The 50,164-nt window shown below is 69.5% G+C and carries 45 protein-coding genes (1 of these 45 running past the window's edge); 20 read left to right on the forward strand and 25 right to left on the reverse strand.

Annotated elements, in window-relative coordinates; all coding sequences use genetic code 11:
• Positions 1 to 1,548: the 5' portion of a S8 family serine peptidase gene (locus AVR91_RS30140; protein WP_063276066.1), read on the reverse strand. The gene continues 1,323 nt to the left of window position 1, outside the view; only the first 1,548 of its 2,871 coding nucleotides appear in the window; the start codon lies at positions 1,546 to 1,548; the stop codon falls past the left edge of the window.
• 213 nt (positions 1,549 to 1,761) lie between these two features.
• Complete coding sequence (locus tag AVR91_RS30145) at positions 1,762 to 3,324, reverse strand: deoxyguanosinetriphosphate triphosphohydrolase family protein (RefSeq protein WP_063276039.1); 1,563 nt, start codon at positions 3,322 to 3,324, stop codon at positions 1,762 to 1,764.
• Between the two features lie 43 nt (positions 3,325 to 3,367).
• On the opposite strand from AVR91_RS30145, the gene AVR91_RS30150 reads away from it, so the two are divergent.
• Together AVR91_RS30150 and AVR91_RS30155 are read left to right on the forward strand one after the other, a co-directional pair.
• Positions 3,368 to 4,495: a lycopene cyclase family protein gene (locus tag AVR91_RS30150; protein ID WP_063276040.1), complete on the forward strand. Its 1,128-nt coding sequence runs from the start codon at positions 3,368 to 3,370 to the stop codon at positions 4,493 to 4,495.
• Positions 4,496 to 4,567: 72 nt separating this feature from the next.
• Positions 4,568 to 6,250, forward strand: coding sequence for a GGDEF domain-containing protein (locus AVR91_RS30155; protein WP_063276041.1), 1,683 nt, complete (start codon positions 4,568 to 4,570; stop codon positions 6,248 to 6,250).
• A 3-nt stretch (positions 6,251 to 6,253) separates the two neighbouring features.
• Here the strand turns inward: AVR91_RS30155 and AVR91_RS30160 are convergent, their stop codons facing one another.
• The 3 genes from AVR91_RS30160 to AVR91_RS30170 are packed head-to-tail and all read right to left on the reverse strand — an operon-like array spanning position 6,254 to position 9,377.
• The gene (locus AVR91_RS30160; RefSeq protein ID WP_063276042.1) at positions 6,254 to 7,414 is read right to left on the reverse strand and encodes a sulfotransferase family protein; all 1,161 of its coding nucleotides are present in this window, start codon (positions 7,412 to 7,414) and stop codon (positions 6,254 to 6,256) included.
• Positions 7,415 to 7,428: 14 nt separating this feature from the next.
• The gene (locus tag AVR91_RS30165) at positions 7,429 to 8,211 is read right to left on the reverse strand and encodes an SDR family oxidoreductase (protein ID WP_063276043.1); all 783 of its coding nucleotides are present in this window, start codon (positions 8,209 to 8,211) and stop codon (positions 7,429 to 7,431) included.
• Entirely contained in the window at positions 8,208 to 9,377 is a 1,170-nt protein-coding gene (locus tag AVR91_RS30170; protein WP_063276044.1) for a DUF1214 domain-containing protein, read from the reverse strand. The genes AVR91_RS30165 and AVR91_RS30170 overlap by 4 nt, the downstream gene beginning before the upstream one ends.
• Before the next feature lie 87 nt (positions 9,378 to 9,464).
• Here AVR91_RS30170 and AVR91_RS30175 point away from each other — a divergent pair, with 87 nt between their 5' ends.
• Positions 9,465 to 10,352, forward strand: coding sequence for a helix-turn-helix domain-containing protein (locus tag AVR91_RS30175; RefSeq protein WP_063276045.1), 888 nt, complete (start codon positions 9,465 to 9,467; stop codon positions 10,350 to 10,352).
• A gap of 337 nt (positions 10,353 to 10,689) precedes the next feature.
• Here AVR91_RS30175 and AVR91_RS30180 read toward each other — a convergent pair whose 3' ends face one another.
• Positions 10,690 to 11,157 (reverse strand): nuclear transport factor 2 family protein, encoded by a 468-nt coding sequence (locus AVR91_RS30180; protein WP_016333182.1) that lies wholly within the window; start codon positions 11,155 to 11,157, stop codon positions 10,690 to 10,692.
• A gap of 77 nt (positions 11,158 to 11,234) precedes the next feature.
• Here AVR91_RS30180 and cysD point away from each other — a divergent pair, with 77 nt between their 5' ends.
• Together cysD and cysC are read left to right on the forward strand one after the other, a co-directional pair.
• Positions 11,235 to 12,143: a sulfate adenylyltransferase subunit CysD gene (gene cysD / locus AVR91_RS30185; RefSeq protein WP_063276046.1), complete on the forward strand. Its 909-nt coding sequence runs from the start codon at positions 11,235 to 11,237 to the stop codon at positions 12,141 to 12,143.
• Positions 12,143 to 13,969 carry an adenylyl-sulfate kinase gene (gene cysC, locus AVR91_RS30190; RefSeq protein ID WP_063276047.1) on the forward strand — a complete coding sequence of 609 codons (1,827 nt, stop codon included), beginning with the start codon at positions 12,143 to 12,145 and terminating at the stop codon, positions 13,967 to 13,969. Before cysD ends, cysC begins: the two co-directional genes overlap by 1 nt.
• 105 nt (positions 13,970 to 14,074) lie before the next feature.
• On the opposite strand, the gene AVR91_RS30195 is transcribed toward cysC, so the two are convergent.
• From AVR91_RS30195 to AVR91_RS30210, 4 genes are read right to left on the reverse strand one after another with little or no spacing between them, the layout of a single operon-like run.
• Positions 14,075 to 15,112 carry a serine hydrolase gene (locus AVR91_RS30195; RefSeq protein WP_143254153.1) on the reverse strand — a complete coding sequence of 346 codons (1,038 nt, stop codon included), beginning with the start codon at positions 15,110 to 15,112 and terminating at the stop codon, positions 14,075 to 14,077.
• Positions 15,113 to 15,130: 18 nt separating this feature from the next.
• Positions 15,131 to 15,784, reverse strand: a complete 654-nt coding sequence (locus tag AVR91_RS30200) for a response regulator (RefSeq protein ID WP_063276048.1) — start codon at positions 15,782 to 15,784, stop codon at positions 15,131 to 15,133.
• Positions 15,781 to 17,010 (reverse strand): sensor histidine kinase, encoded by a 1,230-nt coding sequence (locus AVR91_RS30205; protein WP_063276049.1) that lies wholly within the window; start codon positions 17,008 to 17,010, stop codon positions 15,781 to 15,783. Before AVR91_RS30205 ends, AVR91_RS30200 begins: the two co-directional genes overlap by 4 nt.
• 9 nt (positions 17,011 to 17,019) lie before the next feature.
• Entirely contained in the window at positions 17,020 to 17,589 is a 570-nt protein-coding gene (locus AVR91_RS30210; RefSeq protein ID WP_063276050.1) for a TetR/AcrR family transcriptional regulator, read from the reverse strand.
• Between the two features lie 89 nt (positions 17,590 to 17,678).
• Here AVR91_RS30210 and AVR91_RS30215 point away from each other — a divergent pair, with 89 nt between their 5' ends.
• Entirely contained in the window at positions 17,679 to 18,944 is a 1,266-nt protein-coding gene (locus tag AVR91_RS30215) for an MFS transporter (protein ID WP_228709392.1), read from the forward strand.
• 138 nt (positions 18,945 to 19,082) lie between these two features.
• On the forward strand, positions 19,083 to 21,047 hold the full coding sequence (locus tag AVR91_RS30220) for an ABC1 kinase family protein (RefSeq protein WP_063276051.1): 1,965 nt from the start codon (positions 19,083 to 19,085) through the stop codon (positions 21,045 to 21,047).
• Here the strand turns inward: AVR91_RS30220 and lepB are convergent.
• From lepB to AVR91_RS30265, 9 genes are all read right to left on the reverse strand, one after another.
• On the reverse strand, positions 20,971 to 21,645 hold the full coding sequence (gene lepB, locus AVR91_RS30225) for a signal peptidase I (RefSeq protein WP_063276052.1): 675 nt from the start codon (positions 21,643 to 21,645) through the stop codon (positions 20,971 to 20,973). The two genes, AVR91_RS30220 and lepB, sit on opposite strands and share 77 nt — an antisense overlap.
• 95 nt (positions 21,646 to 21,740) lie before the next feature.
• Positions 21,741 to 22,070, reverse strand: a complete 330-nt coding sequence (locus tag AVR91_RS30230) for a YnfA family protein (protein ID WP_063276053.1) — start codon at positions 22,068 to 22,070, stop codon at positions 21,741 to 21,743.
• Between the two features lie 336 nt (positions 22,071 to 22,406).
• Positions 22,407 to 22,814 carry a metal-sulfur cluster assembly factor gene (locus AVR91_RS30235; protein ID WP_016333171.1) on the reverse strand — a complete coding sequence of 136 codons (408 nt, stop codon included), beginning with the start codon at positions 22,812 to 22,814 and terminating at the stop codon, positions 22,407 to 22,409.
• Positions 22,811 to 23,260, reverse strand: coding sequence for a Fe-S cluster assembly sulfur transfer protein SufU (sufU, locus tag AVR91_RS30240; RefSeq protein ID WP_038515493.1), 450 nt, complete (start codon positions 23,258 to 23,260; stop codon positions 22,811 to 22,813). Before sufU ends, AVR91_RS30235 begins: the two co-directional genes overlap by 4 nt.
• Positions 23,260 to 24,546 carry a cysteine desulfurase gene (locus tag AVR91_RS30245; RefSeq protein ID WP_063276054.1) on the reverse strand — a complete coding sequence of 429 codons (1,287 nt, stop codon included), beginning with the start codon at positions 24,544 to 24,546 and terminating at the stop codon, positions 23,260 to 23,262. Before AVR91_RS30245 ends, sufU begins: the two co-directional genes overlap by 1 nt.
• Before the next feature lie 39 nt (positions 24,547 to 24,585).
• Positions 24,586 to 25,356 carry a Fe-S cluster assembly ATPase SufC gene (sufC, locus tag AVR91_RS30250; protein WP_063276055.1) on the reverse strand — a complete coding sequence of 257 codons (771 nt, stop codon included), beginning with the start codon at positions 25,354 to 25,356 and terminating at the stop codon, positions 24,586 to 24,588.
• A 36-nt stretch (positions 25,357 to 25,392) separates the two neighbouring features.
• Positions 25,393 to 26,565 carry a Fe-S cluster assembly protein SufD gene (sufD, locus tag AVR91_RS30255; RefSeq protein ID WP_063276056.1) on the reverse strand — a complete coding sequence of 391 codons (1,173 nt, stop codon included), beginning with the start codon at positions 26,563 to 26,565 and terminating at the stop codon, positions 25,393 to 25,395.
• A 2-nt stretch (positions 26,566 to 26,567) separates the two neighbouring features.
• A complete protein-coding gene (gene sufB / locus AVR91_RS30260; protein ID WP_038515497.1) occupies positions 26,568 to 28,016 on the reverse strand; it encodes a Fe-S cluster assembly protein SufB in 1,449 nt (482 codons plus the stop codon).
• The gene (locus AVR91_RS30265; RefSeq protein ID WP_394329698.1) at positions 28,013 to 28,813 is read right to left on the reverse strand and encodes a helix-turn-helix transcriptional regulator; all 801 of its coding nucleotides are present in this window, start codon (positions 28,811 to 28,813) and stop codon (positions 28,013 to 28,015) included. The genes sufB and AVR91_RS30265 overlap by 4 nt, the downstream gene beginning before the upstream one ends.
• Before the next feature lie 198 nt (positions 28,814 to 29,011).
• On the opposite strand from AVR91_RS30265, the gene mptB reads away from it, so the two are divergent.
• The 5 genes from mptB to AVR91_RS30290 all read left to right on the forward strand — a co-directional run bounded on the left by mptB (position 29,012) and on the right by AVR91_RS30290 (position 34,433).
• On the forward strand, positions 29,012 to 30,598 hold the full coding sequence (mptB, locus tag AVR91_RS30270) for a polyprenol phosphomannose-dependent alpha 1,6 mannosyltransferase MptB (RefSeq protein ID WP_063276057.1): 1,587 nt from the start codon (positions 29,012 to 29,014) through the stop codon (positions 30,596 to 30,598).
• A gap of 19 nt (positions 30,599 to 30,617) precedes the next feature.
• Positions 30,618 to 31,544 (forward strand): ABC transporter ATP-binding protein, encoded by a 927-nt coding sequence (locus tag AVR91_RS30275; protein WP_063276058.1) that lies wholly within the window; start codon positions 30,618 to 30,620, stop codon positions 31,542 to 31,544.
• Positions 31,541 to 32,338, forward strand: coding sequence for an ABC transporter permease (locus AVR91_RS30280; RefSeq protein WP_063276059.1), 798 nt, complete (start codon positions 31,541 to 31,543; stop codon positions 32,336 to 32,338). The genes AVR91_RS30275 and AVR91_RS30280 overlap by 4 nt, the downstream gene beginning before the upstream one ends.
• A gap of 64 nt (positions 32,339 to 32,402) precedes the next feature.
• Complete coding sequence (locus AVR91_RS30285; protein WP_063276060.1) at positions 32,403 to 33,371, forward strand: COX15/CtaA family protein; 969 nt, start codon at positions 32,403 to 32,405, stop codon at positions 33,369 to 33,371.
• A 114-nt stretch (positions 33,372 to 33,485) separates the two neighbouring features.
• Entirely contained in the window at positions 33,486 to 34,433 is a 948-nt protein-coding gene (locus tag AVR91_RS30290) for an acyl-CoA desaturase (RefSeq protein WP_063276061.1), read from the forward strand.
• 70 nt (positions 34,434 to 34,503) lie between these two features.
• Here AVR91_RS30290 and AVR91_RS30295 read toward each other — a convergent pair whose 3' ends face one another.
• Both AVR91_RS30295 and AVR91_RS30300 read right to left on the reverse strand, forming a co-directional pair.
• Positions 34,504 to 35,370, reverse strand: coding sequence for an ATP-grasp domain-containing protein (locus tag AVR91_RS30295; RefSeq protein WP_063270989.1), 867 nt, complete (start codon positions 35,368 to 35,370; stop codon positions 34,504 to 34,506).
• The gene (locus tag AVR91_RS30300; RefSeq protein ID WP_063270990.1) at positions 35,367 to 35,675 is read right to left on the reverse strand and encodes a hypothetical protein; all 309 of its coding nucleotides are present in this window, start codon (positions 35,673 to 35,675) and stop codon (positions 35,367 to 35,369) included. The genes AVR91_RS30295 and AVR91_RS30300 overlap by 4 nt, the downstream gene beginning before the upstream one ends.
• 95 nt (positions 35,676 to 35,770) lie before the next feature.
• Here AVR91_RS30300 and AVR91_RS30305 point away from each other — a divergent pair, with 95 nt between their 5' ends.
• The gene (locus AVR91_RS30305) at positions 35,771 to 36,742 is read left to right on the forward strand and encodes a quinone oxidoreductase family protein (protein WP_063270991.1); all 972 of its coding nucleotides are present in this window, start codon (positions 35,771 to 35,773) and stop codon (positions 36,740 to 36,742) included.
• The gene (locus tag AVR91_RS30310; protein WP_063270992.1) at positions 36,739 to 37,266 is read left to right on the forward strand and encodes a GNAT family N-acetyltransferase; all 528 of its coding nucleotides are present in this window, start codon (positions 36,739 to 36,741) and stop codon (positions 37,264 to 37,266) included. Before AVR91_RS30305 ends, AVR91_RS30310 begins: the two co-directional genes overlap by 4 nt.
• A gap of 67 nt (positions 37,267 to 37,333) precedes the next feature.
• On the opposite strand, the gene AVR91_RS30315 is transcribed toward AVR91_RS30310, so the two are convergent.
• The 4 genes from AVR91_RS30315 to AVR91_RS30330 form a co-directional block, all read right to left on the reverse strand.
• Positions 37,334 to 37,576, reverse strand: coding sequence for a cold-shock protein (locus tag AVR91_RS30315; RefSeq protein ID WP_063270993.1), 243 nt, complete (start codon positions 37,574 to 37,576; stop codon positions 37,334 to 37,336).
• Entirely contained in the window at positions 37,576 to 38,145 is a 570-nt protein-coding gene (locus AVR91_RS30320) for an FKBP-type peptidyl-prolyl cis-trans isomerase (protein ID WP_063270994.1), read from the reverse strand. The genes AVR91_RS30315 and AVR91_RS30320 overlap by 1 nt, the downstream gene beginning before the upstream one ends.
• A gap of 10 nt (positions 38,146 to 38,155) precedes the next feature.
• On the reverse strand, positions 38,156 to 40,411 hold the full coding sequence (locus AVR91_RS30325) for a HelD family protein (RefSeq protein WP_143254163.1): 2,256 nt from the start codon (positions 40,409 to 40,411) through the stop codon (positions 38,156 to 38,158).
• Between the two features lie 324 nt (positions 40,412 to 40,735).
• Complete coding sequence (locus AVR91_RS30330) at positions 40,736 to 41,716, reverse strand: heme o synthase (RefSeq protein ID WP_016333153.1); 981 nt, start codon at positions 41,714 to 41,716, stop codon at positions 40,736 to 40,738.
• A 298-nt stretch (positions 41,717 to 42,014) separates the two neighbouring features.
• Between AVR91_RS30330 and tkt the strand changes: the two genes are divergently transcribed.
• Genes tkt through pgl form a run of 6 tightly spaced genes read left to right on the forward strand, consistent with a single transcriptional unit; the run spans position 42,015 to position 50,144 of the window.
• Positions 42,015 to 44,117 carry a transketolase gene (gene tkt, locus AVR91_RS30335; protein ID WP_063270995.1) on the forward strand — a complete coding sequence of 701 codons (2,103 nt, stop codon included), beginning with the start codon at positions 42,015 to 42,017 and terminating at the stop codon, positions 44,115 to 44,117.
• A 10-nt stretch (positions 44,118 to 44,127) separates the two neighbouring features.
• Positions 44,128 to 45,240, forward strand: a complete 1,113-nt coding sequence (tal, locus tag AVR91_RS30340; protein WP_063270996.1) for a transaldolase — start codon at positions 44,128 to 44,130, stop codon at positions 45,238 to 45,240.
• A gap of 8 nt (positions 45,241 to 45,248) precedes the next feature.
• Complete coding sequence (locus AVR91_RS30345; protein ID WP_063270997.1) at positions 45,249 to 46,868, forward strand: glucose-6-phosphate isomerase; 1,620 nt, start codon at positions 45,249 to 45,251, stop codon at positions 46,866 to 46,868.
• Entirely contained in the window at positions 46,865 to 48,394 is a 1,530-nt protein-coding gene (gene zwf / locus AVR91_RS30350; RefSeq protein ID WP_063270998.1) for a glucose-6-phosphate dehydrogenase, read from the forward strand. The genes AVR91_RS30345 and zwf overlap by 4 nt, the downstream gene beginning before the upstream one ends.
• Positions 48,391 to 49,392: a glucose-6-phosphate dehydrogenase assembly protein OpcA gene (gene opcA / locus AVR91_RS30355; RefSeq protein ID WP_016333148.1), complete on the forward strand. Its 1,002-nt coding sequence runs from the start codon at positions 48,391 to 48,393 to the stop codon at positions 49,390 to 49,392. Before zwf ends, opcA begins: the two co-directional genes overlap by 4 nt.
• Entirely contained in the window at positions 49,389 to 50,144 is a 756-nt protein-coding gene (pgl, locus tag AVR91_RS30360; protein WP_063270999.1) for a 6-phosphogluconolactonase, read from the forward strand. Before opcA ends, pgl begins: the two co-directional genes overlap by 4 nt.
• Positions 50,145 to 50,164 lie beyond the last annotated feature (20 nt).

Here is a 50,164-nt window from a genome sequence, read left to right on the forward strand (position 1 = left end):
CGGGTCGCCCGGTTCGAGGGCACGGGGGAACGCCTTGGCGGCGGGTGCCGCCGCGACACTGAACGCGTCACGCGCGGCCGAGTGACCCACGGTCACGCCGGGCTTGGTGTAGGCCTTGAGACCGTCGGCCGAATCGGTGAACCGGCCACGCAGCGCGGACAGCGAAAGATAGCGGCCCTCACCGGAGAACTTGACGATGGCCAGCCGCAGCCCGGCGACGCCCGTGGTGTCCACCCGTTCGTAGGCGTCCTGGGTCCCGGTCTGGACGTCCTGACTGAAGTCGACGACGTTGCCCGCCGCGTTCAGCAGGTACAGGTCGTAGTCGTTGTTCGAGGCGCCCAGCGGATCCGACCAGAACAACGTGACCGGCACCCGGCCCGAAGCGTTCGAGAGCGGCTGGAAGATCTGGTTGCCCGCGGCACCGGCGAAGTTGTGCGCGGTACCGGCGTATTTGCCGATGCTCTTGCCGGAGTCGACGAAGTCGCCTTCCCAGTGGCCCGAAGTGCCGTCGGTGACGTTGCCTTCGTTACCGGCCGAGGAGAAGTACAGCGCGCCGTCCGCGGTCACGTCGTTCACGGCCTGGGCGATGATCCAGTCCTGGAACGGGGATTCCTTGAAGTACAGGACATCGTCGACGATGACATCGCAACCCGCGTCGAAGCGCAGTTTGCGGATGTTGTCGGCGAAACTGGCGTCGGAGTTGAACGCGCTGGCGAAACCGAGTGCCGCGTTCGGCGCGAGATCGTGGATGATCTCGAGCATCGCGGTGCCCTCGTCGCCGTCGCCTTCCTGGCCGGGGATCACGTCGACGCCCGCCGGGAGTTCGCCGCGCGCCTGCGAGGTCGCGAGCGAGTCGATGCCGTCGGAGAGCGCGCAGATCTTGGTGCCCACACCGGTGACACCGAACTGCTGGCGCGCGGTGTCGGCGTTGTGCGCGCGATCGCCTTCGCTGTTGGTCGGTCCGGCCGCGATGCCGGGCTGGCCCTTGGCTTCGACGGCCTTCTTCAGCTCTTCCGCGATCCGGGCGGCCTTCTCCTCCTTGCTCTCCCGCTTGCCCGCGGTGGCGGGCTCGGCGAGCTGGCGGGCGGTGAACGCCTCGTTGGCGGTCTCGACCTTCTTGACGTCGGCGCGCGCCGCGATCGCCGGTACCGCGTTCAGCGGCACCTCGGCGCGGACACTGCCGTACCGCTCGGAGACCGCGCGGATCCCCGCACCGGATTCACGCAGTCCCTTGAGGAGTTCTTCCGAGACCTGGCCCCGGATGTCCACGAGTACGGTGCCGGCCGCGGAGACATTCGCCCCAGACCCCAGTGCGGGAACCGCGGAGGCCGACATCCGCTGCGCGCGGAGTTTCTGTTCGACGAGCAATCGGCTGTCCACTTTGGACTCGCCGGCGTTCTGGCTCTTCTTGATCGACTGCAGTGCCTCGATCTGCCGGACGGTGTTGGCCGAGAACGCGTCCGGGGACTGACCGGTTTCCGCCGCCGCGACGGGCGGGCTCACCAGGCCGAGCGCGGTGACGAGGGCCGCGGTGCCCGCGGTCAGGATCGTTCTTCTTCTCCTACTAGAACGGGTTGGACGCACGTGCGCCTCCGATTCCTGGGCGCGTGCCCCGACTCACGCTGACCGACGCCGGCGATCACCGGCTGGATCAAGCTAAGTACCGGGCGCACACCGGCGGCAGGAGCCGTTCGGGTGACGTCGGATGGAGAATTTCCGGATTCGGCCGCAGGTCGTGGGCCGTTCAGGGTAATCGTGTCGTCACAGGACGAACGAGTCCGACCAAGGCTGCGAAGCACGGCCCGACAAACCGTCCATAAGGGTCACCGCCTGCTTGTCCGTCAGCGACGCCACGAAGTCGACGACCGCCCGCCCGCGCGCCAGACCGCGTACGGCGTCGGCACCGGTGACCGGTTCCCCGGTCGCTCCGATGAGCAGCTCCGGCGACGTCCGCGCCAACGCGGAGAACTCGGACTGCGCCAGTTCCACCAGATCGTGCAGCCGTCGCGGGAGCCGGTAGAACTCGTCGCGGTCGAGCAGCCACGCGTCGAGCGCGTCGACCAAGGTGGTCACCAGGCTCGCCTGCCCGCGCTGGTGCAGCGCGAGTTCCGGGCGCAGGAGGACGAACCGCCGGTGCACGAATTTCAGTACCTGCACCTCGTGCCATTGCGCGGGACGCAGCGTGAGATGCCCTGTCCGGGTGGAGGGCGACGCCACCACCTGGACACCGTCGACGAGCCGCGCGGTCCATTTCGCCGAGAAGGCGGCGGTGGCCTGCTCGGCCTCGATGGAACCGTCGAACCCGGTGGCGAGCAGGCCGTCGACGAGTTCCGCGCGCACACGGACGACGGCGCTGGTGAAGGCGTCGTCGTCGACGATCCACCCGTCCTTGGCGTGCATCCGGCGGCGCAGCCGTTCCAGCGAACGGCCGGGCAGCCGCCGTTCGGCGGTCAAGGTCGCTTCGTCCAGTGCGGCCAGTTCCACCGCGTGGTCGACCCAGCCGGTGAACTCGGCGGCGACCGGAGCGTGCTGCAGGACACCGATCCGGTGGAAGTCCTGGAGATCGTGGATGGCGTACGCGATGTCGTCGGCGGTGTCCATCACGGACGCTTCGACGGTCTGCTGCCAGGGTTCGATCCGGCCGTCGAACGGGGCCCGCGCCTGGGTGAAGTCGTCGAGTTCGGTGCTGTAGGCGGAGAACTTGCTCGCGCCGGTGCCGGGGGCGTCGGCCGGTTCGGCGGCGCCGCGGGGCTGGACGGCCATCGACGTCGGATGCGGATCGGGCACGTGCAGCCGCGCCCACGGGTACTTCAGCACCGCGGCGCGCACCGCCGTGGTGAGGTCCAGACCGGACGCGGACGGGCCACGCACGTCGGTGGTGGTGATGATCCGGAACGACTGCGCGTTGCCTTCGAAACCGTCGGCGAGGCCGAACCGGTGCCGGGCGATCCGGTCGAGGGTCTGCTCGCCGAGATGCCCGAACGGCGGATGTCCCAGATCGTGCGCGAGCGAGGCGGCCTCGGCGACGTCCGGGTCACAACCGCCCAGTTTCGCGGCCAGTTCGGCGGAATCGCCGACGGAATTGATCCGCTCGGCGATCGCGCGGGCGACCTGCGCGACCTTGAGGCTGTGGGTGAGCCGGTTGTGCAGGAGCCCGGAACCGCCGGCGCTGACCACCTGCGTCACCCCGCCGAGCCGCGCGAAGAAGGGCGACGCGGCGATCCGGTCGCGGTCGATCCGGAACGGGCTCGTGGCGAGGTCGGTGAACCCGGCGCTCTCGCTCGCCGGATCGCGCCGCCACGTCCTCGGGTCCGTCTGTTCCATGCGCAACACCGTATCCGTCGGGGCGGCGTGATGAGATACGAAGGTGGCGGACGTGGTGATCGCGGGCGGCGGCCCGGCGGGGCGGGCGCTCGCGCGTGCCTGCGCCCGGCGCGGCCTGGCGACGGTCCTGATCGACCCGACCCCGGGCAGACGCTGGCGGGCGACCTACGGGCTGTGGGCCGACGAACTGCCCGCACTGCCTACGAGCGCCGTCGCGTGCGCGCCGTCGGCCACGCTCGCCTTCGGGACCGGACCGCACGTCCTGGATCGTCAGTACCTGGTGGTGGACAACGACGGCCTGCGCCGGTGGCTGAGCGAGGGCTACGACGTCGTCGCCGGGAAGGTGTCCGGCGTGGACCACGGGCGGCAGGGTTCCTCGGTGCGGCTGGAGGACGGACGGACCTTCGCGACGGGTCTGTACGTGGACGCTTCCGGCGTCCGGCCGCGGGGGAACCGCTACGAACAGACGGCGTTCGGCGTGGTCCTCCCCGCCGAGGACGCGCTGCGGCTGGTCGACCGTCCGGACACCGCCGTGTTCATGGACTGGCGGGACACGGAGTCCGGATTCCTCTATGTACTGCCGCTCGGCGACGGCACGGTCCTGGTCGAGGAGACCTCGCTCGCCCGCAAGCCCGGGCTTCCACTGGACGTCCTCGCGGCGCGGTTGCGCACCCGGCTCCGGGCCGTCGGGCTGACGGCGCACGGGCGTGAGGAACGCGTGCGGATCGTGCTCGACCTGCCCGCGCCCCGGCGCGGCCGGACGGTGCCGTTCGGGGCCGCCGGAGCGCTGGTGCATCCGGCGACCGGGTACAGCGTCGCGACGTCGATCCGGCTCGCGGAACCGGTGGCCGACGCCGTGGTCCGTGCTTGGGATCGAGGCCCCGCCGCGGCGGCGTCGGCCGCGCACCGGGCGCTGTGGCCGTCTTCGGCGCGTGCCGTGCACGGGTTGCGACGGTATGGGCTGCGGGCGCTGTGCGGAATGCCGCCCGAACTGGTGCCGGTGTTCTTCGATCGGTTCTTCACGTTGCCCATCGCGCATCAGCAGGCATTCACCAGCGGTCGCGAAGATGTTTCGGGTACCACCGAAGCGATGTCGGCGCTTTTCCGATTGTCACCGTGGCAAGTAAGAAAACACCTGATCGGGTGGCGTGCGTTACGCCGTTCTAGGTAACCCAGGTGCCTTCACGATGAACATCAGTTGACACGTATTTCGTTTCGTGCCGCCACCCGCGAACATTCGCTTGTGACGTTGCAGATCGCTGTCCGCTTCGCTTACCAGCCGTTGTACAGCCTGCACACCGGTGGCGTCGTCGCGTTCGAAGCTTTGGCGCGGCCGGGCCGTGGGACCGCCCACGAGTTGCTCGCCGACGCCCGGCGCAACGGCAGGCTGGCCGAGGTCGACGTCGGGCTGGCCGCCGAGGCCGTGCGGCAGCTGCGTGAACCGCAGGCCGCCCTCCCCCTGCACCTCAACCTGTCCGCGCGGACGGTGGCGGCGCCGCCGTCCCAGTTCGACCCGCTGACCGACGCGCTCAGCCTGGCAGGCCGCCGGACCAGGGACGTGGTGCTGGAGATCGGGCCGCCGTTCACGCAGATCCCCGCCGACCTGCTGCTGACCGGTATGCGGCGGCTCACCGAACTCGGCTTCCGGCTCGCGCTCGACGGCCTCGGCCGCGGCGACCTCCCGCTGACGCTGCTCGCTTCGGCACCCGTCGACCTGGTGAAACTCGACCGCAGCGTGCTGCGCGGCCTGCCGCACGACCCCGCCGCCGTCGCGGTGGTCGAAGCGGTGCTGCACTTCGCGTCGCGCACCGACAACCGCCTGGTCGCGACCGGGCTCGAAACCACGGAGCAGCTGGAGTCCGCGCGGCGGCTCGGGGTGCGGATCGCGCAGGGCAATCTCCTCGCCCCGCCGGACGGCGACCACGCGCCGCTGCCCGCGCCGGACGCGCCAGGGCCGTTCATCCCCGGCACCGCCCGCGCCCGCCGCGTCGGCGACTTCCTCCGGCCCGCGACCACGCTGCCGGAAGACGCGACCTGCGACGACGTACGCGAGGTGCTGGCCGCCGCCGACGGCCCGAGCGGCATCGTCGGCATCGACGACCGGCACCGTCCACAGTGGTCGATCGACCGGACCCGGTTCCTCGTCGCGGTCACCGGGTTGTACGGCCACGCCCTGCACGCCAAACGGCCGGCGTCGCGGCTCGCCGACCGGCCGCACACGATCCACGCCGACGCGAGCGCGCTCGAATTCCTCGAACTGGTCACCGACGCGGACTGGGGCCGGACCGGCGACGACGTCGTGGTGGTCGACGACCGCGGCCGGTGTGTCGGCGTAGTGCTGGTGAACGAGGTCGTCCGCGGGGTCGCGGAGGCGAAGGTCGAGGAGGCGGTCTCGCTGAGCCCGCTGACCCGTCTGCCCGGCAGCGACGCCGTCGCGAGGGACGTCGATCGCCGGATCAACGCCCGGGAGCCGTTCGTCGCTGCCTGGCTGGACGTCGATTCGTTCAAGACGGTCAACGACACCGCCGGGTTCGCGGCGGGCGACGATCTGATCCGCACGCTCGGCCGGACGCTCACCGATCTGGAGGCCCGGCTGCGCCGGATGCGCGTCAGCCACGTGGGCGGGGACGATTTCCTGATCGCCTGCGACGTCGACGAGATCGGTACGGTCGCCGCCGCGCTGCTGGACACGCCGTGGTCGGCCGACGGGCTCCCGGTGACGGTCTCGCTGGCGACCCTGGTGTGCGGGAACGGCGCCATCCGGTCCTACAAGGACGCTTCCCGTCTGCTGGCACCGTTGAAGAAGCAGGCCAAGGAAGTCCCAGGGTCGAGCTGGGTGCTCGGGCGTCCGGGGTCGGACCGGGTCGAGGTGCTGCGCGGGATCACGACGCGCGGCCTGCCCTCGCAGCGCGTCGCCGGCTTCTGACCGTCAGAGATCGTAGGCGGCGCGGTAGGCCGAGAAGCGTTCGTCGACCTCGCCGGCGGTGAGCCCGAAGTCCGCGAGGTCGTACCGGTGCACGGGTTTTCTTTCCCCCGAACGGCTTTCGGCGTGCACGACCGTCATCGCGTCCCGCGCGGCGTCGCTCAGCGGGAGACCGAAATGCCGGTAGACGCCCTCGACCGTGCCGATCGGGTCGCCGACGAAATCCTCATACCGGATATCGCAGAACTGCGCGGGATCGTGCCTTTTCCTTGCCTCCAGTGACTTTTCCGCACCCCGCGCCCAGAGGTCCAGCTGACTGCGGCCGATCACGTCGCCGCGGAAGACGTCGGACCAGCCCTCCGAAGCCTGCTCGTTCAGGCTGCACACCGACGCGACGATGGTACTCGGCGCGCGATGGGTCTGGACGATGAGTGCGTCCGGGTACACCTCCAGCAGCGCGTCGAGCGCGAAAAGATGGCTCGGGTTCTTGAGCACCCAGCGGCGCCCGGCGTCCGGCAGGCCGATGAGCTGCAGGTTGCGCCGGTGCCTGCGATAGGCGTCGGTCCAGCTCTGCCCGTCCAGCCAGCGCGAATACGACGGCACGTGCGCGAGGCATTCGTAGGACACCGATTTCAGCGACTGCCGCAGCAGCTGCCAGCATTCCTCGACCTGATCGGCGGACATGTGGTGCAGCCCCATGAACTCGGGATGCTCGACATGGTGCTTCTCATAACCCGCCTGGATCCCTTGGAAGACCGGGTTTTCCGCCCACGTCTCGCGTGGCGGCCGCGGTTGCGGCACCTCGGTCAGCCAGACCTCCAGCCCTTGGTGCGCCGGATCCTCGGTGAGCAGCCGGTGCAGCGCCGTGGTGCCGGTGCGCGGCAGGCCGGTGACGAAGATCGGCCGTTCGACGGGCACGTCGGCGTACTCCGGGTTCTGCTTCCACGAGGCCTCGCTCAGCGACCTCGCCACCAGCGCCCCGCGCAGGAACGCGCGATGGATCTTGTTGCCGTACGGGGTCAAACCCGCCTCGCGGGTGTACGAATCCAGCAGCACGCGGAGACCTTCGAGATGGTCTTCGCCGCCGAAGTCGTCCAAGCCGGTGAGCTTCGCCGCCGACGCGTGCAGATCGTCCACGGTGCCGATGTTTTCCCGCCCTGGCAGCATGTTCTCTCCTGGATTCAGTGGTGATATTCGCCGGCGTTGACGTCGAGGCACTGGCCGGTGACGCAGCGGGCGAGCGACGAGGCGAGGAACACGACGGTGTCCGCGATCTCGTCCGGCTCCGGCAGGCGGCGCAGGTCGATCGTCTCCGCCGTCTCGGCGTACACCTGCTCCGGCGGCACCCCGCGTTCCTTGGCCAGGTAAGCGAAATACCATTTCAGCGAGTCCGCCCAGATGTAGCCGGGTGCCACGGAATTGACCCGGATCTCCCGCGGCCCGAGTTCCGAGGCGAGGCTCTGCGCGAGCGCGAGCAGGCTGGCCTTCGCCATCTTGTACGCGCCGAACGTCCGCCGGGAATGCCGCAGTACGGCCGAATTGATCATCACGACCGAGCCGCCGCTCTCGGCGAGCGAAGGCGTGAACAGTCGCGTGAGCCGCAGGGCGGCGAGCACGTTGGTCTCGAAACCCGCCCGCACGTCGGCGAGGTCGACGTCGGCGAGATCCATGATCGGCGGGATGGCGAAAGCGTTGTTCACCAAGGCGTCCACCCGGCCGAACGCCGTCAAGGCGGTCTCGGCGAGGTTCGCGGCCGAAGCGTCGTCGGTGATGTCGGTGGGCACGGTGACCGCGCGGCGGCCGAGCGCGTCGACCTCCTTCGCGACCTCGGCGAGCCGTGCTTCGGTGCGGGCGGCGAGGACGACGTCGGCGCCCGCCGCGGCACAGCGCGTGGCGATGGACCGGCCGAGCCCCGGACCGACACCGGAGACCACGATCACCTTGTCCCGCACGAGATCCGTCATCCCAGCATCCTCGCCGCGACGGCGTTCTGACGCGCCGAGATCCGGTCCGCCCATTCTCGCGGGGTCACCCGCGCCTCGTCGTAGTACGGCAACCGGTCGGCGAGTTCGCCGAACTTCACCACCTCGACCTCGGGACCGTCGGTTCCGTCGAGCGCACGGGAGAGGCGCTGCCAGCGGATCTGGACGTACCCGCGGTCGTGCCCCGTGCGTTCGAGCCAATTCGCCAGGCCCGGGTCGCGTTCGCTGATCACGAAGCGGATCTTGCCGTCCGGGTCGACCCGCGCCTGGTCGGCGGTGAGGCTCGTCTGATGGTTGATGTAGTCGAGTGAGAGATACCAGACGCTGCCGAGCTGGATGCCCTGATAGGGCGCGTCCGAACGCGGCACCGTCACGATCATGACCTCTTCGTCGCCGAGTTCGTAGTGCCCCGCCGACGAGTACTGCGTGGTCAGGCCGCCCGGCGTGGGGCGCGGCTCGGTCATCGTGTTCACCGGCAGGTTCAGGTAGAACCACTTCGGGAAGGCGAGGAAGGTGCGCAGCCTGCTCAGCAGGATCTTGCCGGTGACGCCGTACCGTTTGGCCAGCCCGTCGCGGGTGAGCGGCGCGGGGGCGCCGCCCGCGGTGTCGGCGCACTGGATCTGGATCGTGCCGCGGCGTTCGGTGGCCCAGTCGCTGTAGACCTCGCGCACCACGAGCATCGACGAACCCGGGCCGAGGACGAAATAATTGGGGCCGGGGTCGGGTTTCGCCGGGCCGAAGCGGAGTTCGAACGTGCCGTCGTCGGCGATTTCGATCTCGCGGTCGTCGAAGGCGGCGAGGCTGTCCGGCACCTCGACGGGCGAGTAATCGCCGTTGAGGACCTGGAAACTGACGTCGGCCGTGCTCCCCCGCGTCCCGGTGACGACGTACTCGCGGTCCTCGCGGATGTTCGCGTTGAAGTACAGCGTGTCCGGGTTGTCCAGGCCCATCTTCGTGTACGGCCCGGTGGACTGGGTGAAGAACGGGTAGTCGCGTTCGTAGGCCCACGCCATCTGCAGGGAGGCGCGGATACTGCCGGCGAGGTAGTCGTACCCCTCGACCAGATCCTGTTCGGTGCGGATGTGCGGCGCCTCCGCGATGACCTTCTCGGCTTCGGCGATCGCGTCCGCGAGCGGTTGAGTGAGCACCGGCGACTCCTCATACTGGTACAAATATGTACCGACTTGGTACGTTCTTCGCACGGTCAGACTAGAACGCGTTCTAAGGATGGGTCAATGGCCCGACACTCCCCGCCCACCGAGCGAGTCGTGCGGCTGCTCGACTTCTTCGCCTCGAACCCCGGCCGGCGCTTCGGTCTTTCGGAGCTCGCGCGCGAGCTCGACCTGGCGAAACCGACCTGCCTAGGCATCGTGACCGAGCTGACGGCGGGCGGCTATCTGGTCCGAGACCCCCAGCCGGTCACCTACCGACTGGGGCCCGCGATGGTCACCGCCGGCCGCGTCGCGAGCGAGGGTTTCGGCGCGAGCGAGGTCGCGCGACGGCATCTGGAGGACTTGAGCAGGCGCTACAGCGCGACGTGCACGGCGTCGGCGGTGGTCGGCGACCGGATCCTGATGCTGCAGAGCGCCGGCCCGGGCCGGGTCAAACTCGGCGAGACGTATCCGTTCGCGCCGCCGGTGGGCCTGATGTACGTGCTGTGGGACTCCGACGCGGCGTTCGACGCGTGGCTGGCCAAGCCGCCGGCGGTCCCGGTGCGACTGGACGAAGCGCACCTTCGCCGCGTCGTCGCCGAATGCCGGGAGCACGGCTATCTGGTGGAGAGCCTGACTTCCGCGGGGCGGCGGCTCTACGCGCTGATGGCGGGCGTCGGCGCGGAGGAACTGCCACCGGAAGTGCGGGGCCTCGTGGGAGAACTCGTGTCGAGTCTCGGCGAGCGCGTCTACCTCGGCGCCGATCTGGAGCCGCGGCGCAAGCACGCGGTGAGCCTGCTGGCCGCCCCGACGTTCGACGCTTCGGGACGGCAGGAACTGGTGCTCACGCTGTCGGTCGGCGAACCGATCACCGGTGCGGAGATCGCGCGCCGGGGCGCCGCGCTGGTCGCGGCCGCCGATGCCGTCACGGCGGAATCCGGGGGCCGCCACCCCACGCGTTTAGTCCTCTAAATGCGTCGGTTGCTCGCGCCGCCCGGCGTCCTGAAGGGCCCCTTCAGGACGCTCAACGTCTCAAAGGACCCCTTCACGACACGCGAGCCACGCCGCATTTAGAGGACGAAATGCGAACCACGAGCGCCACACCCAGGATCAGCCGCCACCCGGCGTCCCCAATGCCACATTGGGGGCACCGAACGCGCCGCGACACCTGACGCATTTCGTCCTCTAAATGCGTCGGTTGCTCGCGCCGCCCGGGTGTCCCGAAGGACCCCTTCAGGACGCTCAACGTCTCAAAGGACCCCTTCACGACACCCGAGGCCACGAACGCATTTAGAGGACGAAACGCGGGTCAGGAGGACCACCGGTTCGCGGTGAGCTTCAGGCTCGGCACGTCGTCCATCGACATCATCGTTTCGTACAGCCGGTCGTACTGGGTGGACGCGGTCAGCCACACGCCGTCCACCCGCCGATAGGTGTCCTCGTAGTACGCCGCCCCCTCGATGATCACCCGGTGCTCGGGCACGATCACCTTGTCCCGCATCAGCCAGGTGCCCGTCGCGGTGTCGCCGTCGACGTCGATCTCCGGCTGCCCGGCGAAGTGCACCGTGGTGACGCCTGGGCCGACAGCGTTGCGGAAGAACTCGACGATCGCTTCGCGGCCTTCGAAGGTCAGCGGTTTGCCATATGACGGCGTTCCGTATCGCGCGTGCACGTCGGCGGTCAGGGTCCCGGCCATCTCGTCCCACAGCTTGAGGTCGAGGCAGCGGAGGTAGCGGGCTTTGAGGCGTCGGATCTCTTCGAGTGCGACCAGGTCCATGCCGACAGCGTCCTCCTCCCCTTGACCAAGCACAAGAACTTGTTCTACTTTTCTGATCTCGAACGACGGAGGTCACGATGGCGTCCCCGGCCTACGAGCTCACCCATCTCGAAGCACTCGAAGCCGAAGCCGTGCACATCTTCCGCGAGGTCGCGGCGACCTTCGAACGGCCCGTGCTGCTGTTCTCCGGCGGCAAGGATTCGATGGTGATGCTCCACGTCGCGGCCAAGGCGTTCTGGCCGTCGCCGCCACCGTTCCCGGTGATGCACGTCGACACCGGGCACAACTTCGACGAGGTCATCGAGTTCCGGGATCGCACGGTCGACAGGTACGGGCTCCGGCTCGTCGTCTCCAGCGTCCAGGACGACATCGACGCGGGCCGGGTCGTCGGAGACCCGAAGGCCGGCCGCAACCGGCTCCAGACCGTCGCCCTGCTGCGGGGAATTCGCGAGCATTCCTTCGACGCGGTCTTCGGCGGCGCCCGGCGCGACGAAGAGAAGGCCCGCGCGAAGGAACGGGTCTTCAGCTTCCGAGACGAGTTCGGCCAGTGGGATCCGCGCAATCAGCGGCCGGAGCTGTGGGATCTGTACAACGGCAGGCACCGCAAGGGTGAGCACATCCGCGTCTTCCCGCTGTCCAACTGGACCGAGCTCGACATCTGGCAGTACATCGAAGCGGAGAATGTCGACCTGCCCTCGATCTACTACTCACACCAGCGTCCGGTCGTCCAGCGGGACGGCATGCTCCTCGCGCACACGCGCTTTCTCACGGTGAACGAAAGCGAAAGTCCTTACGAGGCAACGGTTCGCTTCCGCACCGTCGGCGACGCGACCTGCACCGGCTGTGTCGAGTCGGTGGCGACGTCACCGGGCGAGGTGGTCGCCGAAGTGGCGGTCAGCAGGCTCACCGAACGCGGCGCCACCCGCGCCGACGACCGGATCTCCGAGGCGGGTATGGAAGACCGGAAGAAGGAAGGCTACTTCTGATGGGCGCTTCACTGGTCCGCCTCGCGACCGCGGGCAGCGTCGACGACGGGAAGTCGACGCTGATCGGCCGCCTGCTGTTCGATTCGAAGACGGTGTTCACCGACCAGCTCGAAGCCATCGAACGCACCAGCCGCGACCGCGGCGAGGCGTACCCGAACCTCGCGCTGCTGACCGACGGTCTGCGCGCCGAGCGCGAACAAGGCATCACGATCGACGTCGCCCATCGCTATTTCGCCACGCCACGGCGGAAGTTCATCATCGCCGACACGCCGGGACACGTGCAGTACACCCGGAACATGGTCACCGGCGCCTCCACGGCGGATCTCGCGCTGATCCTGATCGACGCCCGCAAAGGCGTGCTCGAACAGTCGCGACGGCACGCGTTCCTGGCCAGCCTGCTGGGAATCCCGCATCTGGTGCTGTGCGTCAACAAGATGGACCTGGTCGGCTGGTCGCAGGAACGCTTCGAAGAGATCCGCGAGGAGTTCCGCCGCTTCGCCATGAAGCTTCAGGTGCACGATCTCACCTTCGTGCCGATGTCGGCCTTGCACGGCGACAACGTCGTCCACCGGGGCGCCAGTATGCCTTGGTACGAAGGGACTTCCCTGCTGCATCATCTCGAACAGGTGCACGTGGCCTCGGATCGCAACCTCATCGACGCGCGATTCCCCGTGCAGTACGTGATCCGTGAGCACAGCCGCGACTTCCGCGGTTACGCGGGCACCATCGCGGGCGGGGTGTTCAAACCCGGTGACGAGGTCGCCGTCCTGCCCTCCGGCTTCACCTCCACGGTACGCGCGATCTGGGGCCCGGGCGGCACCACGGTCACCGAGGCCTTCGCCTCGCAGGCCGTCACGATCGAACTCGAAGACGACCTCGACCTCGGCCGCGGTGACCTGATCTGCCGCCCCGGCAACCGTCCCCACACGAGCCGGGACGTCGACGCGATGGTGTGCTGGTTCTCCGAACAAAGCTCGCTGACACCCGGCTCCACCTACGTCGTGCGGCACACCACCAGGGAGACCAAGGCCGAGATCCGCGACCTGGACTACCGGCTCGACGTCACCACCCTGCACCGCGACGAGACCGCGAAGTCGTTGTCGCTCAACGAAATCGGCCGGATCCGGCTGCGTGCCCGGCAGCCACTGCTCTTCGATTCCTACCGCCGCAACCGCTCCACCGGAGGTTTCCTGCTCGTGGACGAGCATTCCGGCGCGACGGTCGCGGCGGGCATGATCACCGGGCCGAGCGTGACCGCGTCGAACGTCGTCTGGCATACCGCCGCGGTCACCAGGGCGGAACGCGCGACACGCGGGCTCACCGTCTGGCTCACCGGGCTGTCCGCGTCCGGGAAATCGAGTGTGGCCGTGGAACTGGAGCGGCGGCTGGTGGCTTCAGGCAGGCCCGCGTACCTGCTGGACGGCGACAACCTGCGGCACGGGCTGAACGGGAACCTCGGCTTCAGCCCCGCCGATCGCGCCGAGAACGTCCGCCGCGTCGCCGAGGTCGCGAAGCTGTTCGCCGACGCCGGCGTGGTCTCGGTGGTCTCCTTGATCAGCCCGTACCGCGCCGACCGCGAACTCGCCCGCGCCACGCACGAGGCCGCCGGGCTGCCGTTCCTCGAGATCTTCGTCGACACCCCGCTGGAGGTCTGCGAAGACCGCGACCCCAAGGGGATGTACGCGAAGGCGCGGGCCGGCGAGATCAGCGGGTTCACCGGGGTGGACGCTCCCTACGAGCAACCCGAGAGCCCGGATCTGGTGCTGCGCCCGGAAAACGGGGATCCCGCCGCGATGGCCGCGCTGATCCTCGCCGCCCTCGACTGACCTGGTCCGCTGAGGACAAGTCGCGTTGCGAAAGCCACTTTCGCAACCTTCAACGTTGCGAAAGTGGCTTTCGCAACGTCAGCGCAGGTCTGCGGAGACTGACGGTCAGCCGCCGTTGGCCGCCCGGTACGGAGCGGCCGCGTAGGTGCGTGCGGTGGCGGCCGTCAGCTTCTCGACCGAGCGGAACATCGTCCTGCCGAGCCTCGCCCGCGCCCGCAACGCCGGATGCGTCGCGGCGAAGTCGTCCTTGTTCACCGCGGGATCACCGGCGAACGCGCCGGAAGCGAAGAGCGCGTAGGTGAGGATCGGCTTGCCGTCCGCGCTGAACATCACGCCCGCCTCGTTGCGGCCGTCGTTGAACCAGCCCGCCTTCGTCGCGACCCGCAGCCGCTCGGCCGAGGTCAGGTCGAGCCGCACGCCGTCGGTGAACGCGCTCAGCGAACGCAGGATGTTCAGCAGGTACTCGGTGGACTTCGCCGAGAGCAGGGTCCCGTCGACCAGTTTCCGCAGCAGCGTATGCGTTTCGGCCGGGGTCGTCTTGCCGAGGAAGAACCGGTTCGGGTTCGCCACCGGAACGACCTGCGTGTGCACGAAACCCTTGCCGCGCAGGATTTCGTTGAGTTCCGCGGCGGGGCAGACCAGTCCGCACAGACGGACGGCGGTGTTGTCGGACAGCGTCAGCAGCGCGGCCATCGCGTGCCCGAGCGTCACCGAACTCGGGTACGCGCCGTCGAGGGCGAAGATGCCGTCGGTGTCCTTGATGACGATGTCGGCCGTGACGTCGACCCGCTGGTCCAAAGTGAGCAGTCCGCGGTCGATCTTGTCGAGCACCGCCGCGGCGACGGCGATCTTGTTGACGCTGTAGGCCTCGACCACGTCGTCGGCCCGCTCGGAGACGGCGGGGACCGGGTTCCCGGCGGAATCCGCGACACTGACATAGGAAGACCAGGTGCCGCCCGCCTTCGCGGTTTCACGGGCGTAGACCTGGGAAATCCGGCGCGCGGCGGACGCGGCGTCGACGGCGGCGATGTCCTGATCGGACTCTTCGGCGGCTTGGGCGACCTGCGCCGTCCCGAGCACCGCGCCCGCGGCGGCGACCGTGCCCAGCCCCAGCAGGCGACGACGATTGACGTTGGTATCCACGCCGGAACCCTACCGTGTTCAGCCCGCAGGCGTGACGAATCCGGTGTCGTAGGCCTTGATCACCGCTTGCGTCCGGTCCCGCGCGCCGAGTTTCGCGAGCACGTTCCCGACGTGCGTCTTGACCGTCTGCACGCCGAGGTACAGCTCCCCCGCGATCTCCACATTGGACAGTCCGCCCGCCATCAGCCGCAGCACCTCGCTTTCGCGTTCGGTGAGCCCGGCACCGGCCAGACCGTCCAGTGGTCCCCGGTTCGCCTGCTGCGCGGCCAGCCGCCGGATCGCCGCCGGGAACAGCAGCGACTCCCCCGCCGCCACGGTGCGGATCGCCGCGACGATCTCCTCGGGCTTGGCCCGCTTCAACAGGAAGCCGCTCGCCCCGGCGAGCAAGGCGTCGTAGACGTAGTCGTCGTTTTCGAAGGTGGTCACCACGATCACCTTCGGCGGATCATCCATAGTGGACATCAGATGCGTGGTCGCGCGGATCCCGTCGACCGAAGGCATCCGGACGTCCATCAGCACGACGTCGGGCCGGAACCGCGACACCAGGCCGGGCACCTCGGCGCCGTCGGACGCTTCGCCGACGACCTCCAGATCGGGCTCCGAGGCGACGATCGCCCGCAGCCCCGCCCGGATGAGCTGTTCGTCGTCGACCAGCAGCACCCCGATGCTCATCGCCGTTCCCCCCATGGCACCGCCACCTCGACCTTCCAGAATCCGTCCGCGCGGCCCGCGGTGATCGTGCCCCCGAGCACTTCCACCCGTTCCGTCATTCCCCTCAGCCCCCGGCCGCCCCCGTCCCGTGACGGCGGCGCGTCGCCGAGCGGATTGGACACCCGCACCCGCAACAGCTCCGCCCCGGCGTCGACGAGGACCGCCACGGGCACCTTACCGGCGTGCCGCAACGCGTTCGTCAGGCATTCCTGCAAGATCCTGTACGCCTCACGCGAGACGACCGGCGGCACCGCGGACGGATCACCGCGCATCTCCGCCGACACCTCGGCGCCCGCCAGCCGGGTGGCCTCGACCAGCGCGGGCAGCTCCGTCAGCCCTGATTGCGGCGTCCTGGACGACGCCTCGTCGCGCAGCAGGCCGAGCACGTGGTCGAGATCGTCCAGCGCGGCGCGGGCCGAATCCTCGATCGCGGTCAGTGCCTGCTCGGTGAACTCCGGATCGGACCTCAGCGTGCGCCGCGCCGCGCCGGCCTGGATGGTCACGACGCTCAGCGCGTGCCCGACCGAGTCGTGCAGTTCGCGCGCGAGCCGGTTGCGTTCGGCGAGCTGTTCGGTGCGCTTCTCCAGCTGGGCGATCCGCTCCGCGGCCGAGACCCCCAGCAGGCTCTTCGCGCAGCGGGTCAGCACCGCGCCCGCACCCCACACGACGTAGGCCAGCGCGACGACGCCGAGCAGGCACGCCAGCGGGATCCACGCGCTCGCCCAGCCCTTCGGCACCTCGATCGCGCTCTCGTCGGTCAGGGCGATCCGGCCGCTGAACGGGGCCGCGATCGTGAAACCGAACGCGACCGGGACGAACAGGCTCACCAGGCTGACGACACACCCGGTGCTCACGTGCAGCAGGAACATCGCGGTCGAACGCAGGCGGACGGGCCAGTTCCCCGCGGGACCGAACACGACTCCCGGCACGGGATCGTCCAGCAGTTCCCGCACGGCCGCGCCCTCCAGCACGCGGACGGCGGGGATGAACGAAGACGCGATCATCACCACGACGACGGTGATCAGCCCGATGACGGTCCCGCGTTCCAACGTCACGACGAGGGGCAGCAGCGACGGCACCATGATGGCGGCGAAGAGCAGATAAGGCACACTCAGTGCGCCGCCGAGGATGAAGTAGACCCATCGACGATAGGTCGCCCGATCCAGGAGCGGGCCGAAAAGTCGCATGGGGTCTTTCTAGCGTGTGCCGGGTTCGCGCGGATCCCTCATCAGTATCTCCGCGATCTCCCTCGCGAGCGTGACCCGATGCGCGTCCCCGTCGATGCCGGTGTGCGCGACGGCGCCTTCGAGCAGGAGGAAGAGCTGCTCCGCGAGCCGCTCGGGATCGGCCGCGCCCGGGACGTCCTCGCGGAGGAGTTCGGCGAACTTCGCCCGCACCGCCGCCTTGTGCCGCCGGATCACGTCGAGCCCGGGATGCCCGGCGGGCAGTTCGGCGGCCGCGTTGAGGAACGCGCAGCCCCGGTCGCTCCCGAGCTTGGGGTGGTCGACGTAGGCGTCGAAGACCGTCAGCGCCCGCGGCGCTTCGGCCTCCGCCAGCCGCTCTTCGAGGTACGCCCACCAGATGTCGTGACGGCTTCGCAGGTACGCGATCGTGAGCTCCGTCTTCGACCCGAAGGACGCGTACAGCGTCTTCTTCGTGACGCCCGCGGCCTCGGCGATGGCCGCGACGCCCACGGCGTTCAGGCCCTCCTGGTAGAAGAGCTCGCTCGCGGCGCTCAGGACGCGCTCGCCGGCCGGTGTCAGCATGCCTCGACTATACCGATCGGTTGACCCGAGCGCGAAATGCGGGAATACTCCAGATGTATACCGCTCGGTATACCCCTGGAGGAGAGCTGATGGTTTCTTCGTACAAACGCGAACTGACCTTCACCGCGGCCGGGTTGTCGCTGATCGCGGTCTCGTACGGGCTCGCGAGGTACGCGTACGGCCTCTTCGCGCCTACGCTCCGAACGGAATTCGGCCTCGACGGCGGCACGCTCGGCGCCATCGCGGCGGGAAGCTACGTCGCGTACTGCCTCGCGGTCGTCGCTTCGACCGCCGTGACGACCCGCTGGGGCGCGCGGGCGGGGGCGCTCACCGCCGGGATGGCCGCCACCGCGGGAACGTCCCTGATCGCGGCCGCGCCGAACGCGGGCGTCCTCGCGCTCGGCGTCGTCCTCGCCGGAGTCAGCACCGGCCTGGCTTCCCCCTCGCTCGCCGACGCGGTCGCCCGCGTCGTCCGCGTGACCCGCCGGGACCGTGCCCAGTCCGTGGTGAACGCCGGGACCGGACTCGGCGTGCTCGTCTCGGGCCCGGTCTCCCTGCTCGCCGTCGGCGACTGGCGGATGGCCTGGTGGGCCTTCGCCGCGGCCTCGGCCTTGGTGACCTTGTGGATCGCGCGGGTCGTGCCGCCGGTGAAGGACGACCGCGCGCGAGGACTGCCGTCGCCGCTGTTCCCGCCCGCCACCGGACGGCTGCTGCCCGCCGCCGCGACCCTCGGCCTGGCCAGCGCGGCGATCTGGACGTTCGGCCGGGACATCGCCGTGAGCGTCGGCGGCCTGGACGAAACCGCCTCGACGGTGGTGTGGATCGTGCTCGGCGCGGTCGGCCTGGCGGGTGCGTTCACCGCCGAACTGACCTCCCGCGCGGGACTGCGCCGTGCCTGGTCGGCGGGCATGGTCCTGTTCGCCGCCGCCACGGCCCTCTTCGCGCTCGCCACCCGCTCGCTCCCGGCGCTCGTCGTCGCGGCGGCGCTCTTCGGGGCCGTCTACATCGGACTGACCGGGGTGCTGATCCTGTGGGGCACCAGGGCTTACCCGGCGGCGCCCGCCTTCGGTGTCGGCGTGGCCTTCCTGATGCTGGCACTCGGACAGGCCGCCGGAGCACCGCTCATCGGCCTCCTCGGCGATCTCCTCGATCTTCGTGCCGGCTTCCTCGCCGCGGCGGCGATCGCCGTCCTCGGTGTCCTGCTCGCTCCCAAGGGGGCGACCACCACCTACAACTTCGGGGTCCGCTCCCTCTCAGTGCCTGTCGGTGAACCCGCGTCCGCGATCGACGTCGGCAGGACGCTGCCCGGTCATCCAAGTCGCGGACGCGAACAGGGCGCCCTGCCACCGCGATAGCGGGGCCTGCGGCCGGGCGGGTTCACGCATTCGGTCACCTTCGCGGGGCCGACTTCGGGGTCCGCTCCCTCTCAGGGGTGAGCACCGTCCCGCCCCAGCGGGAATCAAGCGCGGGCCGCGCGTGATGTCCTCTTCGGCATGAACCTGCTGCTCGGCCTGCTCACCCTGCCCGTCTACGCGCTCATGCTGTGGCCGCTCGTGGTCGCCGCCCGCCGCGTGCTGGGGGTGCGGATCGGCCTGATCCGCGCGGGCTGCGCCGCCGGATTCGGCTGGCTGGTCGCGGGTGGCATCATCGCCGCGTTCCCGCAGGCGATGTACGCGGGGAACGCCTTCGCCGGGCTGGTCATCCCCGTGGCGGGCAGCGCCTTCCTGGCCACGCTGATCTTCCTGTTCGTCGCGGAACTCGCGCTTCCCGCCGGTTCGGGTCTCGGGCTGATCGGCAGGATCCGGTCGATGCGCCGCCGCGCGGCGCGGACCCGGCGCTACTCCCAGATCACCCGGATCGCGATCAAGCACGGCCTCGGCCGCTACCTCACCGGCCGCCGCGAACCCGGCCTCGCCCAGGTCCGGCACGCCAAACTGGCGCGCTCGCTGCGGCGCGCGCTGGAGGAGGGCGGCGTGACGTTCGTGAAACTCGGCCAGCTGCTCTCGACCCGCTCCGATCTGCTGCCGCCGGTTTTCGTCGACGAACTCAGCAAACTCCAGGACCAGGTCGCCTTCGCCGACGCCGACGAGGTCGCGACGGTGCTGCGGGAGGAGCTGGGCGGGAACCCGGAGGAGATCTTCGCCGAATTCGACCCGGAACCGATCGCGGCCGCGTCGATCGCGCAGGTCTACCGGGCGAAGCTGCGGGGCGGGCAGGACGTGGTCGTCAAGGTGCAGCGGCCCGGCGTGCAAGCCCTGGTCGATCGGGACCTCGACATCGTCCGCCGGGTGGCGGCCGCACTGGACCTGCGCGCGGGCTGGGCACGTTCGCTCGGCGTCGTCGACCTCGCCGAAGGATTCGCCGACGCACTGGTCGAGGAGCTCGATTTCCGCACCGAGGCCAGGAACATCGAAGCGGTCACCGCCGCGTCCCCGGACACCGAGGTCGCTCTCCCGACCGTCCACAAAGAACTGTCCACCGAACGTGTCCTGGTGATGCGGCGGCTCGACGGCAAACCGCTCGCCGCCGCCAAGGAGCAGGTGCCGGTCGCGGAACGGGCGAAACTCGCGCGGTCGATGCTGCGGTGCGTGCTCGGCCAGGTGATGGGCAGCGGTGTCTTCCACGCCGACCCGCATCCCGGCAACGTCCTGCTGCTCGCCGACGGCAGGCTGGGCCTGCTCGACTTCGGCTCCGTCGGCAGGCTCGACTCCGGCCTGCGCGGCGGACTGCAGAACCTGATCCTCGCACTGGACCGCGGAGACCCGGCAGCGCTGCGCGACGGCCTGCTGGAGATCGTCGACCGGCCGGACGAGATCGAGGAGCGGCGGCTGGAGCGGGCGCTGGGTGCCTTGGTGGCCAAGCATTTCAACCATGGCCAGGCCCCGGATCTGGACATGTTCACCGACCTGTTCCGGGTGATCGCCGACTTCAAGCTCAGCGTGCCCCCGCCCATCGCCGCGGTGTTCCGCGCCCTGGCCACCTTGGAGGGAACGCTGGCCGCGCTGGCGCCGGGATTCAACATCGTCGTCGAATCCCGCGCCTACGCCGCCGAGCAGGTCGGTGCCGGATTGCGCCCGGAATCGCTGCGCTCCACGGCCACCAACGAACTGATGGCGCTCCTGCCGGTGCTGCGACGGCTACCCCGCCGCGTTGACCGGATCGGCGACGCACTGGAGCAGGGCAGGCTTTCGGTCAACGTCCGGCTGTTCTCCGACGAACGCGACCGCGACGTGGTCACCGGGCTGGTGCACGAGATCCTGCTGGCGTTCGTCGGCGTGGCCACCGGCCTGATGGCCGTGCTGCTGCTGGGCAGCGCGACCGGCCCGGAGGTGCTGGCCGGGGTCACGCTCCACCAGATGTTCGGCTACAACCTGCTGGTGGTCAGCGCATTGGTGGGATTGCGGCTGCTCTTCGTCGTTTTCCGGCGGAGCGGACAACGGTCACGATCGCCCCGATGACCCCGACGGCGACGAGCCCGGCCCCGCCGAACGCGAGGTTGCGCGAGGTGCGGAACCCGGTGTCGGACACCGGATCGCCGGGCAGCCCGGCCTCGACGAAGGCGGTGGTCTGCGGGAAGGGGTCGGCGGCGAGGACACTCCCCAAGCCGACGACGACTCCGACCACTTTCGACAGCGGCACGGCGCCGTCGCCCGGCATGCCGACGTAGAGCCGTGAGTCCCGGGAATTGTTCCGCTGGTCGCCCACGACGAACACGGCGCCCGGCGGAACCTGGACGCTGAACGGCCGGTACTCCTTGCGGCCGTGCCCGTTGTCGTCCTCGGTGTAGGGCTCTTTGACCGGTTTCCCGTTGACGGCGATCAAGTTGTCGTTCGTACAGCACACGACCTGGTCGCCGCCGACACCGATCACCCGCTTGACGATCCGGCCGTCGGCGGGGCTCGAATCCGGGAACGCGGAAACCTCCATGAGGACCACCGCGCCCGGCTGGATCGTGGGCGCCATCCCGCCGCCGGGGACGCTCACCATGCGATAGCTCAGCAGGGTCCAGAACCCGTATCCGCCGGTGCCCACGCCGACGACGGCCAGCAGGACCATCACGAGCAGGAGCGGGGAGAATCTTCGCTTCGGCCCGGGTCTGTCGGCGGGCGGCGCGGGAAGTCGGTTTCGGTCACAGCGCAGAGTAGCGCCGCTCAACCTCGGGGCGCGTACATGATGACCCCGACCCCGGCCAGGCAGATCAAGGCGCCGATCACGTCGTAGCGGTCCGGGCGGTAGCCGTCGGCGACCACGCCCCACGCCAGCGAACCCGCGACGAACACTCCGCCGTACGCGGCGAGGATACGGCCGAAGTTCGCGTCGGGCTGCAAGGTGGCGACGAAGCCGTAGAGGCCCAGTGCGACGACACCGGCACCGATCCAGAGGTAGCCGCGGTGTTCCCGGACGCCTTGCCAGATCAGCCAGGCGCCGCCGATTTCCAGCAGGGCGGCGAGCGCGAAGAGCGCGATGGACCGGATGATCATCCCGGCAGCTTATTGCCGCGTGGTCCGACCCTCATGTCCTGTGCTTGACCGGACGACTCGCGTGATCAGGCGGACGACACGCGTGTCTGGATGGACGACACGCGCCCGGCCGGGCTTCGCTGCGAGTCGTCCGCCTGATCACGCGTGTCGTCCGCCCGATCACACGCGTCGTCCATCCAGACACGCGAACCCGCGCTACCCGCACCCAGCGGCGCGGTATAGGCCGTTATACGCTCGGCGCCCTCTACCCGCCCCCGAGTGCAATGAACGGTCCTTTCCTTGCAAATTTCGCAAGGAAAGGACCGTTCCTAGCACTCGAAAGGAGCGAAGCGAGCCTCAGACGGTGAAGCCGAGCGCCCGCAGCTGTTCGCGGCCGTCGTCGGTGATCTTCTCCGGACCCCACGGCGGCATCCAGACCCAGTTGATCCGGAAGTCCTTGACCAGCCCCGTTCCCCCGCCGACGAGCGCGGCACCGGTCTGGTCCTCGATGACGTCGGTCAGCGGGCAGGCCGCCGACGTCAGCGTCATGTCGATGGTGGCGGTGTTGTCCGCCTCGACGCGGATGTCGTAGACCAGCCCGAGGTCGACGACGTTGATGCCGAGTTCCGGGTCGACGACGTCGCGCATCGCCTCTTCGACGTCCTCGACCTTCGCCACGTCGGCGCTGTCCGGGGCGGCGGCGGTCTCGGCGTCGAGGTCGGCGGCCGTGCGCCCCTCGCGGGTTTCGGTCTGCTGTTCGGTCATGCCGTCTCAACTCCGTTGGTCGTGCGGGCGACGGCGTCCTTGAACGCCATCCACCCGAGCAGGGCGCATTTCACGCGGGCCGGGTACTTGGCCACGCCGGCGAAGGCGATGCCGTCCTCCAGCACGTCCTCATCGGGTTCGATCTGCCCTTTGCCCTGCATCAGCTCGACGAAGGCGTCCATGGTGGTGAACGCCTCCTCCACGGTGTGCCCGACGACGAGATCCGTCAAGACCGACGTGGAAGCCTGGCTGATCGAACAGCCCTGTCCCTCGTAGGAGACGTCGGCGACCTTCCCGTCGTCGACCTTCACCCGCAGCGTCACCTCGTCGCCGCAGGTCGGGTTGACCTGGAACGACTCGGCGTCGTACGGCTCGCGCAGACCGCGGCCGTGCGGGTTCTTGTAGTGGTCCAGGATGATCTCCTGGTACATGCTTTCGAGGTTCATCACGCCACCCCGAAGAACTTCTGCGCCTCACGCACCCCGTTCACCAGCGCGTCCACTTCGGACAGTGTGTTGTAGACGTAGAACGACGCGCGCACGGTCGCGGGCACCGAGCAGGCCCGGTGCAGCGGCCACGCGCAGTGGTGCCCGACGCGGACGGCGACGCCGAGGCTGTCCAGCACCTGCCCCGAGTCGTGCGGGTGGACGCCGTCGATGACGAACGACACCAGTCCGCCGCGGTCGGCCATGTCGGTCGGGCCGATGATCCGCACACCCGGGATCTCGCCGAGCCCGGCAAGCGCCGCCTCGGTGAGGAGGTGCTCGTGCGCGGCGACCCGGTCCATGCCGATCGCCGACAGGTAGTCGGCGGCCGCGCCGAGACCGACGGCCTGCGACGTCATCGGGGTGCCGGCCTCGAATCGCTGCGGCGGCGCGGCGAAGGTGGTCTGCTCCATGCGGACCAGCTCGATCATCGAGCCGCCGGTCAGGAACGGCGGCATCGCTTCGAGCAGCTCACGCCGGCCGTAAAGGACACCGATGCCGTACGGGCCGACCATCTTGTGCCCGGCGAAAGCGGCGAAGTCGACGTCCAGCGCGTGCAGGTCCACCGGGAAGTGCGGCACCGACTGGCAGGCGTCCAGCACGACCAGTGCGCCGACCTTGCGGGCCTTCTTCACCAGGAACTCGACCGGGTTGATCGTGCCGAGCACGTTGGACTGGTGCGTGAACGCCAGCACCTTGGTCCGCTCGGTGATCAGCTCGTCCACATTGGACAGATCGAGGCGGCCGTCCGCGGTGACGGAGAACCACTTCAGCGTCGCGCCGGTGCGCTGACAGAGCTGCTGCCAGGGAACCAGGTTCGCGTGGTGCTCCATCTCGGTGATGACGATCTCGTCGCCGGGTCCGAGCTTGAACCGCTCGGCCTCGGGACCGGCCGTGGCGGCGTTGCTCATCGCGTAGGCGACGAGGTTGATGCCCTCGGTGGCGTTCTTGGTGAACACCAGCTCGTGCGGGGAGGCGCCGACGAACTCCGCGATCCGCACACGGGCGGACTCGTAGGCGTCGGTCGCCTCCTCGGCGAGCTGGTGCGCGCCGCGGTGCACCGCGGCGTTCGAGGTCTCCAGGAACCGGCGCTCGGCTTCGAGCACCTGCGCCGGCTTCTGGGACGTCGCACCGGAATCCAGATACACCAAGGGTTTCCCGTCCCGGACCGTGCGGGTCAGGATCGGGAAGTCGGCCCTGATGGCCGCTACGTCCAGCGGAACAGAGTTAGCCGTGGTGGTGGTCATCGGGCCAACTCCTCTCGGTGTAGTCGTGAAGTTCAGTGATCAGACGGCGGCGGTCTCGGCGGAGCCGGTGTACTTGACGTACCCGTTCTCCTCGAGCTCGTCCGCGAGTTCACGGCCGCCGGACTCGACGATCTTGCCGCCGGCGAAGACGTGCACGAAGTCGGGCGTGATGTGCCGCAGGATCCGCGTGTAGTGCGTGATCAGCATGACGCCGGCGTCGTTGTTGGCCTTGAACTCGTTGACACCCTCGGACACGACGCGCAGCGCGTCGACGTCGAGGCCGGAGTCGGTCTCGTCGAGGATGGCGATCTTCGGCTTGAGCAGCGCCAGCTGCAGGATCTCGTGGCGCTTCTTCTCGCCGCCGGAGAAGCCCTCGTTCACCGAACGCTCGGCGAACTCGGACGAGATCTCCAGCTTGCCCATCTCGTCCTTGACCTCCTTGACCCAGTGGCGCAGCTTGGGGGCCTCGCCACGGACCGCGGTGGCCGCGGTGCGGAGGAAGTTGGACATGGACACGCCCGGCACCTCGACCGGGTACTGCATGGCGAGGAACAGGCCCGCGCGGGCGCGCTCGTCGACGCTCATCTCCAGCACGTCCTCACCGTCGAGCAGGACCTGCCCGGAGGTGACTTCGTACTTGGGGTGACCGGCGATGGCGTAGGACAGCGTGGACTTGCCCGAACCGTTGGGGCCCATGATCGCGTGGGTCTCGCCCGACTTGATGGTCAGGTTGACGCCCTTGAGGATCTCCTTGGGGCCCTCCTCGGTCGTGACCGAGGCGTGCAGATCCTTGATTTCCAGCGTAGGCATTTCTTTCCTAAAAGTCTGATGTGGACGGACGAGGGCTCAGGCGCCCACGGCTTCGAGTTCGGCTTCGATCGCGGCCTCGAGACGCTCGCGCACCTCGGGAACGCCGATCTTGACCAGGATCTCGTGGAAGAACCCGCGTACGACCAGGCGGCGCGCGGCGTCTTCGCCGATTCCGCGCGACTGGAGGTAGAACAACTGCTCGTCGTCGAACCTTCCCGTCGCGCTCGCGTGGCCGGCGCCTTCGATCTCGCCGGTCTCGATCTCCAGGTTGGGGATCGAGTCCGCCCGCGCGCCCGGCGTCAGCACCAGGTTGCGGTTGAGCTCGTAGGTGTCGGTGGCCTCGGCGGCCGCCCGGATCAGCACGTCGCCGACCCACACGGTGTGCGCGCCATCGCCCTGCAGCGCGCCCTTGTACATCACCCGCGACTTGCAGTTCGGCACCGCGTGGTCGACGAAGAGCCGGTGCTCCTGGTGCTGGGCTTCGTCCGCGAAGTACAGGCCGAGCATCTCGACGTCGCCGCCCTTGTCGGCGAAGGTCGCCGTCGGGGAGACACGCACGAGGTCACCGCCCAGGGTGATGACGATGTGCTTGAGGCTGGCGTCGCGCCCGAGCTTGAGGTGCTGCTCGGAGACGTGCACCGCGTCGTCGGCCCAATCCTGGACGCTGACCACGGTGACGTTCGCCGAGTCGCCGATGACGAACTCGACGTTGTCGGCGTAGGTGCCCGAGCCGACGTGGTCGAGGACGATGACGGCCTCGGAGAACTGCTCGGCGCGCACCTGCACGTGCCCGTAGGCGACCTTGCCCTCGCCGGGTCCGGTGATCTTCACCGTCGACGGCTTCGACGTCTTCGTCTCCTTGGGCACCGTGATGACGGTGGCCTCGGTGAACGAGGAGTAGGCCTGCGCGGCGATCCGGTCGCTCGGGACACCCGCGGCGCCGAGGCGCTCGTCGTCCCGGCCGACCGTCTCGATCTTCAGTTCGGGGGCGGCGTCGGCGTCCACGGTGGCCGAACCCGAGGCGGCGGCGGACCCGTCGTGCAGGCCGCGCAGCCGCTTCATCGGCGTGAAGCGCCAGTTCTCCTCACGACCGCCGGGGACCTCGAAGGCCTCGACGTCGTAGGAGGTGAATCGCTCCGCGCGAGAGGTGGCCGGAACGACCACCCCTTCGCGCATCGCTTCGGAAACGTTGTTCTCGGTAACCGACATGACTAGCCGACGGACCCTTCCATCTGAAGCTCGATCAGGCGGTTCAGCTCGAGCGCGTACTCCATCGGCAGCTCACGCGCGATGGGCTCGACGAACCCTCGCACGATCATCGCCATGGCCTCGGCCTCGTCGAGACCGCGCGACATGAGGTAGAACATCTGGTCTTCGCTGACCTTCGAGACGGTCGCCTCGTGGCCCATGGAGACCTCGTCGTTGCGGATGTCGACGTACGGGTACGTGTCCGACCGCGAGATCGTGTCCACCAGCAGCGCGTCGCAGACGACGCTGGAGCGCGAGTGGTGCGCCCGCTTCGCGACCTTGACCAGGCCGCGGTACGAGGTGCGGCCACCGCCGCGCGCCACCGACTTCGACACGATGGTCGAGGAGGTGTGCGGCGCCAGGTGCTCCATCTTCGCGCCGGCGTCCTGGTGCTGGCCCTCGCCCGCGAACGCGACCGAGAGGACCTCGCCCTTGGCGTGCTCGCCCATGAGGAACACGGACGGGTACTTCATCGTGACCTTGGAGCCGATGTTGCCGTCGATCCACTCCATGGTCGCGCCCTCTTCGCACTTGGCGCGCTTGGTGACCAGGTTGTAGACGTTGTTCGACCAGTTCTGGATGGTCGTGTAGCGGCAGCGGGCGCCCTTCTTCACGATGATCTCCACGACCGCCGAGTGCAGCGAGTCGGACTGGTAGATCGGCGCGGTGCAACCCTCGACGTAGTGCACGTAGGCGTCTTCGTCGACGATGATCAGGGTCCGCTCGAACTGACCCATGTTCTCGGTGTTGATGCGGAAGTAGGCCTGCAGCGGGATGTCCACCTTGACGCCCTTGGGCACGTAGATGAACGAACCGCCGGACCACACCGCGGTGTTCAGCGCGGAGAACTTGTTGTCCCCGGCCGGGATCACGGAGCCGAAGTACTCCTTGAAGATCTCCGGGTGCTCCTTGAGCGCGGTGTCGGTGTCCAGGAACAGGACGCCCTGCGCCTCCAGGTCCTCGCGGATCTGGTGGTAGACGACCTCGGACTCGTACTGCGCGGCGACACCGGCGACGAGGCGCTGCTTCTCCGCCTCGGGGATGCCCAGCTTGTCGTACGTGTTCTTGATGTCCTCGGGCAGGTCTTCCCAGGAAGTGGCCTGCTTCTCCGTGGACCGCACGAAGTACTTGATGTTGTCGAAGTCGATCCCGGAGAGGTCCGCACCCCAGTTGGGCATCGGCTTCAAGTCGAAGAGCTTGAGCGCCTTCAGTCGCGCTTCGCGCATCCACTCCGGCTCGGACTTCTTCGAGGAGATGTCGGTGACGACGTCCTCGTTCAGTCCGCGACGGGCCGTTGAGCCCGCCTCGTCGGAGTCCGCCCAGCCGAACGCGTACTTGCCAAGGGACTCGATGGTCTCTTCCTGGCTCATGGGCGCGGTGGTGGGAGTGCGCTGCTCGGCAGCGGCAGTCATGCGGGTTTCCCTCCATTCGGGATCCGTGCTGTGCGCCCTGGGGAGGGCGCCGTGCTTCCCGGCCCGGGTGTGGCCGGGTGACCCGCCGAGACGACGGGTACGTGTGTGGTGCACGCGTTGTCACCGCGTGCGATGGTCGCCAGCCGCTGGACGTGAGTACCCAGAAGTTCCGCGAAAGCCTCGGTCTCGGCTTCGCACAACTGAGGGAACTCGGCGGCGACGTGGGCGACCGGGCAATGGTGCTGGCAGAGCTGTTCGCCGACACCGACCTGACGGGTCGACGCAGCGTAGCCCTCCCTGGTCAGCGCCGCAGCGAGAGCCTCGGCACGCGCGGCCGGATCCGTGTGCTTGGTGATCGCGTCCTGGTGCGGGCCGACCAGCGAAGCGACACGAGCCTCCGCGAAGGCCTTCACGGCGTCTTCCCCGGCGTGTTCGGCGAGGAAGCGGATGGCCGAGGACGCGAGGTCGTCGTAGGCGTGCCCGAACCGGGCCCGGCCCGCTTCGGTGAGCAGGAAGTTCTTGGCGGGACGGCCTCGCCCGCGGGGGCCGCGGCGGGGCGCGTCCCGGGTTTCGGCCTCGCCGTCGGCGAGCAGGGCGTCGAGATGACGGCGGACGGCGGCGGCGCTGATACCCAGCTGCTCGGCCACCACGACGGCGGTCATCGGACCCTGTTCCAGCAGCAGGCGGGCCACTTCGTGCCTGGTCCGGCCCTCGGGGCCGACCTGCACGGGGACAGGCTGGACCTCGGCGCGGGGCATGTCGCCACCGGCCTCGTCCTGCGTCCCCGTCTTTTTCACAACACAAGTGTGACGTATTTCCGGAGCGACGGCAAAGAGGGGTGCCTCACGGAGTGGCGTGGGTCACTTCGGCTGGGCCGGGCGCAGGGGTAACCACGTACTCGCCCGGTCTGTTCCCGGCATCGCTACCCTTCGTGCGTGGCAGTGGGCGATCACCCGGCACAGCGGGACACGGACGAAGACCGGGCTTCAGGGCCCGTGGCGACGCTCGTGCCCGGGCGCCCGCACGATCCGGAACCCCTGGACGACAAGGAACTGCGCGGGCTGAACGTGGTCCGCCGGTTCGGCGCGGTCGGCTCCCTGTTCCTCGCCCTCGGCTCGCTCGGCGCGGGTGCCGCCCCGGTGATCAACCCGGTGCAGGAGATCCCGGTCCTGCGGCTGTTCACCCGGATCCCGATGGTCTCGCTCGCGATGGGCCTGGCCGGGATGGCGATCATCGTGCTCAGCTGGCTGCTGCTCGGCCGGTTCGCGCAGCCCGCGCGCCGCCGCCTCGCCACCCAGGGCCAGCTCGCCCGCACGATCGCGCTCTGGTGCACGCCGCTGCTGTTCATCCCGCCGCTGTTCTCCCGCGACGTCTACAGCTATCTCGCGCAGAGCGAGATCGTCGCCCGCGGGATGGACCCGTACTCCCTCGGCCCGGCCGAAGCGCTCGGCGTCTCCGACCCACTGACCTCGGGTGTCTCCAACATGTGGCGCGAGACCCCGGCGCCCTACGGCCCGCTGCTGCTGCGGCTCGGCGGCTGGCTCGCCCCGCTGAGCAGCGGCAACATCGTCACCGGCGTGCTGCTGCAACGCGGGCTCGCGCTGATCGGCGTCATCCTGATCATCTGGGCGCTGCCCCGGCTGGCCCGGCGGTTCGGCGTGCAGCCCGCGACCGCGCTGTGGCTCGGCGCGGCGAACCCGCTGCTGATCTTCCACTTCGTCGCCGGCGCCCACAACGACGCGCTCGCGATCGGGCTCATGGTGGCCGGTCTGGAGGTCGGCCTCCAGCGGATGCCGGTGCGGTTCAAGAACGACGAACCACCGCCGCTGGCCAAGGGCGAACTCCTCTACATCGGGCTCGGAGTGGCGCTCATCACGCTCGGCGTAGCGGTGAAGATCAACGCGATCCTGGCGCTGCCGTTCTTCACGGTGATGGTGGCCAGACGCTGGCACGGCCGGATCAAGGACCTGCTCACCGCGGCGGTGCCGATGGCGTTGCTGTTCGGCGTGACCCTGGTGGCGGTCTGTTACGGCACCGGTCTCGGCTTCGGCTGGGTCGGCGCGCTCGGGACGCCCGGACTGGTCCGCTCGTGGATCTCGCCGACTTCGGAACTCGCCGCGCTCGGCGGCGTCCTCGGCATCGCGCTCGGTCTCGGCAACCACACCAACGCGATGGTGCCGATCCTTGGCGCGCTCGGCTATCTCGTCGCGGGCGCGGTGACGGTCAAGTTCCTCTGGGACAGCTTCAAATGGCGCTACCGGCCGATCATCGGCCTCGGTGTCTCGCTCGGCGCGGTGATGGTGCTGCACGTCGCGCTGCAACCCTGGTACCTGCTGTGGGCGATCATCCCGCTCGCCGCGGCGGCGGGGACCTCGCGGTTCCGCATCGCCGCGACGATCGTCACCGCCGTCCTGCCGTTCCTCCTGCCGACGACGGGGAGCACCTTCGAGGGCCGCGGGTTCGTCCTGCCGTTCGCGTGGGCGGCGGCCGGGGTCGTCACGCTGCTGGGGCTGTTCATCGTCCACCGCCTCTCACCACTGCTGCTGTCCAGACCGTCCCCGGAGCATTCGGTCCCGGCGTGAGGCCGTATCGTGACCTGTCGTGAACGCCCCCGCCGTCGAGATCACCGGGCTGGTGAAGCGCTACGGATCCACCACCGCCGTCGATGGACTCGACCTGCGGATGGAACGTGGCACCCTGCTCGCTCTGCTCGGCCCGAACGGGGCCGGCAAGACCACCACCGTCGAGATCTGCGAAGGCTTCCTGCGGCCTGACGACGGCGAAGCCCGCGTGCTGGGCCTGAACCCGGCGCGCGACGGCGCGGCGCTGCGGCCGCGGATCGGCGTGATGCCGCAGGGCGGCGGCGCGTATCCCGGCGTCCGCGCCGACGAGATGCTCGGCCTGGTCGCCGCGTGCGCCGCGAACCCGCTCGACCCGGCCTGGCTGCTGGACGTCCTCGGGCTTTCGGGAGCGAGGAAGACGCCGTTCAAACGGCTTTCCGGCGGGCAGCAGCAACGGCTCTCGCTCGCCTGCGCGCTCGTCGGGCGGCCGGAACTGCTCTTCCTCGACGAGCCGACGGCCGGCATGGACCCGCAGGCCCGGCGCCTGGTCTGGGATCTGCTCGAGGCACTGCGCGCCGACGGGGTCAGCGTGCTGCTCACCACGCATCTGATGGAGGAAGCCGAAACGCTGGCCGACACCGTGGTGATCGTCGATCACGGCAAGGTCGTCGTCGAAGGCTCCCCCCAGTCGCTGACCGTCGAAGCCGGCGAGACCGCGCAGCTGCGATTCAAGGCGCGTACGAAGCTCGACACCGCGCTGCTGACCGCGGCACTGCCCGAGGGACACCTCGTCCACGAGTCGGCGCCGGGGACGTACCTCGTCGAGGGCGCGATCGACCCACAGGTGGTGTCGACGGTGACGGCGTGGTGCGCGCAGCAGGGTGTCATGCCGGAGGAACTCCAGGTCGGCAGGCGCACGCTGGAAGAGGTCTTCCTGGAACTGACCGGACGGGAACTGCGCGCATGACGACTTCCACGCCTCGGTTCCCCGCGGGCACGTTCACCCCGGCCCCCGGTCGTGGTTCGCTCGGCAAGATGCTGCGCACGCACGCGAAGGTCGAGGCGAGCCTGACGCTGCGCCACGGCGAGCAGATCCTGCTGACCCTGCTCATCCCGCTCGCGCTGCTGATCGGCCTGTCGCTGCTGGACATCCTGCCGTCGTCACAGCTCGGCGGTTCGTCCAAAGTGGACTGGATCACGCCGAGGATCCTGGCACTGGCGGTGATGTCTTCGGCGTTCACCGGACAGGCCATCGCGCTGGGTTTCGACCGCCGTTACGGCGTCCTCAAACGGCTTTCCGCCACCGCGCTCCCCCGCTGGCTGCTCGTCGCGGGCCGGGTCGCCGCCGCACTGGTGGTGGTCGCGCTGCAGGCAGTGATCCTCGGTGTGGTCGCCGCGCTGCTGGGCTGGTCGCCGTCGCTCGGCGGCATCCTCGGTGCCATCCCGTTCCTGCTCGTCGGCACGCTCGCGTTCGGCGCACTGGGCCTGTTGCTCGGCGGGGCGCTACGCGCGGAGGCCGTACTGGCGCTGGCGAACATCGTCTGGTTCGTGCTGCTGCTCGCCGGCGGCATCCTGCTGGCTCCGTCGACGATGCCGTCCGGCGTCGCGTGGATCGTCGAACTGCTGCCCTCGGGCGCGCTCGCCGAAGGCCTGCGCTCGGTGCTGCTGGACGGTTCGTTCGGCTGGGGCCCGTTCGCGGTGCTCGTCGGCTGGGGTGTCGTCGCGGGCGCGGTGGCGAGCAAGACCACTCGCCTGACCTGAGGCGGCCGACACACCGCGTGTGGCCGGTGGAACGCTCTCAGGAACGGCGTTCTAGCATCGGACGGTGCCGTTCCAGAGCCTTGTAGCGCGTCTGCCGTATCCCTCGTTCGCGGTCCAGCGAGCGGTCGCGATAGCGGCGGTGATCGCACAGGCGGGTATCGGCGTCACCGGCTCGGTCGTCCGGGTCACGGGTTCGGGCCTCGGCTGCCCGACCTGGCCGCAGTGCGTCGAAGGCAGCATCGTGCCGGTCGCGCACCCCGAGTTCGACGCGCTCACCCAGTGGATCGAGTTCAGCAACCGGATGCTGACCGGGGTGGTCATCCTGGTCGCCGCGCTGTGCGTGATCACCGCGTGGCGCGTGCAGATCGAGCACCCGAGCCGCCGTCGCCTGGTGAAGCTGGCCTGGACGATGCCCGCCGGCGTGATGCTGCAGGCCGTCGTCGGCGGGATCACCGTGCTCGCGAAACTCGAATGGTGGACCGTCGCGCTCCACTTCCTGGCCTCCACTCCCCTGGTCTGGCTCGCGGTGCTGCTGCTGCGGGCGTTCAAGGAGGGTGACGAGCCCGCGCGCTGGCTGATCCCGGACGCGGGCCGCAAGACGCTGATCGTGCTCGCTGCGGCCATGTGGGCCGTCCTCGTCGCGGGCACCGTCGTGACCGGCGCGGGCCCGCACGGCGGCGACCCCGGCACCCACCGGCTCCAGGCGCCGATCGAGACGCTCACCCAGGTCCATGGCGGACTGCTGGTGGTCTACCTGATCGTGCTGGCCGTCTTCGGGCTCCAGTTGATGCGGGGCGAGACGCCGAAGCCGGTGTGGCGGCGGTACACGATCGTGTGGGTCGTCGCGCTTTCCCAGGGCGTCCTGGGCTCGGTGCAGTACGCGCTCGGCGTGCCGGAGGCGCTGGTCTCGCTCCACGTCCTCGGCTCCGCGTTGGTGATCATCTCGACGGCCGCACTGTGGTGCGGTTCACGCGATCGTGGCTCCGCGCCGGTTTCGCCCGTCGCCGACCGGGAACTCGCCACTTCGAACTGACCCCGTGGCAAACCGGACGTAACCCCCGGGCGGCGTGCTCGCCAGACACTGCCCTTACGCTGCGCTCGGTGCCCCACTCGGGGGTCACCACCGAGTCGAGGCACGAGGTGTCGCATGACCGCCAGCACCGAGCCGGACGCACCGGCCAGTCCGTCCAAACCCCTGATCTCCCACCGCCGGGGTTCCGGCGAGATGCTCATACTCAAGACCTTCCTGCTGGTCCCGTTCGTCGCGCTGCTCGCCGCCGTGCCGATCGTGTGGGGTTGGGGCATGACCTGGGTCGATCTGGCGCTGGCGGCGGTGTTCTACACCCTCGGGACGCTCGGGGTGACCGTCGGCTACCACCGCTACTTCACCCACGGCGCGTTCAAGGCCGGGCGCCCGCTGCGGGTCGCGCTCGCCATCGCCGGGAGTTTCGCGGTGCAGGGTTCGGTGATCTTCTGGGTGGCCAGCCACCGTCGCCACCACGCCTTCGCCGACCGTGAAGGCGACCCGCACTCCCCCTGGCTGTTCGGGACGTCGCCCGGAGCGCTGCTGCGCGGCTTCTGGCACGCGCATATGGGCTGGATGTTCAGCCGCGAGGTGACCAACTACGACCGGTTCGCGCCGGATCTGGTGGCGGACAAGGATCTTCGCGTGGTGAACCGCTACTTCTGGCTGTGGATCACGCTGAGCCTCGCGCTGCCCGCGGTCCTCGGCGGACTGATCAGCTGGTCGTGGTGGGGCGTGGTGACCGGGTTCTTCTGGGCCGGGCTGGTCCGGATCGCGTTCCTGCACCACGTCACCTGGTCGGTGAACTCGATCTGCCACCTGGTCGGCGAGCGCCCGTTCGCCAGCCGGGACAAGGCGGCGAACTTCTGGCCGCTGGCGATCCTGTCCATGGGCGAGTCGTGGCACAACTCCCACCACGCCGACCCGACCTGCGCGCGGCACGGTGTCCTGCGCGGACAGGTCGACGTGTCCGCGCGGGTGATCTGGCTGTTCGAGAAGTTCGGCTGGGCGCGGGACGTGCGGTGGCCGAAGCCGGAGCGCCTGGCCGCGAAACTCGTCAAACCCGCCTGACCCCCTAGCGCGCTATGAACGGGCCGTTCCTTGCAAATTTTGCAAGGAACGGCCCGTTCATGGCATCGGGTCAGGCGAGTTGCTGGCGGACGGCGGAGGCGAACCGCCAGGCCGCGGCGGCATCGGTCTGCCGGAACCCGAGCGAAGGCTCGACGAGCTCCAGCTCCAGTAGCAGTGGCCTGCCGTCCGGCCCGGCGACGAGGTCCACCCGGGCGTAGAGCAGCTCCGCGCGCAGGATGCCCAGCAGCGCCGCCGTCGCGTCCAAAGCGTCTTCGGCCAGCGCGCGGAATCCCGCGGCCGGCTGCACGGGCGCGAGTTTCTCCGTCACGTACAGCCCGGATTCGTCGAGTTCCCGGCCCAGCATCGCGGCCTTCGAGAACGCGTGCGAGTACACGCCGCCGAAGTACACCAGCGCGATCTCACCCGCACTGTCCACACTGGACTGATAAGGCTGGAGCAGCACGGTGTTCCCGTCCGCCTGCAACCCCGACAGGTGCGCGGCGGCCGCGTCGCCCTCGGTGAACCGGCCCGCTCCGCGCGAACCGGCGCCGATGGCGGGCTTCAGCACGAACTCGCCCTTGGGCCAGCGCGGTGCCTTGTCGTCCGGCGCGATCAGCGTCGTCGGCACGACCGCCACCCCGGCGTCGCCGAGTTCGGCAAGGTAGGACTTGTCGGTGTTCCAGCGCACGACTTCGGCCGAATTGGACAACGACGGCACGGACTCGGTCCAGGACAGGAACTCGTCGTGGCGCTCCGCGTAGTCCCAGGTGGCGCGCAGCACGACGATGTCCGCGGCGCCGAAGTCGACCGTCGTGTCGTCCCAGGCGGCCCAGCGGGTCTTGAAACCGAGGTCGGCCAGCGCCTCGGGAACGGCGTGTTCGTCGCCGTCGCCTTCCGGCAGCGTGGAGCAGGCGACGAAGATCGCGGAGCCGCTCACTTCCCCGCCATCCGGCGACGGTGCTCGGCGCCGATCTTGGTGGCCTTCACGGTCTCGCTGTCCCACTCGGCGGGCTCGAGGTCTTCGACGGCCTCGACCAGCGCCTCGCCCGCCTCCACGGAGGCGACGACGACGTCGCCGAGCGCACCGTCGGCGCCCACGAGCACGACCCGCGCGCCGGCCCGGCCGATGTTCTCCACCACCGCGCGCGACGGCTTCCCGTGCCGCTTCACGAAGTCTCGGGCGGCCGCGACCTGGCGCGACGTGGGGGCGGCGGTCTCGGTCTTCTCTTCGGTCTCAGCCACGCGCCGAGCTTAACCGCGAAAGGCCCGGGACGCGGAATAACCGTGGCGTCGGCCATAGTTGTCCCGGTCGGAACGACCTTGAACGAGGAGGATGTATGCCCGCGGCAGTACAGATCCGGCGAACCGGTGGCCCCGAAGTCCTTGAGCTGTCGGAAGTCGAGGTCGGCGATCCCGGTGCCGGGGAGCTGCTCGTGGACGTCGCGGCGGCGGGCGTCAATTACATCGACACCTACCACCGTGAGGGCATCTACCCGGTCGACACGCCGTTCATCCTCGGCATGGAGGGTGCCGGCACGGTGGCCGCGGTCGGCGCGGACGTGACCGGGTTCGCCGTCGGCGACCGGGTCGCCTGGCAGGGTTCGCTGGGCAGCTACGCCCAGCGTCGTCTTGTCCCGGCCGCGATCGCGGTGAAGATCCCGGACGGCGTGTCCGAGGAGACCGCCGCCGCCACGATGCTCCAGGGGATCACCGCGCACGCGCTGATCGCCTCGACCTACGAGGTCAAGGCCGGTGACGACGTGCTGATCCACGCCGCGGCGGGCGGGATGGGCCTGCTGCTGGTCCAGCTGGCCAAGGCGCGCGGTGCCCGGGTGATCGGCACCGTCTCCACCGACGAGAAGGCCGAACTCGCCAGGCAGGCGGGCGCGGACGACGTCATCCGCTACGACCAGGTCGACTTCGCCAAGGCCACCCGCGACCTCACCGGCGGCAAGGGGGTCGAGGTCGTTTACGACGGCGTCGGCAAGTCCACTGTGGACGGCAGCCTGGCGAGCCTGAAGATCCGCGGCCTGCTCGCCCTCTACGGCGCGGCCAGCGGTCCGGTGCCGCCGATCGACCCCCAGCTGCTCAACCGCAGCGGCTCGGTGTACCTCACCCGCCCGACCTCCGCGCACTACGTGCTCACCCGCGAGGAACTGGAGTGGCGCGTGAACGAGCTGTTCGCCGCCGTTCAGGACGGCTCGCTGAACATCCGGATCGGCGGCCGCTACCCGCTGGCCGACGCCCGTCAGGCGCACGAAGACCTCCAGGGGCGCCGCACCACCGGCAAGCTCCTGCTGATCCCGTGACGGCGCTCTGGCCGGAGGAGGTCCGGCTCACCGGCGAGGGGCTCGTTCTGCGGGAGTGGGCCGAGGACGACATCGCGTTCATGCCGGGGCTGTTCGACAACCCCGCGGTCGCGCGGTTCACGCCGCTGCCCTCCCCGTTCGACGAGGTGGCGGCGAAGGCGCACTACGAGAAGTACGTCGCTCGCCGTACCGAGGGCACGGGGCTGCGGCTGGCCATCACGGCCGACGGCGGCGAGCCGCTCGGCGAGGTGGTCCTGTTCCTGAAGGACGGCGCGGCCGAGCTCGGGTACGCCGTCGGGCCCGCCCACCGCGGGCGGGATCTGGCGGCGCGGTCGCTGCGGGTGCTCACCGCGCACGCGCTGGACCTCGGGCTGGGACCGCTCCAGCTGAAGATCGACGCCGAGAACGCGGCCAGCGCGGCCGTCGCCCGCCGCGTCGGTTACGCCCTGACCGACCTGCCGCCCGAGGCGAAGGTCGAGAAGGGCTTGGAGATCACGCTACTCACCTGGGAGTACCAAGGCTGATGGGAAGTCCGTGAAGGCCTCCTTGAGGGACTCTGGGTCCCTCAAGGAGGCCTTCACGGACTTCAGGTCATCGCACGCGGACCCAGAGCGCCCGCAGCCGGAACTCGTCCTGTTCCGCGTGCTCGACGGTCAGCTCGACCTCGTCGCCCACGTCGAGCTTCCGGAACTCGCCGGGGCCGAAGCCCTCCAGCATCGAGTAATGGACCCAGATCGGGTCGGCGAAGTCAGCCGACTCGACCACTCCCCAGCCGTCGTCCACCAGCCAGGAACGAACCCGGCCCCGGTGGACACGGCCGTCGGAGGTCCCCATCAGCCCTTGTCGGTCGGGACGCTCACCGCGTCGGTCACGAACACCAGCGTCTCGTTCGGCTCGATGCCGTTCCCGCCCTGGCCGTAGCCGAGGTCCGGCGGGATGATCAGCAGCCGCCGCGCGCCCTGCTTGATCCCTTCGAGTCCCTGGTCCCAGCCCTTGATGACGTCACCGGCGCCGAGTGTCAGCTCGAACGGTTCGCCGCGGTCGAACGAGCTGTCCAGCTTCTGCTTGTTGGACCAGGTGACCAGCGAATAGTTCATCTTCAGCTTCGCGCCCGCCTTGGCGCCCTCGCCGGTGCCGGGCTCGAGGTCCTTGGTGATGAGCTTCTTCGGCGGATCGCAGTCGTCCGGGATGGTGATGGTCGGCGCCTCGCCGAACTTCCCGGTGGTCTTCACGTCCTCGGCCGTGCATTCCTTGCCCTTCGGGGCGGCCGGAGCCGACGACGCCTGCGACGCGGGGGCCGCACCGGAGGTCTGGGCCGAACCTGCGGTGTTCTGTTTCTCGCCACAGGCCGCCAGGGCGAGGACGCCCGCGCCGATGACCACGATCTTGCCGAATGTGCGCATGCGGCCGACCTTAGCCAAGACCCTCCAGCGCGGGAACAAGGTCACCGGTCTGCACTACGCCCATCCGACGGGTCGCCCTGGTCAGGGCCACATAAAGATCGTTGAGCCCGCGCGGCGACTCGGCGACGACCTCGTCCGGGGCGATCAGCAGGACCGAGTCGAACTCCAGCCCCTTCGCCCGCTCGACCGGCATCACCGAAACCCGGTCCCCCGACTCGCCGAGCGTCTCCGTCAGTGTCGGGACCAACGGCGACGGACACAGCACCGCGACCGTCCCACCGTCCACAGCGGACAGTTCGGCGTCGACGAGACCGGGCAGTTCCGCGACGAGCTCCGCCGGGTCCACCGCACGCAGCCAGGGCTCGAAACCCGTCTCCCGCACCGAAACCGGCGCCTCCAGCTCCGGGTTGACATCGGCGAGCACCCGGGACGCGACGGCCATGATCTCCGCCGGGGTCCGGTAGTTCACGGTCAGTTCTTCGAGCCGCCAGCGGTCGGCGACGTACGGCGAAAGCGCCTCTCCCCACGACTTCGCCCCACCGGCCGCGCCGGTCTGGGCGACGTCGCCGACCAGCGTCATCGACCGGTTCGGCGACCGGCGCATCAGCAGGCGCCAGTCCATCGCGGTCAGTTCCTGCGCCTCGTCGACGATCACGTGCCCGAAGGTCCAGGTCCGGTCCTGGGCGGCCCGCTGTGCCGCGGTCATCTCGCTGCGGCGCTGCTGACGTTCGGCGAACAGTTCGGCGTCGAGGACGTCGCCCACCCGCAGCAGTTCCTCGTCGACGATCTCCTCGTCCTGTTCGAGGATGTCGAGCACACCTTCCGCGTAGGCGCGGTCCTCCCGCTCGCGGCGGGCGGCCTCGGCGCGGGCTTCGGTGTCGTCCTCGCCGAGCAGTTCGGCGAGCTCGTCGAGCAACGGGACGTCCGACGGGCTCCACTTCGCGTCCGTCGGGCTGTAGAGATGCTCACGATCGGTGTCCGACAAGGCTTTCCCGGCCGCGCTGCGCAGCCGTTCGCGGTCGGCGAACAGCTCGTCGAGCACGATCTCCGGGGTGAGTTTGGGCCACAGCCCGTTGATCGCGGCGGCCACGTTCCCGTCCGCGGCGACCTCGGCCCGGATGTCCTGGACGTCGCGCGCGTCGAGCAGGTCCTCCCCCAGTTTGCGGGCGGCCTGCCTGGTCAGCGCGTCGAGGAGGTCCGAGACGAAGATCCGCCGCGCGAGGTTGTGCGGACGGCGCGACCGCCGGGCCCGCGTCCGCGCCTCGGTGCAGGTCTTGCGGTCGAGCATGAGGATCTCGCGCTCGAATTCGATCTCCAGCACCGGTTCCGGCACACGCTGCCGGTCGCGGACCGCGTTGGCGAGCACGTCGGCCATCACGGGACGGCCCTTGATCTCGGCGGCCTCGCGGGTGACCGGTCCGGTGGCGTCCAGGCCGGGGTACAGCTGCCCGATCGTGGCCAGCAGCACCCCTGTCTCACCCAGCGACGGCAGGACCTGCCCGATGTAGCGGAGGAACGTGCTGTTCGGCCCGACCACCAGCACGCCACGTGTGGTGAGCTGCTGGCGATGCGTGTAGAGCAGGTACGCCGCGCGGTGCAGCGCGACGGCGGTCTTGCCGGTGCCCGGCCCGCCCTGGACCACCAGAACGCCGTTCGGCGACGCGCGGATGATGCGGTCCTGCTCGGCCTGGATGGTGGCGACGATGTCGCTCATCTCGCCGGTGCGGCGGCGCTCCAGCGCGGCCAGCAACGCCGCCTCGCCCGCGAGCCCGAGGTCCTGGCCCTGGTCGGCGGCGGAGAGGTCGAGGATCTCGTCGTCGACGCCGACGACCTTCCGGCTCAGCGACCGGATGTGACGGCGCCGCCGGACACCTTCGGGCGAGGCCGCGGTGGCGAGGTAGAAGGGCCGCGCGACCGGCGCGCGCCAGTCGACCAGCAGCGGACGGTAGTCGTCGTCCTCGTCGAACAGCCCGAGCCGTCCGATGTAGGTGGTCTCCTCCGCGTGGTCCGGCAGGAAGTCGAGGCGGCCGAAGCACAGGCCCTGCTCGACGGAGCTCAGCTGGGCCAGCCTGTCGGTGTACAGCGTCGTGGCGACGTCGCGTTCGGTGCGCGCCTGCGGGGTGCCGCCGGTCTGGCGCAGCGTCTCGTCGAGCCTGCGCTGCGCGTCGACGCGTTCGGTGTCGAGCTTGCGGTAGAGGGTGGTGACGTACTGCTGCTCGAGCGCGACGTCCTGCTCGAGCGCGTCGAGTTCCCGGTCCGGGGACACGGACAAAAGCAGCCTGCTTTCGAGAGGTGGGACAGGGGCCGAACGAAGTACAACGGCGCCCGCCATCATCTCATTCCCGCGCTTTCACCCGGACCAGGAGGAAGGCGCGCCGACAGGTGGGAACGGCGTGGGTTCGAGCGTCCTGAAGGCCCCCTTTAGGACATTCATCGTCTCAAAGGAGGCCTTCAGGACAACATCTTGGCGCCCCGAATGTGGCATTGGGGCCGTTGAGCGTCCCCAACGCCACATTGGGAACCCCGACACGCGTGAAGGCCCCCTTCCCTCGGCTCAGCCGGGGGAAGGGGGCCTTCACGCGCTACAAGATCAGAAAGGCAGCCCGATGGCGGGAAGCCCGATCGCCGAGTCCACCGCCAGCGCGACGAACACGATCATCAGGTACGTGTTCGACCGGTGGAACAGCGACATCGGCTTGGTCTCCTCGCCGCGCCGCACCGCCGCGTTCAGGCTGTGCGCGTAGAAGAGGAACCAGCCGCCGGCCAGGATCGCGAACGTCGTGTAGATCCAGCTCGTCACCGGGACCAGCAGCAGCGTCCACGCGACCATCACCCACGAGTAGATGACGATCTGCCGCGCCACGTGCTGCGGGGTGGCCACCACCGGCAGCATCGGCACGCCGGCGCGCTCGTAGTCCTCGCGGTACTTCATGCCCAGCGCCCAGGTGTGCGGCGGGGTCCAGAAGAAGATGACGCCGAACATCACGAACGCGGGCCACTCGACCGTGCCGGTGACGGCGGCCCAGCCGATGACGACCGGCATGCAGCCCGCCGCGCCGCCCCAGACCACGTTCTGTGACGTACGCCGCTTCAACACCAGCGTGTAGACGAAGATGTAGAAGAGGATCGTCACGATCGCGAGGATCGCCGAGAGCAGGTTCACCGTGAAATAGAGCACGACGAACGACAGGACGCCGAGCACGAGACCGAAGATCAGCGCGCCTCGCCGGGGAACGGATTCCTTCACCAGCGGCCGGCGCTTCGTGCGATTCATCACCTTGTCGATGTCCGCGTCGATGACGCAGTTCAAGGCGTTGGCGCTACCGGCGGCCATGGTGCCGCCCACGAGCGTCGCGAGGACCAGCCACGGGGACGGGATTTCCCGGCCCGCCAGGAACATCGCGGGAATCGTGGTGACGAGGAGGAGCTCGATCACCCTGGGCTTCGCGAGGGCGGCGTACGCGCCGACGACCTGGCGGATTGTTCGCCGGCCACCGTGCGGTCGTTCACCGGTCGGATGTACGGCGCTGGTGCTGTCACTGCGTCCGTGCGCAGCGTTCACCAACGACATTTCACTCCCTGCGTCAGTTTTCGGGGCGGGGCCCACCAGGCTTCCGGGTGATGTGGCGGCCCCGGATCCCGTGTTCTGAACCCTTCCCCGATGTTAGACGTGCTGTTTCCAGAGGGTGATCGCGGGTCCTCGACCGGCCGAACCATTAGGCTGGCCGCGGTAGCTCGCGGCGTGCCCCTGCGAACGGCCCGGACCAGGAATATCGTCCCTTCCGGATCGATTGAGATTAGTAGCGGTACACGTGGGCTATCCACGAGGGAAGAGAAGCCACAACCTGATGACGGGGAGTTCGAGTTCAGTGTCCGAAACCGCCTCTACCAGCGAGAAGAACCCACTCCTCCGGCGCAACGTGCCCGCCGACTGGACCGAGAACGACACGCGGGCCGTCGACACCGTGCGGGTGCTCGCCGCGGACGCGGTCGAGAACTGCGGCAGCGGTCACCCCGGCACCGCGATGAGCCTGGCGCCGCTCGCGTACACGCTTTTCCAGCGGACGCTGCGTCATGACCCGGCGGACCCCGAGTGGCCCGCCCGTGACCGCTTCGTCCTCTCCGCCGGTCACTCGAGCCTCACCCTCTACATCCAGCTGTACCTCGCCGGGTTCGGCCTGGAGCTGGAAGACCTGAAGCAGCTGCGCAAGTGGGACTCGAAGACCCCGGGTCACCCGGAGTACCGCCACACCAAGGGCGTCGAGACCACCACCGGCCCGCTCGGACAGGGCCTGGCCAACGCGGTCGGCATGGCGATGGCGGCCCGCCGCGAGCGCGGCCTGCTGGACCCGGACACCCCGCAGGGCGAGAGCATCTTCGACCACTACATCTACGTCGTCGCCTCCGACGGTGACATCGAAGAGGGCGTCACCGCCGAGGCCTCCTCGATCGCCGGCCGCCAGGAGCTGGGCAACCTGATCGTCTTCTGGGACGACAACGAGATCTCGATCGAGGACGACACCAAGATCGCCCTCTCCGAAGACGTCGTGAAGCGCTACGAGGCCTACGGGTGGCACACCCAGGTCGTCGAGGGTGGCGAGGACGTCGTCGCGATCGAAGAGGCCATCAAGGCCGCGAAGGCCGAGACCGAGCGCCCGTCGTTCATCGCGCTGAAGACCGTCATCGGGTACCCGGCGCCGAAGAAGATGGGCACCGGCAAGGCCCACGGCGCCGCGCTCGGCGCCGAAGAGGTCGCCGCGGTCAAGGAGATTCTCGGCTTCGACCCGGAGCGGAGCTTCCAGGTCGACGACGAGGTCATCGCGCACACCCGCCAGGCCGTCGACCGCGGCAAGACCGCCCGCGCCGAATGGCAGGAGAAGTTCGAGGCGTGGGGCGCGGCCAACCCGGAGCGCAAGAAGATCGCGGACCGGATGGCCACCCGCTCGCTGCCCGAGGGCTTCGCGGACAACCTGCCGACGTGGGAGCCGGACGCCAAGGGCATCGCGACCCGCAAGGCCTCCGGTGAGGTGCTCAACGCGCTCGCCGAGCCGCTTCCCGAGCTGTGGGGCGGTTCCGCGGACCTCGCGGAGAGCAACAACACCACCATGAAGGGGGCCGACTCGTTCGGCCCGGAGAAGGCTTCCACCGACATGTGGAAGACCAGCCCGTACGGCCGGACGCTGCACTTCGGCATCCGCGAGCACGCGATGGGCTCGATCCTCAACGGCATCGCGCTGCACGGCGGCACCCGCCCCTACGGCGCGACGTTCCTGATCTTCTCCGACTACATGCGCCCGCCCGTGCGGCTGGCCGCGCTGATGAAGGCGCCGGTCACCTACGTGTGGACGCACGACTCGATCGGCCTGGGCGAGGACGGCCCCACCCACCAGCCGATCGAGCAGCTCTCCTCGCTGCGCGCGATCCCCGGCCTCAACGTCGTCCGCCCGGCGGACGCCAACGAGACCGCGTACGCGTGGAAGGCCGTCCTGGAGGACGTCCACCACCCGTCGGGTCTCGCGCTCACCCGGCAGAACGTGCCGGTCCTGGAGGGCACCAGCGCCGAAGGCGTCAAGCGGGGCGGTTACGTCCTCGCCGAGGCGTCCAACGGCAGCCCCGAGGTCGTGCTGATCGCGACCGGCTCCGAGGTCCAGCTGGCCGTCGAGGCCCGCAAGACCCTCGAAGCCGACGGCATCCCGGCGAGCGTCGTCTCGATGCCGTGTGTCGAGTGGTTCGACGCGCAGGAGCAGTCCTACAAGGACTCGGTCATCCCGCCGTCGGTCAAGGCACGTGTCTCCGTGGAGGCCGGTGTCGCCCAGTCGTGGCACCGCTTCACCGGTGACGCCGGGGTGAACGTTTCGATCGAGCACTTCGGTGCGTCGGCCGACGCCGCCACACTGTTCCGTGAGTTCGGTTTCACCGCGGAGGCAGTCGTCGAGGCCGCCCGTCGCTCGATCGCCAACACCAAGAACTGAAGGGGAAAGCATGAGCAACGACAAGCTCGCTCAGCTGTCCGAGGCAGGCGTCTCGATCTGGCTCGACGACCTGTCCCGTGAGCGCCTGAACACCGGCAACCTCGCCGAACTGATCCGCGACAAGCACGTCGTCGGCGTGACCACGAACCCGACGATCTTCGCCAACGCGATGTCGAAGGGCGAGGCGTACGACGAGCAGACCCGCGAGCTCGCCGCCCGCGGCGCCGACGTCGAGGCCACCATCCGGGAGCTGACCACCACCGACGTGCGCAACGCCGCGGACCTGTTCCGCGACGTCTACACCGCCACGAACGGGGTCGACGGCCGGGTGTCCATCGAGGTGGACCCGCGGCTGGCCAAGGACTCCGACAAGACGGTGGCCGAGGCGCAGGACCTGTGGAAGACCGTGGACCGGCCGAACGTGCTGATCAAGATCCCGGCCACCGAAGAGGGTCTCCCGGCCATCACCAAGACCCTGGCCGAGGGCATCAGCGTCAACGTCACGCTGATCTTCTCGGTGGAGCGGTACCGGGCGGTCATCGAGGCCTACTTCGCCGGGCTGGAGCAGGCGAAGGCCAACGGTCACGACCTCAAGGGCATCCACTCGGTCGCGTCGTTCTTCGTGTCCCGTGTGGACACCGAGATCGACAAGCGGCTCGACGCCATCGGCACCGACTCCGCCACCGCGCTGCGCGGTGAGGCCGCGATCGCCAACGCGCGGCTCGCGTACGCGGCGTTCGAGGAGCTCTTCGCTTCGGACCGCTGGAAGGCGCTCGCCGAGGCGGGCGCGAACCCGCAGCGTCCGCTGTGGGCCTCCACCGGTGTGAAGGACCCGCAGTACTCCGACACCCGCTACGTGGACCAGCTCGTCGTCAAGGACACGGTCAACACGATGCCGGAGAAGACCCTCGACGCCGCGGGCGACCACGCCGAGATCACCGGTGACACGGTGACCGGCAAGGGCCCCGACGCGCAGGTCGTCTTCGACAAGCTGCGTGTGGTCGGCATCGACATCGACGACGTGTTCCTGACGCTGGAGAACGAGGGCGTCGAGAAGTTCGAGAAGTCGTGGACCGAGCTTCTCGAGACCGTCACCGGACAGCTGGAAAAGGCGAAGGACTGATCTGGACCATGGCAGGGGAAACGACCGGCGTCGAAATCGTCGACGCCGCCCTGGCCGGCGAAGCCGCTCCGTTCGCGGAGCGGCTCGTCGCCGACCAGGTCGCATCGAAACTGGCGTCTCAGGACGCCACACTGTGGGGTCCCGAAGCCGAGTCCGAAGCGTCGATCCGTCTCTCGTGGACGACGCTGCACAAGTCCTCGCGGCCGTTGATCGGCGAGATCGAGGCACTGCGGACCGACCTGCGTTCCGAGGGCGTCGACCGCGTCGTCCTCGCGGGCATGGGCGGTTCGTCGCTGGCCCCCGAGGTCATCACCGCGACCGACGGCGTCCCGCTGACGGTCCTCGACACCACCGACCCCGGACAGGTCGCCGACGCGCTGGCCGGTGACCTGGAGCGCACGGTCATCGTCGTGTCGTCGAAATCCGGCGGCACCGTCGAGACCGACAGCCACCGGCGGATCTTCGCGAAGGCCTTCGCCGACGCGGGCATCGACGCGGCCCGGCGGATCGTGGTCGTCACCGACCCCGGCTCGCCGTTCGCGGAACTGTCCGAAAAGGAGGGTTACCGCAAGGTCTTCCTCGCCGACCCGAACGTCGGCGGCCGCTACTCGGCGCTGACCGCGTTCGGGCTCGTCCCGGCCGGGCTCGCCGGCGCGGACGTCGCCCGCCTGCTCGACCAGGCCGCCTCGGTGGCCGACGAGCTGGCCGCCGACTCCGTCGACAACCCCGCGATCAAGCTCGCGGCGGCGTGGGGCGCGGCGCACGAAAAGGGCGCCGAGAAGGTCGTCATCGCGGACACGGGATCAGGCATCAAGGGCTTCGCCGACTGGGCGGAGCAGCTGATCGCCGAGTCCACCGGCAAGCAGGGCACCGGTCTCCTGCCGGTCGCCGTCGAAGGCCCGGACTCCCCCGGTTTCGCCGACGCCAAGGGCGACGCCACCCCGGTGGCCGTCGGCGCGGCGGAAGGCGCGGCGAAGATCTCCGTGACCGGCTCGCTCGGCGCGCAGTTCCTGCTGTGGGAGTTCGCCACCGCGCTCGCCGGGCGGCTGCTCGGGATCAACCCGTTCGACCAGCCCGACGTCGAGGCCGCCAAGAAGGCCGCGCGTTCGCTGCTCGACAACCCGGACAAGCTCAAGGGCGGCGAAGAGCCGTCCACTGTGGACGGCGCGGTCGAGGTGTTCGGCTCGGAAGGCGTTTCCACGGACGGGAAGCTCGCGGACATCCTGCGGGCTTTCTTCGACTCCGCCCCGGAAACCGGCTACATCGCGGTGCAGGCGTACCTCGACCGGCTCGACGACGCGTCGACGGCCGTCCTGCGCGGCGAGATCGCCAAGCGGACCGGACGGCAGACCACCTTCGGATGGGGGCCGCGGTTCCTGCACTCCACCGGGCAGTACCACAAGGGCGGGCACCAGAACGGTGTCTTCCTGCAGATCACCGGCGCCGTCGAGGACGATCTCGACGTTCCGGACCGGCCGTACACCCTCGGCGTCCTGCAGCACGCGCAGGCGCTGGGTGACGGTCAGGTGCTCGCCGAGCACGGCCGTCCGGTGCTGCGCCTGCACCTCACCGACCGGGCCGCCGGCCTGGCCGGACTGGTCCGCGCGGTACAGGAGGCCGGCGAGTGACACGTGCCTGGAACAACCCGCTGCGCGACCCGCGCGACAAGCGGCTGCCGCGGATCGCCGGGCCGTCCAGCCTGGTGATCTTCGGCGTCACCGGTGACCTCGCCCGCAAGAAACTGATGCCGGCGATCTACGACCTCGCCCACCGCGGACTGCTGCCCGCCGGGTTCTCCCTCGTCGGGTTCGCCCGCCGGGACTGGGAGCACCAGGACTTCGGCGAGCTCGTGCACGACTCGGTCAAGGAGCACGCGCGGACGCCGTTCAAGGAGTCGGTGTGGAACCGGCTCGCCGAAGGCATCCGGTTCGTGCAGGGCACCTTCGACGACGACGACGCCTTCGACAGGCTCGCTCAGACGGTCAAGGACCTCGACGCCGAGCGCGGCACCGGGGGCAACACCGCGTTCTACCTGTCGATCCCGCCGAGCGCGTTCCCGGTGGTGACCAAGCAACTCGCCCGCTCCGGCCTCGCCGAGGCGAGTGAGGACACCTGGCGCCGCGTCGTCATCGAGAAGCCGTTCGGCCGCGATCTCAAGAGCGCCAAGGAGCTCAACGAGATCGTGAACGACGTCTTCCCCGAGGAGTCGGTGTTCCGCATCGACCACTACCTCGGCAAGGAGACGGTGCAGAACCTGCTGGCGCTGCGCTTCGCGAACCAGCTGTTCGAGCCGATCTGGAACGCCAACTACGTCGACCACGTGCAGATCACCATGGCCGAGGACATCGGCCTCGGCGGCCGCGCGGGGTATTACGACGGCATCGGCGCCGCACGCGACGTCATCCAGAACCACCTGCTGCAGCTCCTCGCGCTGACCGCGATGGAGGAGCCGGTCTCGTTCGCTCCGCGCGCTCTCCGCGCGGAGAAGGTCAAGGTGCTTTCGGCGACCAAGCCGCTGGCGCCGTTCGACGAAACCACCGCGCGCGGGCAGTACGCGGGCGGCTGGCAGGGCGGCATGAAGGTGCCGGGACTGCTGCAGGAAGGCGGTTTCGCGAAGGACTCGACCACCGAGACCTACGCCGCGGTGACGCTGGAGGTGCAGAACCGCCGCTGGGCGGGCGTGCCGTTCTACCTGCGCACCGGCAAGCGGCTGGGCCGCCGGGTCACCGAGATCGCCGTGGTGTTCAAGCGGGCGCCGCATCTGCCGTTCGACTCCACCTCGACCGAGGAGCTGGGCCAGAACGCGCTGGTGATCCGGGTGCAGCCCGACGAGGGCATCACGCTGCGGTTCGGGTCGAAGGTGCCGGGGACCACGATGGAGGTCCGCGACGTCACGATGGACTTCGGGTACGGGCACGCGTTCACCGAGTCGTCCCCGGAGGCCTACGAGCGGCTCATCCTGGACGTGCTGCTCGGCGAACCGTCGCTGTTCCCGGTGAACGAAGAGGTCGAGCTGTCCTGGGAGATCCTGGACCCGATCCTCGACCACTGGGCCAAGAAGGGCGCGCCCGAGGCGTACCCGCCCGGTTCGTGGGGACCGCCGTCCGCCGATGAGATGCTGGAACGTACCGGCCGGAACTGGAGGCGTCCGTGATCATCGACCTGCCGTCGACCACGACGTCGCAGCTGAACAAGAAACTCGTCGAGATCCGCGAACAGGGCGGGCAGGTCGCGCTCGGCCGCGTGCTGACGCTGGTCATAGTGGCCGACGACGACGACAAACTCGAAGAGGCGATCGAGGCCGCCAACGAGGCCAGCCGGGAGCACCCCTCGCGGGTGATCGTGGTGGCCAAGGGCGCGCGGACCGCGGCACCGCGGATCGACGGCCAGATCCGGGTCGGCGGCGACGCCGGCGCGAGCGAGGTCATCGTCCTGCGGCTCTACGGTCCGCTGGCTTCGCAGGGGCAGAGCGCGGTCGTTCCGCTGCTGCTGCCGGACGCGCCGATCGTCACCTGGTGGCCGGGTACCGGTCCGAAGGCTCCGGCCAAGGACCCGCTCGGTGAGCTGGCGCAGCGCCGGATCACCGACTCGGCGGCGGAAAAGGCGCCCATAAGGGCACTCACCACGCGGGCGAAGTCCTATGTGGAGGGTGACACCGATCTGGCCTGGACCCGGCTGACCCGGTGGCGCGCGCAGCTGGTGTCCGCTTTGGACCTCCCGCCGTACGAGAAGGTCACCGGCGCGACGGTGACCGGCGAGGCCGACTCGCCGTCGACCGAACTGCTCGCCGGCTGGCTGGCCGAGTACCTCAAGGTGCCGGTGAAGCGGGTCAAGAGCAGCGGTGCCGCGGGCATCATCTCGGTGACGCTGGACCGGCGTTCCGGGCCGGTGGAACTGCACCGGCCGGACGGGCGGGTCGGCATGCTGACCCAGCCGGGCCAGCCGACGCGCCGGATCGCCCTGCAGCGGCGGGACAACAAGGACTGCCTGATCGAGGAGCTGCGGCGGCTCGACCCGGACGAGGTCTACGAGGCCTCGCTGAACGGGCTCGGCAAGATCTCGTCGGGCACCGCGAAGCCTGCTCCGGCGAAGAAGGCGGCTCCGGCGGCGAAGAAGGCTCCGGCCGCCAAGACCGCGAAGAGCGCCTCATGAGCAAGACCGAGGTCGTCGTCTACGAGAACCCGGACCTCCTGGCCGCCGCCGCGGCGGCCAGGCTGGTCACCCGGATCGTGGACGTCCAGGCCGCCAAGGGTTCCGCTTCGGTGGTGCTCACCGGCGGCGGCACCGGGATCGCGATCCTGCGGGAGCTTCGTGACTCCAGTGCCCGCGACGCCATCGACTGGTCGCGTCTGGACGTCTACTGGGGAGACGAGCGCTTCGTCCCGGCGGATTCGGACGAGCGCAACGAGAAGCAGGCCCGTGAGGCACTGCTCGACCACGTCCCGCTCGACCCGAAGCGGGTGCACGCCATGGCACCTTCGGACGGCGAGTTCGGCGACGACGTCGACGCGGCGGCCGCCGCGTACGCGGAGATCCTGACCCCTGAGGTCCCGGCGTTCGACATCATGCTGCTGGGCCTCGGCGGGGAGGGGCACACCGCCTCGATCTTCCCGGACAGCCCGGCGGTGCACGAGAAGGAACGTTCGGTCGTCGCGGTGCGGGACTGCCCCAAGCCGCCGCCGACCCGGATCTCGCTGACCCTGCCCGCGATCCGTCGCGCGCAGGACATCTGGCTGGTCACCGGCGGTGACGCCAAGGCCGACGCCGTCGCGCAGGCGCTTGCCGGTGCGGGTGAGGTCGAGATCCCGGTCGCCGGGGCACGCGGCTCGCGTCGCACGCTCTGGCTGCTGGACCGAGGCTCCGCCTCGAAACTCACGAAGGTCTACCAGCCCCCTACAGGCTGACGCTTTCGCGCGTGAAGGCC

Source organism: Amycolatopsis keratiniphila subsp. keratiniphila (assembly GCF_001620365.2).
In the GTDB taxonomy this organism is placed as follows: Bacteria; Actinomycetota; Actinomycetes; order Mycobacteriales; family Pseudonocardiaceae; genus Amycolatopsis; species Amycolatopsis keratiniphila.

Bases quoted from the DNA above. Each gene is read 5' to 3' on its own strand.
- AVR91_RS30180 (WP_016333182.1), bottom strand. From the start codon at position 11,157: ATGGACCTGGTCGCACTCGAAGAGATCCGACGCCTCAAAGCCCGCTAC.
- cysC (WP_063276047.1), top strand. From the start codon at position 12,143: ATGGGCGCTTCACTGGTCCGCCTCGCGACCGCGGGCAGCGTCGACGAC.
- AVR91_RS30160 (WP_063276042.1), bottom strand. From the start codon at position 7,414: ATGCTGCCAGGGCGGGAAAACATCGGCACCGTGGACGATCTGCACGCG.
- AVR91_RS30200 (WP_063276048.1), bottom strand. From the start codon at position 15,784: ATGAGCATCGGGGTGCTGCTGGTCGACGACGAACAGCTCATCCGGGCG.
- AVR91_RS30235 (WP_016333171.1), bottom strand. From the start codon at position 22,814: ATGACCGAACAGCAGACCGAAACCCGCGAGGGGCGCACGGCCGCCGAC.
- AVR91_RS30220 (WP_063276051.1), top strand. From the start codon at position 19,083: ATGAACCTGCTGCTCGGCCTGCTCACCCTGCCCGTCTACGCGCTCATG.
- sufB (WP_038515497.1), bottom strand. From the start codon at position 28,016: ATGACTGCCGCTGCCGAGCAGCGCACTCCCACCACCGCGCCCATGAGC.
- cysD (WP_063276046.1), top strand. From the start codon at position 11,235: ATGGCGTCCCCGGCCTACGAGCTCACCCATCTCGAAGCACTCGAAGCC.
- AVR91_RS30175 (WP_063276045.1), top strand. From the start codon at position 9,465: ATGGCCCGACACTCCCCGCCCACCGAGCGAGTCGTGCGGCTGCTCGAC.
- AVR91_RS30215 (WP_228709392.1), top strand. From the start codon at position 17,679: ATGGTTTCTTCGTACAAACGCGAACTGACCTTCACCGCGGCCGGGTTG.
- sufU (WP_038515493.1), bottom strand. From the start codon at position 23,260: ATGAACCTCGAAAGCATGTACCAGGAGATCATCCTGGACCACTACAAG.
- sufD (WP_063276056.1), bottom strand. From the start codon at position 26,565: ATGTCGGTTACCGAGAACAACGTTTCCGAAGCGATGCGCGAAGGGGTG.
- AVR91_RS30305 (WP_063270991.1), top strand. From the start codon at position 35,771: ATGCCCGCGGCAGTACAGATCCGGCGAACCGGTGGCCCCGAAGTCCTT.
- AVR91_RS30210 (WP_063276050.1), bottom strand. From the start codon at position 17,589: ATGCTGACACCGGCCGGCGAGCGCGTCCTGAGCGCCGCGAGCGAGCTC.
- AVR91_RS30165 (WP_063276043.1), bottom strand. From the start codon at position 8,211: ATGACGGATCTCGTGCGGGACAAGGTGATCGTGGTCTCCGGTGTCGGT.
- lepB (WP_063276052.1), bottom strand. From the start codon at position 21,645: ATGGTCCTGCTGGCCGTCGTCGGCGTGGGCACCGGCGGATACGGGTTC.
- AVR91_RS30280 (WP_063276059.1), top strand. From the start codon at position 31,541: ATGACGACTTCCACGCCTCGGTTCCCCGCGGGCACGTTCACCCCGGCC.
- AVR91_RS30205 (WP_063276049.1), bottom strand. From the start codon at position 17,010: ATGCGACTTTTCGGCCCGCTCCTGGATCGGGCGACCTATCGTCGATGG.
- sufC (WP_063276055.1), bottom strand. From the start codon at position 25,356: ATGCCTACGCTGGAAATCAAGGATCTGCACGCCTCGGTCACGACCGAG.
- AVR91_RS30315 (WP_063270993.1), bottom strand. From the start codon at position 37,576: ATGGGGACCTCCGACGGCCGTGTCCACCGGGGCCGGGTTCGTTCCTGG.
- AVR91_RS30320 (WP_063270994.1), bottom strand. From the start codon at position 38,145: ATGCGCACATTCGGCAAGATCGTGGTCATCGGCGCGGGCGTCCTCGCC.
- AVR91_RS30345 (WP_063270997.1), top strand. From the start codon at position 45,249: ATGGCAGGGGAAACGACCGGCGTCGAAATCGTCGACGCCGCCCTGGCC.
- AVR91_RS30145 (WP_063276039.1), bottom strand. From the start codon at position 3,324: ATGGAACAGACGGACCCGAGGACGTGGCGGCGCGATCCGGCGAGCGAG.
- AVR91_RS30245 (WP_063276054.1), bottom strand. From the start codon at position 24,546: ATGACCACCACCACGGCTAACTCTGTTCCGCTGGACGTAGCGGCCATC.
- pgl (WP_063270999.1), top strand. From the start codon at position 49,389: ATGAGCAAGACCGAGGTCGTCGTCTACGAGAACCCGGACCTCCTGGCC.
- AVR91_RS30290 (WP_063276061.1), top strand. From the start codon at position 33,486: ATGACCGCCAGCACCGAGCCGGACGCACCGGCCAGTCCGTCCAAACCC.
- tal (WP_063270996.1), top strand. From the start codon at position 44,128: ATGAGCAACGACAAGCTCGCTCAGCTGTCCGAGGCAGGCGTCTCGATC.
- AVR91_RS30330 (WP_016333153.1), bottom strand. From the start codon at position 41,716: ATGTCGTTGGTGAACGCTGCGCACGGACGCAGTGACAGCACCAGCGCC.
- AVR91_RS30230 (WP_063276053.1), bottom strand. From the start codon at position 22,070: ATGATCATCCGGTCCATCGCGCTCTTCGCGCTCGCCGCCCTGCTGGAA.